Consider the following 57,671-nt stretch of genomic DNA (forward strand, 5'->3'; position numbering starts at 1 on the left):
CGATCATTCCCTGTTGCACACTTTTCTTGTAAGGTAAGGTCCATAAATTAGACAAAAGTTCCCCGCTAAAATGGGGGACCAGTTTGCACGAGCCGGGCACATCATCCCGCAGCGACAGGAAAAGCACAGGAGTCACCATGTTTCAAATAACAGCGCCACAGAGCAGTGAAGATTGGCAAGCGTATTATCAACTACGATGGCAGGTTTTGCGGGCACCCTGGGATCAGCCCAGAGGCAGCGAGCAGGATGATCTGGAGCAGGAAGCGGAGCATCGTTATATCAAAAATAACGAAGGTCAGGTGCTGGGTGTGGCACGCCTGCATTTTAACAATCAGCAACAAGCGCAGGTCCGTTATATGGCCGTTGATGAAGCGCACCGTGGTCATCATCTTGGTAGTCGATTACTGCATGAGCTGGAGAAAATTGCCTGGACGCAGAAGGCGGAAGAGCTGGTGCTGTTTGCCCGAGAACGTGCGTTAGCCTTTTATGAGCGTCACGGTTATCAGATGATTGAAAAAGCCCATCTGTCTTATGGCGATGTACAACATTGGAAAATGGTTAAGCAACGGCCCTCAGAGCCTGGCTGGTTCCGCCATCCACAGTGGACCCAGGTGTTACAGGATACCTGGCGAGAGTCGATCCCCATTAGTGATGCGATGGGGATCAAGGTTGAAAGTTACACCGACTGGCAGTTTTCAACCCGCGCAGATCTGAAAGCGAATCTGAACCTACATAATTCGATGTTTGCCGGATCGGTTTACAGCATGGCCACTTTAACCGGGTGGGGCGCGACGTATCTGGCGCTCAAAGAGCTGGCTCTGGAAGGCAATATTGTGTTGGCAGATGCTAATATTCAGTACCTTAAACCTTTAACCACAGCTCCCAGTGCCACAGTCACATTGGCTGATTGCAGTGGTGAACTGAATGCGCTCAACGAAGAGGGTAAAGCTAAGTATCGTGTGCCGGTGAACATCTACGACGGTGACGTGTTAGTTGCGAAGTTTGAAGGCCTGTTCGTGGTCATCAAATAATGCGCGGATGGCCTGCCGATGCAGGCCATCTTGGTTGTGCTTAGAGCAGATCGGTTACCGCAATACCCAAACCCAGCCGCTGAATGTGTGCGTTGTAGTCAATCAAGCTCTCGCCATAGCCATTAAAATACTGCACATAGCCTCGCACTCGTGAGGAGCCAAGCAAAGGAAACGACCAGTCGAGTTGCACTGCACCATGGTTGTCACTGTTGAAGTTGTTACGGGTCATAAAACCAAACTCATGGTCGCCGTGACGATAAGCACCACTGAGCTCAAAATAGCCCATGTACTTGTGAATATCCGGGTTATCATCTCCTTTTGCAGCCAATGGCTCGGGCTTGTCGTCCTCAGGTAGGCGGTACCAGGGTTTAAAACTAAACACGAAGCTTTCGTACTCCCAGATAAAGTTTGCATAGAGGCGGTTCCAGGAGCGAGAGTTAGGCTGGCTGCGGCCATTCGACTGGTGTGATGCGCCTAAAATGATGGCCATTTCATCGCCCCACAAAACATTGTCATCATCCAGGAAGTTGATCCAGAAGATCTCCGGTTCGTAATTGGTTTCACGGAACGGCGAGGAGATATCTTTGTTGTATAGCTGCCAATAGGACTGCAATGTGACCCCGACATACACCGCCTGATCTTTGTCTTTAAAATGGCGATAAAGGGGCACTTTCATCGATATTTGATATTTGACTTCCATGTGGTCGAGTGGCTCCCCTTCTTCTTCCTGAATGGCCTTTAAGCCATCAAAGGGGCGAGAGTTGGGGTTTTTTACATAAGTCACGGGCAGAATGTAGTTGCGATTGTGCGGTGTCAGCACATTGCGGTTGTTTTCTGTGACCATTTCTCGTGCCATGCGGCGATCCAGTTTGCTGAGGCGTGTCTCTTGCAGCTTCTGACAGTAGAGTTTGAGCTGCTCAATCGTTTGTTGTTGATCACCCGCAATGATCTCATTCAGCACACATTGTTTTATCAACTCCAGATCGTCCTTCGCGTTTTGTTCATTGGCGAGCAGGGCAGAAGGGGCCAGTAAAGATAAAAAAGCGAGTATCCTGAGTTTCATAGGCAGTGCAGTCCTTAGTCAAAAGCAAATTATCATCATAGTATCATGGCAAAGAAAAAACTAAGAAGGGCAAAATTGTCAGCAATATATTTAGTCAAGGAGTGGTTGATTGATTTTTGTTCAACTTGGCGTTAGGTTAATTAGGCACACTGCATAAAAGGAGATTGAAATGAAAATATCATTGAACAAAAAAAGTATTAAGCAACTGAGCAATAACCAACAACTGGGCCTGGCTCAGACACCGCATGTAGCTGGTGGTGCATCGGGCCATCCGGCTTGTGAATCACTAGGTTGTGATACCGCGGTGTTCCTTGGGTGTCCGACTGGTCGAGATTGTTATTCTGGCCGCTTTGAGATCTGCATGCCAGATTAATACCAATTTCATTTAATACGTCTTCAATTTGACGGAGCAAATATGGCGCTATCTGTGTTAGAAATTTCTCATTTAGAATCTTTACCTAAGGTATAAGTTCGCTAATTTTTGCCTCGCCTATAGGGACGAAGGTGCCTCAGCGATAGCAGGACGCGGGAGCGGCGTTATTGACTATATTTTCTCGCCTCAAAATGGGACAGTTAATTAAGCAAATTGGGATAAAAAGGCCGGCGGCAACTTAGGTTGCCGCCCCACCTTAGCAAGTGAGGATTTGCTCACCTACTCTCACGCAATCGTTACTTCATTCTGTCGTCATCCAACCTGGATCCCGACCAATTCGTATGAATCCACTATAGTTCATAGTAATTTGTGAAAAATTTATATAATTCAGTACCCTGGTTGACACTGGCTGAGGCAAAATGCAAGATCGCAATGGCATCCTGTGTCAAGGTGAGGCTATGCAGAGGCGTTTCCGATAAATACTGCTCCATGCGCAAAATTCGCGCAATGCATTCCCCTGCTTTGATGTGTTCACCGAGCTGTGCTTTATACTCCACCATGCCACCCATGGGCGCATAGAAGGTCAGGTAATCTTTCAGTGCACAGGCGTAGCGTTTGATGTTCTTTGGTTGATGGTTGCCATCTGTTATCACTTCTTTGTGTGTCAGGTAGCTGAGGATGCTGTTGGCATCATGCACGGCTTCATCCAGATCAATTTTTTCCTGTGAACCTAATTCGACCGTGAAGGCTTCAACGGGCACGGCTAAGTCTCGGCCTTGTGCCTTTAAGGCTGTGCTGAGTTGCCACCAAGGGCAGAAACTGGCTTCATCCATCGCACCGTCAAATTCATTGGGGATCAGCAGCACATGAGGAATGTCAAAATAGCGCGCGCTGTCTGTAGCGTATTCTGGGCAATATAAGTGTTTCGCCGAGATAGGGCCAGTATGCAGGTCCAGTACAATATCAGCCTGATGTGCCAGCTTCTGCAATGTGAGTGCAATGCGCTTGCCAGTTGTTAATGTATGTGCTGGCGCATCAAGCAACGCATCGGTTGCCTGACACAGCTGTTCGCGGAAGGCAGCGATAAGTGCCGCATCGGAAGCTTCACCGTGCTCAGCAAGGCAGCGCTGTACCTGATCACTGTGGTCATGGTACATGCGATTCCAGTTCATGCCGGTAATGGGATCAAATCGTCCCAGCGTAAACTCCCCCGATTTTTGATTACAGCCGATCGGGTTGGCATAGGGCACCAGAGTGATGTCACCCGCCAGAGTGAGGTGCTTTAATTGTTCAAGCAGTGCATAAATCACTGCATTGCCTTGTACCTCCGCGCCGTGCATATTGGCCTGAATGTAGACGCTCGGACCTGTGCCATTACCTTGCAAACGGTAGACCGGGATAGTCAAAGGCAGGCCATTGGCGATTTCACCAACCTGAATATGTTGCTGTGTGATAGTGTTCATAGTTACCTCAGATAATAGTCGGCGGTTTCGCTGTGACGAATACAGTACAATTGGCCCTGAGTGAAAACGTACTCTGCGGGCAGCTCATGACACAGAAAGTACGGCATACTTTCTGTGAAGCCATAGGCACCACACTGGTCAAATACCAGCCAGTCGCCATAGTCGAGATCGTCAGGCAAGCTATGCGAACCAAGGTGATCTAGGGCTGTACATAATGGGCCATGTAAATGATATTGGCGCTGAGCAGTATCAGATGCACGCAGTGCCTGCACCGGAAAAGCCTGACTGGTCACGGCCGGTCGCAATAGGTGGTTGATGCCACCTGCAAGGATGAGCTGATGTTCGTCGTAATTGCATTTTTGTTCCACCACCGGGTTAAGGTAGTAGCCACACTGCGCCACGGCGTAGCGACCCAGCTCCATCCATAATTCCTGCACGCCTGCTTCGGCTTTAATTTTGGCCAGACTAGCGATGACTTGATCCCAATCGAGTGCCTGCTGGCCTGACTCGTAAGGCACCCCTAATCCGCCACCCAGATCTAAGATCCTCAGGGTCATACCCAGCTGCTGGCTCAGCTCAGTCAGTGGGGGCACCATTTGTTGCCACAGGCTGGCCAGCTTGGTGGCGTCGAGCATGTTACCCCATTGAAAAATATGCAGACCTGCAAAATCCAGTGCAGGGTAGTCACGTAAAGTCAGTTGCTGCCATTGGTCACAGCCGAGCCCAAATGGGGTCAGGCTGTCGCCGCCAAGTGGATTTTTGTCTCCTGCTGGCCAGCGCAGCTGCACGCGAAGTAGCACAGTTAGCGTCAGCTGATGCTGCTGTGCTGCGTCGTTCAGCCAGCGCACCTGATTCAGGCTTTCAGCAACAAAGGTGGTGACACCAGCATCGAGAAAATGCTGGATCTGGGCCGGGGACTTGGCCGGCCCGGTGTTGAGTACGCGTTCGGCCGCAATGTCCTGGGCCAATACCTGTGTGAGCTCTCCCCGGCTGGCAACGTCAAAGTTGAAGCCGGCTGTGTCCAGTGTTTTGAGGACACGGGATAACGGATTGGCTTTAACGGCATACCAGAGCTTGACCACGTTTTGGGTGGTCAGGTGATTAACATGTGCGCTCAGTGCATCCAGGTCGTAGACGAAAAATGGGATGTCCAGATCAGGGCACAGTGCAGTCAGTTGCTCACGCAGTGGCGTACTCAGTGTGGTCATTAGCGTAGTACCTCTTCGAGTTCTAACGACGCATCACTCTGTTCGTCACGGTATTTCACAATCAGTGCACAGGACATGCTCAGCCCCTGTGCTTTGGCCCAGTCACTGGATGCTGGACGCGACCCCGGAATCACAATGGCAAAAGGCGGAATGGCTTCCCCTTTTTCCAGGGTCCGCTCATTCACACAGTCATACACTGGAATGCTGGCAGACAGGCGAACACCCGGTGCCAGCACTGCACCGCGTTTTACGACTACGCCTTCAACCAGCACACAGCCTGCACCAATGAACGCATCGTCTTCAACAACGACCGGGCTGGCACCGACTGGCTCTAATACGCCGCCAATCTGAACAGCAGCACTTAGATGCACATTTTTACCAATCTGGGCGCAAGAACCAACCAGTGCATGGCTGTCGACCATAGTACCGGTATCGATATATGCGCCAATGTTGACATAGGCTGGTGGCATAATGATAGTGCCAGAAGCAACATAAGCACCACGACGTACGCTGCTGCCTCCGGGCACCATACGGACGGCATCTTCGGCGGCAAAACCACGGGGAGCCAGATTGTCTTTGTCTACAAAACCACCCGGGTATTCGGTATTTTGACCGGCACGGAAAGCAGCCAGAATACCTTCTTTGACTTCGACATTGGCGTGCCAGTTGCCGTGTTCGTCTTGGTTTGCAGCACGTTGTGAACCATTTTCTAAATTATCTAATAGTGTTGACCAGGTCATAGGGAGCCTCTTAATTCCAGGATAAAATCTGTTCGTTCGCAGCATTCAGTGCCGCATGATTGGTTAATTCCAGATGTGTGAGTGGTGGCCTCAGATGGGGCGTCGTCAGCGTGCCCTGTAAATGCATCAGTGTCTTTACCGGGATAGGGTTGGCAACGGCAAACAGGCTGCTGATGGCATCGGCCCAGGTGGTGAATAGGTTAGGGCTGGTGCCACTGAGCGCACGGCGGACAAATTCGGCAGTTTGGCTGGGCCAGGCATTCGATGCCACAGACACCAATCCGGCTGCGCCTGCCTGTGCAAAGTAAGGCAGCAATGCATCATCACCGCTGTATATCGCCAGGCTGGGTAAGGCGCGACGAAACGCTTCAAACGTGGCTATATCACCACTGGCTTCTTTGAGCGCCCACAGGTTGTCATGATGTGCCAGATTCGTTAGCACTTCAGGTGCAATGGCAACGGCGCTACGTCCTGGTACGTTGTAGATCATGCAGGGGACGTTTGCTGCACTGAGTAGCGTATCAAACCAATGGGTCTGACCAACAACACCGGGTTTGGCGTATAATGGGGAGCCGAGCAACAGCGCGTCGATCTTTTGGGTATTACAAAACTCGACCCACTCCAGCTGAGCAGCCAGATTGATGCCGCCGACGGCAACCATAATAGGTACCTGAGGCGCAAGTGCACAGACAAACTCAACGATTTTTTTCTGCTCGGGCAGAGTCAGGGCCAGGCCTTCTCCGGTACTGCCAAGCAGTAAAATACCATTGTTAGCCTCAACTTGCTGAGCAACGAGTTGCTGTAAACTGTGATAATCGACCTGATCGCACGCGTCAAAAGGCGTGACAAGGGCCGTCCATAACGGGTAGTCAGATAACTGATCAGATAACTGAATGTGTGATTTCATCTCTACCGAACTTCTTGCTGGTCCGGTAGTCAGGAAAGTGTCCTACTCCGAACCGTTTAAAATTCGAAGAGCAATGGACTTAAAAAGAATAGGCTGCTGGCCATATTGTTTCTAAGACCAGAAGCTCTCCACCAAATGTGTTGGTGACAGTCGCTGGGATTCAACCCAGTCGCCCGAAGCAGTACGCAAGCAAAGCGCAGTGCTTCTCGGCGTTAATTCCCCTCTTTGAGTTTCACGGGAGTTTGCTCTCCTCCACTCAAATACCTGAATAACGCACCTCTTCCAGCCCTAAGACGTCCACACTTTTTAGATGCATGGCCGTCTGGATAAAATAGGGTACGGGTGCATTGAAACATTTTGGCCGTCTGGGTGTCAAGTCACTCTCAGCAAAAGTTTGAAATTTAATCTAAACTGGGAAAGAGTCTGGCGCCTGGATGATCTGGTTGGTTTTTGGGAGGGATAATTTGGACAATCTGGTTACACGCTATCGCCTGAAGTACCTGGTCGCGCTGGTGATCATGTTGCTGGTGTTGACGATGACGACGGGCCTGACCTTGTATCTGCTGGAGCAGCAAAAGCAGGTTGCCAGAGTGATCAATGTTGCAGGTATGCAGCGCATGTTGTCGCAAAAGGCGGCATTGCATCTGGAGTATGTCATCATCATGCGCGAACACAATGTGACGGCAGATCGTCAGGCACTGAACAATGCGCTGCAGCTTATGCAAGCGAACCATGATTTTTTGCTCCTGCGCGATGGCGAGCAATACAAGCACCTGAATGCAGAGCTTTATCAATGGTATTTTGCGCAGCCGGGTGATTTGGACAAGCAACTAAGACAATATGTGGCGTTGTTGTCCGGGGTTGCCAATCAGCCTAATTTGGATCAGATCCAGGAGATCCATACCCGCTCTCAACTGTTGTTGCAGGACTTAGATCATGCGGTGTTGTTGTTTGAGCAGTTCACCAATGAAAAGCTTGAGAAACTGAGAAACCTGCAGCTGCTAATGTGGTTACTGGGGTTGGCTTTGCTGCTCGCTGAGATTAAGTGGATATTCTTCCCCATGGAACGCAGTATCACCAGCGCGATAGACCGCTTGCAGCAAACACGTCTCAAAGCAGAACATGCTAATCAAAGTCGCGCCATGTTTCTGGCCCGTGCCAGTCATGAATTGCGGACACCCTTGCAGGCCGTGCTGGGGTATCTGCATTTGTATCAGGAATCACAGCGTGACAGCTACCTTGCCCAAGCGAATAAAGCGGCCCAGCAACTGAAGGCGCTGATCGCGTCTGTGGAGGACTACAATCGCTTGTCTGACGAACAGCAACCAGAGTTAAATTGTCACCCGGCCAGGCTGACCGATACCCTGGGTCAGCCTGTTGCTACTTATCGTCTGTTGGCCAGAGAGAAAGGCCTGGATTTTAGCTATCACTTTAGTAGCCATACCGAAAAAATATTTGCCTGTGATCATGAACGCCTGAGCTGGGTCATTGGTCAGCTACTCGACAATGCTGTTAAATTCACCGAGCAGGGCACGGTGAGGCTGTCCGCCCGCGTGGAGCCAGTCAATCCGGAAGAAGATGAGTTGAACTGGCGTTTTTACTGTGAAGTAGAAGACAGTGGCCCCGGATTTAACGTGGCGCAGATCAAAGCGTCTGCATCGGGGACTAGCCCGGACGGGCACCATTATCAGGGGCTGCAACTGGGGTTAGCTCGTTGTAACTTGTTGCTGGCGATTATGTCTGGTGAGTTGACTTTTTTACCCTGTGAACCGCATGGCACAAAAGCATCGCTGAGCTTGCCGCTGAAGCGACTCCCGGAGCCGGAGCCGGTAAGCGGACTGGCCCGCCATAAAGTGTTGTTGGTGGAAGACAATCAATTGAATGCCAAAATTATTGAAAAAATGTTGGATAACATGGAGCTAACCAGTATTCATGCGAGCCATGGTGGACAGGCCATAGAGGTACTGGCGCACCAGTCTTTTGATGTGATCCTGATGGATCTGAATATGCCGATTATGGATGGTTTTAAAGCCATTAAAGAGATCCGTCAGACGCTGATGTTGTCGACGCCAATTTTGGTACTGACTGCGAATACCTCAGAGCAGGCCATTAAATCGGCCGTGCAGCTTGGCGCGACCGATTATTTGTTTAAGCCTGTTGAAAAAGGGGCGCTGGAGCGCGCCCTGCACAAAATTCTGACCCTTAGCGACGCAACTTAATGTTGCCAACACCGACTTCGATGTCCAGGCTATGCTCACCCTGGCCATGATAGCGTAAGGTTTCACCGACCATGTTGCGTTCCGTTTCTGCGTTACCCGGCAAGTCGGATAGCTTGGTTTTGCCGACTCCGGAATCGAATCGCACACGTCGGAAGTCTTTGGCGTCTGTTTCTATCGTGACATTGCCGACTCCCACTTCGACATCGGCATCATTGTTTAATCCGAGTAGTTTGACATTGCCGACATCCACTTCGACATCCAGCTCCATCGACTCAGGGACTTTTACTGTCCAGTGTTGTTTTACATATTTACTGTTGAGGTGCAGGCTAAGCTCGTTGCCTGCCCGGTGGCTTGCCAGCTGCACGTCTTCCAGTGCATCCGTCACTTTATCTATGTCATGCTCGACGGGTTCGATTCAATGGTGACCTCGATGGTTTTGCCTGAATGCGTGTGTGTTTCTAATTTACCAATCGGAAACTGGATCTCGAGCTCTGTGCTGTCGGCCAGTTCAAAGGAGTGTGTTAATGTGCGTGACTCTTTAGCCTGAGCGGTGGCACTTAGCACCAACAGTGCCGCAGTTATCAGTTTTTTTCTCATCCTGTTGTTCTTCCATTCTGTCGTATTGATATCTGTATGACGCGGGCTAAAACACAAAGGTTTAAAAGCGACGTAAAAAAGTCGCTTTATAAGTGCATCACTTGACCCGTTGAACGGTGAACCCTCGTTCAGCTAGCTGAGTAAGCAGTCCATGCTGCTGGGGTAAATGTAGCGCACCCACGGCGATAAAATGCGCTGATTTGGCCAACCTAGGTGTCAATGTCGCTACCCAGTTGTTATTACGCTGAATGAGCATGACTTGCTCGGCATGCTGACCATACTCGGAGTCATCAAAACTCAGTTTATAAAAGGTATTTAGTTTCTGATAATTGCCTTGTTTCCAGGCTGTTATCATTTGGGTGAAGTATTGCTCAAAGTCCTCAACTTGCTTCAGTGTATCGGCTATCATGGCGTCGTTTTGAGCGCCCAAAGTACTGAATAAGCCCAGTTGTTGCTCCAGGCTTTCCAATTCCATAATGGGCTTTTTGATGTGGGTGGCATACTCGATTATTTGCTTATCAATGCCATAATCTTCACTGAATCCCGCTTGTTGATATTCCAGTTGCAGAATGGTGAGCATAACAGACCAGGGCTGATAGCTTTCAAATAGCGCGATATCGATTTTGCGCTTAGAGAGGTAATCTTTCACTTGTTTATAGGTCACCGGAGACAGGCTGGTTTTCAGTGTACTCCCAGGTTTTTGCTGCATAAAAGGCAAGGTTTTGCGTTGTAGCTCCAGGGGGCTAATGGCTTCGGTATTGAGTTCGACGACCACTGTCTGGCTGCTTTTTATGGCGGCTTTTATACGCGGATCCAGGCCGTGCATTGCGCTATCTCCAACGTGCACAGTACCAAACAGATAAGACGTGATACCGTTTTTTTCTACACTCCATAGTGCAGGCTGCGCGATAGCACCCTGACTGAGGAGCAACAAAAAGAGTGCACAGATAAACTGTGTCAGGCGAATAAAGTGAGGCATGGTTCCCTCCAAATGTTCAAAACTGGGCACATCATAATCAATTCCCGGAGTAAATCATAAAAATTTAATGTTGTGATGAGCAAGAATGAATCGTGTGGGAAAAAACGTTCACTTTAGTTTATTCCAGATAGGGAGTTAGATTTTGGTATTTTTTATCCTTTTTTTGGTGTTATTTTGAATTTTATTTTGTTTTTGCGTGATTTGCTTAAGGAAATGAGCATAATTTTTAGGGTTGACTTGTCGGGGGCCTACGGGTTACTAATAGAAAAAGAGCACAACAGAGCGCTTAGCGCGTGTGCAAGGTATTCGTTTTTTCAGAAGAGCAGTGACATGTTAAAAACAGTTTCTCTACTAGTCGTGATTATCAACGTGGTGATTATTATTACCGCGGGGGCTGGTTAGTGCTGTTCGAAAAGTATTAGCAAAAAGCCCCCCGCACTGAAAAGTTCGGGGGGCTTTTTCGTTTTAGGGCCAAATTCAAAGACAAAGGGCAATGGGCAAAACAATGACAGGCGCACAATTGGTAATAGACATGTTAGTAAAACAAGGGGTGAGTTCAGTATTCGGGTATCCGGGTGGTGCCATCATGCCGATTTACGATGCGTTATACGGTGCGCCACTGAAGCATTACCTGACGCGTCACGAGCAAGGTGCCGGTTTTGCGGCGGTTGGCTACGCCAGAAGTACAGGCAAGCTGGGTGTGTGTTTTGCGACCTCAGGTCCGGGCGCAACCAATCTGGTAACGGCGCTGGCTGATGCCATGATGGACTCAGTGCCCTTGCTTGCGATCACCGGACAAGTGCCTACCGCAGCGATTGGCTCAGATGCTTTTCAGGAAGTCGATGTCTTGGGCATGTCGTTGTCTTGTACCAAGCACAGCTTTATGGTCGAGCGTGGTGAAGACCTGGCTGAGGTGTTGCAACAGGCCATGCACATTGCGCAGTCGGGCCGCCCCGGCCCAGTATTGGTTGATATCCCTAAAGACATCCAACAGGCACAGGTCCCTGTTCATGGCTGGCAGGCCGAAGCGCATCAGCAACTCCGCTGTCGAGCTTTGAGTTGGACAAAGCTAACGAGTTGTTAGCTCAGGCGAAAAAGCCGGTTGCTTATGTGGGGGGCGGTGTTCACAGTGCAGATGCACAAGCTGAGTTGATGGCCTTTTTGCAGCGTACACAGATGCCTGCGGTGTCGACCTTGAAAGCATTGGGCAGTGTAAAACCTGATTATGCCTACGACCTGGGTATGTTGGGAATGCACGGTGGTCAGGCTGCCAATCTGGCAGTGCAAGAATGTGATTTGCTGGTTTGTATCGGTGCACGCTTTGACGATCGGGTAACTGGTAATCTGGCTAAGTTTGCCGCCGCGGCCAAAGTGATCCACCTGGATATTGACCCGGCCGAAGTTGGTAAGCGTAAACCTGCCGCGGCTTCACTGATCGCCGATTTGAAAGTTTCATTGCCTTTATTGCAGGGCGAATTGGCCCCGGCGCCGTGGCGTGCTCATATCAGCGCACTGGCTGAGCAGCACGCCTGGCGCTATGACTATCCCGGTGACAAAGTGTTTGCACCTTACTTGCTCAATCGCCTGAGCCGTTTGATGCCGGATACTGGGGTGGTGTGTTGCGATGTGGGTCAGCACCAGATGTGGGTGGCACAACATATGCGCTTTAGTCACCCCAGTAACCATCTGAGCAGTGGGGGAGCCGGGACTATGGGGTTCGGTTTACCGGCTGCCATTGGTGCCCAGGTTGCCCGGCCTGATGACATGGTGATCACGGTCTCTGGTGATGGCTCCATCATGATGAATATTCAGGAGCTGGCAACCATACGACGTAATAATTTACCGGTCAAAATTGTCATTCTCGATAACCAACGTCTGGGTATGGTACGCCAGTGGCAGCAGCTCTTTTTCGATGGTCGCTACAGTGAGACTAATTTGTCAGACAACCCGGATTTTGTGCAACTGGCGGCTGTGTTTGGGATCCCGGGTCAGACCATCACCCGTGCTGATGAGGTCGATGGTGCAGTTGATGCACTACTGGCTTCCACAGGACCTTATATATTGCATGCCTGCATCGATGACAAAGAAAACGTCTGGCCATTGGTACCGCCAGGCGCGGCTAATCATGAAATGCTGACGCAAACGCAGCAGCAAAACTAAACTTATTTCCTTTGACGGAGCGAATACCATGAAACATCAACTCACCGTAGCGGTAAACAATCAAGCCATCGCAGTCGAGCGTTTTTTGCGCGTCGCCCGTCATCGCGGGTTTCGCCTGACACAACTAGAGCTCCAGGGCCACGAAGAGTTATTTCACGTCAAAATGACAGTAGATAGTGACAAACCTATCTATCTATTGACGTCACAATTAAATAAGCTTGTTGAAGTGCAATCAGTCGATCTGCACACACTACAGCAGGCAATATAATAAATAAGGTTTTAAATAATGACACAAACTTCACAATACATTTGGCACAACGGCGAATTGATCCCATATGAGCAAGCAACCACGCATGTGCTCAGTCACGCCATTCATTATGGTAGCTCCGTATTTGAAGGGATCCGCGCGTACGATACGCCAAAGGGTCCGGCTATTTTCCGTCTGAAGGATCACATTCAGCGTTTATTTGACTCGGCCAAAATCTATCGTATTGAGATCCCTTACACGCAGGAAGAGATAATGCAGGCGTGTAAAGACGCGGTGGCAAAGAATGGCTTCACTAATGCCTATCTGCGTCCATTTGCCTTTTTAGGCCACGTTGGTCTGGGTGTGCATCCAAAATCACACCGGGCCGAGGTCACTGTCGCAGCGATGGAGTGGGGCGCATATCTGGGCGAAGGTAGCCTGGAAAATGGCGTTGATGCATGTGTTTCCTCCTGGCAGCGTCTGGCACCGAATACGATGCCAACGGCAGCAAAAGCAGGTGGTAACTACTTGTCGTCTCAGCTGATCACCGCAGAAGCCAAGCGTCACGGTTATGTTGAAGGGATCGCACTGGACGTCAATGGTTATTTGAGTGAAGGCGCTGGTGAGAACCTCTTCGTGATCCGCAAGGGTATCATCTATACCCCACCAACCACGGCGAGCATTCTGCCGGGTCTGACTCGTGACACCATTATGCACCTGGCCAAAGCGCGTGGTTATGAAGTCAGAGAAGAGCCAATCGCGCGTGAGGGTCTGTATCTGGCAGACGAGTTCTTTATGGTGGGTACCGCAGCTGAAGTGGTACCGGTGCGCAGTGTTGATCAGATCCAGGTGGGTGATGGTCAGCGCGGACCTATCACCGCAGAATTGCAGCAGGCTTACTTTGATCTGGTGAAAGGACAAAGTGAGGATCCGCAAGGCTGGCTGGATTACGTAAACGATTAAGGCCAGCACATTAACGCATACTTGCCGGGCTGACTGGTCCGGCATACATAATTTGGAATGAGGAAAGCCGTTGCCAGATGGGGCAGCGCAAACTGGAAAAGGGGTCAACATGGCAAAGTTACGCAGCAAAACAACCACTGAAGGCAGACAACAAGCAGGTGCCCGTGCATTATGGCGCGCCACCGGGATGACCGACAGTGATTTTCATAAGCCCATTGTGGCGGTGGTGAACTCGTATACCCAGTTTGTGCCCGGGCATGTGCACCTCAACCAACTCAGCGAATTGATGGCGGACGCTATCCGCGAAGCCGGTGGTGTGCCGCGCGAATTTAACACCATTGCCATTGATGATGGCATTGCGATGGGCCATGGTGGCATGTTGTATTCCTTGCCGTCGCGAGATCTGATTGCTGATTCTGTAGAATATATGGTCAATGCGCACTGTGCAGATGCCATGGTGTGTATTTCAAACTGCGATAAGATCACCCCGGGGATGCTGCTGGCGGCGCTGCGGTTGAATATCCCGGTGATCTTTGTCTCTGGCGGACCAATGGAAGCGGGCAAAACGCGCCTGGCTGATATCGACATTAAACTGGACCTGGTCGATGCGATGGTCAAAGGGGCCGATCCCAGCGTCAGTGATGAAGACTCAGATAAAGTTGAGCGTTCAGCCTGTCCAACTTGTGGGTCTTGTTCCGGGATGTTCACGGCTAACTCAATGAATTGTTTATTGGAAGCGCTGGGACTGGCATTGCCGGGCAATGGCACCACGCTGGCCACGCATGCCGATCGCCGTTTCTTATATGAAGGCGCGGCAAAGCGTATCCTGGCGTTGTGTGATGAGTATTATGGGAAAGACAATGAGGCGGCATTGCCGCGTAACATTGCGAATCAGGCCGCGTTTACCAATGCGATGACCTTAGATATTGCAATGGGTGGCTCATCTAACACAGTATTGCACTTGCTCGCCGCTGCAATAGAAGGGGGAGTTGAGTTCGATATGGCTGACATCGACCGCTTATCTCGCACAACCCCTTTCTTATGTAAAGTGGCACCGGCAACGCCGCAATATCATATCGAAGATGTTCACCGGGCCGGTGGCATTATGGCTATCCTTAATGAACTGGCCAAAGCTGACAAACTCGATCTGGCGGTGGGCCATGTTGCAGGTGGCACGCTGGGTGAAGTTATCAAGCGTTGGGATGCGACCGATCCGGCCAATGAGCGGGCGCAAACTTTCTACCGTGCTGGTCCCGCAGGCATACGCACCACTCAAGCAATGAGTCAGGAATGTCGCTGGGACGAGCTGGATCTGGATCGCGAGGGTGGCTGTATTCGCAGTGTTGAACATGCATTTCGTCAGGATGGCGGGCTGGCGGTGTTGACCGGCAACCTGGCACTGGACGGGTGTATCGTTAAGAGTGCGGGGGTGGAAGACGACATGCTGTGCTTTGAAGGCACGGCTGTGGTGTTTGAATCTCAGGACGATGCCGTTGAAGGGATCCTGGGTGGCAAGGTGAAAAAGGGCAATGTCGTGGTGATCCGCTACGAAGGCCCAAAAGGTGGGCCAGGGATGCAGGAAATGCTGTATCCAACCAGTTATCTCAAATCTATGGGACTGGATAAAGACTGTGCTTTATTGACGGATGGTCGCTTCTCCGGCGGGACGTCTGGTTTGTCGATAGGCCATGCCTCTCCTGAAGCGGCCAGTGGGGGGGCGCTGGCACTGGTAGAAAATGGCGATATCATTCGCATTGATATTCCAGCACGCAGCATCGACGTCTTGCTGGATGCACAGCAACTCGATACACGCAAAGCACAGCAGGCGGCACGTGGCAAAATGGCTTATAAACCATTAGATCGTCAACGCTATGTCAGCCCGGCTTTGAAAGCTTACGCCTTATTAGCTACCAGTGCTGACAAAGGTGCAGTACGCGATTTTGAGAAGCTGGAGGCATTGAGTTAATCATGGTGGCAAAAGAGCTCGATTATTTTCGTGCTGTAGTGCAGGCCAATGTCTCGCCGCTGGTCCGGGAAACCGAGGTCAGCGAGCTGAGCGGGCTTTCAGCCCGGCTCGGACATCAGATCTGGCTCAAGCGCGAAGACCAACAACCCGTCTATTCATTCAAGCTGCGTGGGGCGTATAACAAACTGAGCAAGCTTCCTACTGGCAGTTTGGTCGTTACAGCATCCGCTGGTAATCATGCGCAGGGGGTGGCATTGAGCGCCGCACACCTGGGCCATCGCGCCATCATTGTGATGCCAGTCACGACACCTGAGATCAAAGTCAATGCAGTGCGTAATCAGGGAGGCGAAGTGGTGCTGCATGGCCATCATTTTGATGCCGCTCAGGAATATGCGCAGTCTTTGTGTCAGTCACAAGGGGGTGTGTTTGTGCCACCGTTCGATGATAAAGAGGTGATCATTGGTCAAGGCACCGTCGCACGAGAGCTGATGCAGCAACTTCATCATTTGGATGTGGTCTTTATTCCCGTGGGCGGGGGCGGTTTGCTGGCTGGGATGGCGGTTTATATCAAGTCTTTGCGTCCGGAGATCCGTGTGATTGGCGTGGAAGCGCAAGAAAGCGCCTGCCTGAAGGCTGCGATGGAAGCCGGGCGGCCGGTGGAGCTGGAGCGAGTCGGCAGCTTTGCAGATGGTGTGGCGGTGAAGCGCATTGGCAGTGAGACTTTTCGTCTTGCCGAGCAGTTCTGCGATGACGTGGTCACGGTCAGTGCAGATGAAATTTGTGCGGCGGTACAGGATATTTTCGTTGAAACCCGCGCCATCGCTGAGCCTTCCGGGGCACTGGCCACGGCCGGGCTTAAAAAGTGGTGTCAGGAGCGCGACGAGCGGGGCTTAACACTGGCTGCTGTGTTGTCCGGTGCGAATCTGAATTTTGACCGCTTACGGTATATTGCTGAGCGCACGGCACTGGGTGCACGCAGCGAAGCCCTGCTGGGTGTGACCATAGAGGAATCCAAAGGCAGCTTTAAGCGCTTTTGTCACACTTTGTCTGGCCGGGCAATCACGGAGTTTAATTATCGTTACGCCGGTGGTGATACCGCACAGATCTTTGCAGGGGTCGGTTTACGTGGCGGTGAACAGGAGTTGCAGGAGCTTAAAACCAGCCTGAGTGAAGCGAATTACCAATTTACTGACTTGTCCGACAATGAGCTGGCCAAGTTACATATCCGCTATATGGTTGGTGGCAAGCCGCCGGTAGCACTGAGTGAGCGGTTATTTCGCTTCGAGTTTCCAGAGTATCCCGGCGCTTTAGCGCGCTTTTTAGAGACCTTAGGGAGTAACTGGAACATTACCTTGTTTCACTATCGTAATCATGGTGCCGCGCAGGGGAATGTGCTGGCGGCGTTTGAACTGGGCGCACAAGACAGCGCCCGGTTTGATGAGCATTTGCAGCGTCTGGGTTATCAGTACCAGGAAGAGACCGACAATCCGTGTTTCAGGCAGTACCTTCAGCATGACATGATGCAGGCGGATCGCCGCGTCAGCTAGTTTTGCATTCCGTCCGGCGCCTTCTATAGTTGTAACAGGGCAGGCTCCGGGCGCGTATCACAATGAGTTATCATCACTTTGTATTGGCCATAGCGCTGTGGTGGAGCAGTGCGCTTAGCGCATTGGAAGAGGTGACACTACAACTCAAATGGACCCATCAGTTTCAATTTGCCGGTTACTATATGGCCCTCAACAAAGGTTTTTATCGCCAGCAGGGGTTAAACGTTAAAATCGTGCCTGCCGATCCGGATAACCCGGATGAGCAATTTAAAGTGTTGTCAGGTCAGGCGCAATTTGGCGTGACCCACTCAGGTATTTTACAACAACGCTTGCAGGGCAAGCCTTTGGTGGCCCTGGCCGCCATCTTCCAGTCTTCTCCTTATTGCTGGATGGTACGTGCAGATAGTGATATCTATGTTCCCAAAGATTTTGCGGGGAAAAAGATCAGCCACCTTGGAAGAATTGAGGGGGCTGAACTGGTGGTGATGCTGGAGCGGGCGGGGATAGACGTCCCGCAGTTACCCTTGTATGCCGGGCTGGAACCGATTAAAGACTTTGTTGCCGGGCGCTTTGATGCCTTGCAGGTCTATATTTCCAATGAGCCTTTTAAGCTGGCACAGCAGGGCATAGCCACCCGGCAGATCTGCCCTAAGCACTTTGGTCTGAACGTCTATGCGGACATTTTATTTACCTCGGAAGATGTCCTGAATTATCGCCCGCAAACGGTTGCCCGCTTTCGCCGTGCCTCCTTACAGGGCTGGCGCTATGCCATGAGTAACCCCGATGAAGCGCTGGCGGTCACTAAAACTGAGTATGCAACCACCAAGAGCATTTCTGCGCTGGCAAACGAGGCCGATAAGCTGATGCCCTTTATCAAAGCGCCAGGCATTGCACTGGGTGCCATGTCTCAGGCTCGCTGGTTGTGGATTGCTCAGCTTTATCGGCTCGATCTTGTTGACTTTCATGAACAAAAACATCAGTTTCTTTATACCGAACCGGATCAGGAAGAAGATAGCTGGTCTTGGATGTTGACCCTAGCAGCGATAGTGGGTGTGATCTGTGTGCCCATGTACATACATTTGATCTTCTTTCGTCACCGGCGTTTTACTTTAAAATAACCGCCTGTACTTTGCGAGATGGGCGCAAGCGCATACAATGAGCGCCCTTTAGTTAGTTCGGTATCGGTGGCCAGTATGCACAGTTCCTTTTCCTCTCAGTTTTTAGCCCTGGATGCGTTGCTCACAGACACGCGTCGCTACTGGCAATTACTGGCATTCGATCATACCGACATTCCCTGGCCTGAACTGGAAGAGGCGTTGTTGTCATTGAGTGATGAGGACGTGACGGCACTGGATCGGGATCCTGAGTCACTGATAGCGTTTCTTACACCTTATATTCCAGTATTACACACGCTCCCAACGCTGACGGCGCTGGCATTGGAGGTCGCGAGTCGACCTGAGTTTCCGTTTTGGCTCAGTAACGGTATCAAGGGCCGTAAGTTGACTCAGTTACAGGACTTCGTTGCGCAGGTATATCAGCCAAAGCTGCCAGTGCTGGAGTGGTGCGCAGGTAAAGGACACCTGGGCAGGTTGCTGGCGTATCTGGGCGCAGAGCATGTTGACAGTGTTGAGCTACAGGCGGCCTTATGCCAGCAAGGTCAGCACAGTGCCGAGCAACAAAAGTTGGCCATGACCTTTCATTGTGCCGATGTACTTACTGATCCGATTGCACAGTATTTTCGACCACGACAGCAGGCCGTTGCACTGCATGCCTGCGGTCGATTGCATCAGACCTTTATGGAGCAGGCGAGCGCTGCACAGTGCGAGCAGATCAGCCTGTCACCCTGCTGTTATCATCTGTTTACTGAGCCCACCTACCAGCCGATGAGTGACGTTGCAGCGCACAGTGCTTTGGATTTGTCACACAGTGACATGAAACTGGCGTTGCAGGAGACGGTTACTGCGCCAGGAAGAGTCGCGAAAGTACGTAAACGAGAGGTCCAGTGGCGGCTAGCCTTTGATGCGCTGCGCCGTGATGTGACTGGCGATACTCAGTACCTCAGTGTGCCCTCCGTGAACAAGGCGATTTTTTCCGGACCGTTTGTTGATTTCTGTCACTGGGCAGCTGAGCAAAAGCAGTTAGACTTACCGGCACACTTTGATGCTGACTATTACCTGGCACAAGGGCGTGCACGTCAGCGTATCACTGAGCGCATCGAGCTGGTGCGCCATGCCTTTCGTCGCGCCATAGAAGTGTGGCTGGTGCTCGACAGGGTGTTATATCTTGAACAGGCCGGGTATGATGTCAGCCTCTCGGAGTTTTGTCATAAATCACTGACGCCAAGAAATATCTTGATCCAGGCTACACGGTGTCAATCAGCAAAATAAGGAAAAACCATGTGCCAGTCTGACAGCCAGCTGCAACATCTGCTCAATAATAATCGCCAGTGGGCGAAACAGACTCAGACCAATAATCCGGAGTTTTTTGCCAAATTATCCATGCAGCAGAATCCCAATTATCTCTGGATTGGCTGCTCGGACTCCCGGGTGCCGGCCAACCAGATTGTTGATTTGATGCCGGGAGACTTGTTTGTCCACCGCAATGTGGCCAACGTGGTGGTGCATACCGATCATAACTGTTTGTCTGTGATGCAGTACGCCATTGAGGTGCTGAAAGTTGAACATGTACTGGTCGTGGGTCACTACGGCTGTGGTGGGGTACGTGCTGCTTTGGAAGATGCCCGTTTGGGTTTGATTGATAACTGGCTACGCCATGTCGGCGATGTCAAAGAGATGCATCAGGCGATGCTCAGTGAAATACACCCTGACCAACGCTGTGATGCATTATGTGAGCTGAATGTGATAGAGCAGGTCAGAAACGTCTGTCGAACCAATGTGGTGCAGGATGCCTGGGCGCGGGGCCAAAAGTTAACCATTCACGGTTGGGTGTATGGTCTGGCGGATGGCTTGCTCAAAGAGCTGAATACTCAGATAGAGCAGGAAGAGCAACTGGCAGCGCACTATGAACGGGCCCTGGTCGATCTGGCCAGGCGATACCAGTTGTAGGGATTACTGTTCTGGCTGGTCGCTGTCTTGTGCTGCCAGCTTAGCCTCTAGTTCGGCCACTTTTGCTTCGAGTTCGGTGAGTTTTTCACGGGTTTTGATCAGTACTTTGCTCTGAATATCAAACTCTTCACGACTGACAAAATCCATTTCTGCCAGTTTATTCTGAATAGCCTGTTTGGTTTTGCTTTCAAAAGTGTCTGCAAGGTTTTTCACACCTTGTGGCATGTTACTGGAGATCTGCTTGGCGATTTCTTCAATTTTTGCTGGGTTGATCATGGGCTGGCCTCTAAGCTTGATTATTGTCTCTATCTTACCTAAAGCGGTCACCGGTTAAAAGCGCTTGGGATCCACTTGAGCATTACGGTAAACTTAGCAGCTTATTGACTAAAGGTGATCACAGAATATGAAACTGAACCCGAAACAAGACGAAGCTGTTAAGTATATCAGCGGACCCTGTCTGGTACTGGCCGGTGCCGGCTCTGGTAAAACCCGGGTGATCACCAATAAAATTGCTTATCTGGTACAAAAATGTGAATACAAGGCGCGTAACATTGCGGCAGTGACCTTTACCAATAAGGCTGCTAAAGAGATGCGGGAGCGGGTTTCACAGACGCTGGGTAAACAAGAAGCCAAAGGCCTGTGGGTATCGACCTTTCATACGCTGGGGCTGGAAATCATAAAAAAAGAAGTGAAAACGTTGGGTTATAAGCCTGGTTTTTCTTTGTTTGACGATCAGGATACGAATCAGTTACTGGCCGAATTGACAGAAAAAGAGCTGGATCGTGACAAAGATCTGCTTAATCAGCTGAAAATGCAGATTGGCAACTGGAAAAACGAACTCATCCAGCCTGAGCGCGCTATTCGAGAAGCCAGAGAGGCACAAAAGGCGTTATTTGCACAGCTTTATGCTCGCTATCAGACCCAGCTTAGGGCATATAACGCGTTAGATTTTGACGATCTGATCATGATCCCCACCTTATTGCTAAACAGTTCCGTCGAAGTGCGCGAACGCTGGCAGGCCCGTTTTCGTTATCTGCTGGTGGATGAGTATCAGGATACCAATACCAGCCAGTATCAGCTGGTAAAATTGTTGGTGGGCGAGCGCGCCCGCTTTACCGTGGTAGGGGATGACGACCAGTCCATTTATTCATGGCGTGGTGCCAAGCCACAAAACCTGGTATTGCTGAGCAAAGATTTTCCGGGGTTACGCCTCATTAAGTTGGAACAAAACTATCGCAGTGCCGGGCGGATCCTCAAAGCGGCGAATATTCTGATCGCCAATAACCCCCATGAATTCGACAAAAAGCTGTTCAGTGAACTGGGCTATGGGGATCCACTGCGTTTGATTGCGACCCGAGATGAAGAACATGAATCCGAACGGGTCGTAGCCGAGATCATTTCGCACAAGTTTATGAAGCGGACCAGCTATCGTGATTACGCCATTCTGTATCGGGGTAACCACCAGGCAAGGGTGTTCGAAAAAGCCCTGATGGCGAACCGCATTCCTTATAAAATTAGCGGCGGTATGTCGTTTTTTGCTCGCAGTGAGATCAAAGACATCATGGCGTATTTGCGCCTGCTGGTAAATCAGGATGATGACAATGCTTTTTTGCGGATCGTCAATACGCCACGACGTGAGATAGGGCCCGTCACACTGGAGAAACTCGGCAGTCTGGCCAACGATAAACACATCAGCTTATTTGCCGCGTGTTTTGAGCCTGAGTTGCCGCAACGCCTCAGTGGTCGCGGTCTGAATGCGTTGATGGGATTTGCCCGTTGGGTGGTTGAACTGAGTGACCGAGCAACCCGGGGAGACACACTCGAAGCGGTCAAAGATATGGTGCGAGAAATCAATTACGAAGCTTATTTGTATGAGTCATCGCCCAGCGCGAAAGCCGCCGAAATGCGCATGAAGAACGTCTCAGAACTGTATCGTTGGATCAGTGATATGCTGACCGGCGATGCGGATAATCCGCCCATGACTTTGCCTGAGGTGGTCAGCAAACTGACACTGCGAGACATGCTGGAGCGTAACGAAGAAGAAGACGACAGCGATGCGGTGCAACTGTTGACGCTGCACGCCTCGAAAGGCCTGGAATATCCCCATGTCTTTATGGTCGGAATGGAAGAAGGGCTACTGCCGCACCAGACCAGCATCGATGAAGATAATGTCGAGGAAGAACGGCGTCTGGCCTATGTGGGCGTAACGCGTGCACAGCAAACGTTGACCATGACCTATGCCAAAAGCCGTCGTCAGTTTGGTGAGCAGATCACACCTGAGCTCAGCCGGTTTGTTCAGGAAATGCCACAGGATGACATTCAAAATGAGGGTAAAAAACCCGTGCAGTCCCAGTCTGAACGTATGGAGAAAGGTCAGGCCAGGGTTGCGAACCTACGTGCGATGCTGAAACGTTAAAGCGGCAGAGATTCGTGTGAGGAGGGCACTTCGCTTGGCTTGGTGCCTGATAAGCTCTGTTGTTTACCAAAAAATAAACTCAGCCCGTGGCGTTCCAGTAAACTTCTGAAGTTCAGGATTGCAGGGCCCTTGGCGATGACCTGAATGGCTTTCAGAGCCGTGACTGCAAGGATCCCCTGCAATTGCACATCATAGCTGTTTTGCTGTAGCACCCGTTTGCTGAATGTTGAGCTGAGCAACAGATATTTAAAATCAATTTGACTGAGCAGTGCCAGATCGCAGCGATCTTTGGCAAAATCATTGAGGCCCACGGCGATACCCAGGCTGCACAGCTCTTTGAGGTTTTCGAGCTGCATACTGGAGGCGTAGCGGATTTCGCTTTCATCAAACAACAGGCACAGGTGGCTGGTGCGTTGACTCAATAATTGTTTAAGCTCTGTAAAAGTGGTGCTTTCGAGGATCGCACAGGAGCAGGCAAACAGCACATCGGCAGTGTGCGCTTTGGCGACGCGCCCGGCCTGTTCGAGTGCCTGGCCGAGCAATTGCATTTCTATTTTTAGCTGCTCATCCTTAGCCGCTGCAAATTTCTTGAGGATATCGAAGCTGGTGCTACCCAGAACCGGGTGTTCGCCAAAGGCTTCGAGCATCACAATGTGCTGACCATGGTTGGCCATATTGACAATTTCAGTGCTGCGAAAATGGATCGGCAGGGCACTCAGGTGGTGGTATTCCGTTTGTTTGCTTTGTGTGCTGGCAGCGCTGAGCAGCGGGTGATAAAACTCATAACGACCGCGACCGGCATTTTTAGCGTAGTACATGGCGGCGTCGGCATCGCGGATAATTTCGTCGGTATCTTTGTAGTCTTTGTTGCTATAAGTAATCCCAATACTGGCACCACTTTGCATGCACAGGCCTTTCATGCAGAATGGTTGTTGCATGACTCTGATCAGGCGTTTTGCAACGTCTTCTGCTTGCTGGCGATCGCTCAGATGATCCAGCAGGATCACAAACTCATCTCCCGCCAGACGGGCTAATAAGTCATGCTCACGAATGCATTCTGAAAATGCTTTACTGACCCAGATTAAAAACTGATCACCTGCCTGATGCCCAAGCTCATCGTTGATGTCCTTGAATTTATCCAGGTCGATAAACAGCACGGCAAAATTATTTTCCGGATAACGTTGGTACTTTTGTAAGGTTTTTTCCAGCTGAGTCAAAAATAACAACCGGTTGGGCAGCGTCGTCAGCGGGTCATGGTGGGCATCATGATAGAGTTGCTGCTCAATCTTTTTTCTTTCCTCGATTTGCATCTGCAAATGTAAATTGGTCTGGCGCAATTCTTTGGTTTTTTCCGCGACCCGATGCTCCAGTTCCAGATTACTGGCCTTGAGCGCCTGATTGGCGAGATGCGTTTGTAACACTGAGGCGATTTGATTCGAGACAAATGAAATTAATTCAACATCCTCGTGATTATATTCGTACTCATGGTTATATGCCTGGCAGGCAATGAGGCCGATGACTCCTTTGGCGGTCTTCAGCGGTGCGCCCAGCCAGCTGGTTGCCGCGTTTTGTAGCTGATAATTATCCGGGCGTTTGACGATTTCATTGTCGATCAATACCTGTGCCCGCTTAGTGTCTATCAGTTGGCTGCGTTCAGTGGTGATCACTAACTCGCTGTAGCCATTAGCAAACGGGCGCGGTTTGTACTGAGTCATCTCATCCACGCTGTACGGGAAGCTGAGCCAGTCTGAGGCCTTGTCATGCAATGCGATAAACAGGTTATCAGCAAAGGTAATGGACCGCATGATCTGGTGAACTTGCTGGTATACATCGTCGATATCACTGAACTGAGTCGCCAGCTCCGCGATTTTAAAGAGGATTTGCTGGCGTTCCAGTGCCCGCTTACGTTGCTCTATTTCAGTATTAAGTGCCTCGTTACTTTGCATTAGAGCACGGGTACGAATTTTAACTTCAGATTCTAACAACTCGCGTTTTTTAACCCGTTCAATGGCGGTTGCCAGGTACAGGGACATGACTTCGAGTAATTCTACCTGCTGCTCACTGTAATGCTGATCCGGCGCATAGTTTTGTGACACCATGACACCGATAATGGTTTTTTCGCGGAAAATAGGCACACCGACCCAGTGCTCAGCCTGAGTGCCGAGCGCTTTAAACAAGCCTTGTGCACTCATTTGCTCCATCTGTTGGCGTTTGAGGTACAAAGTCTGTCGGTTCTTAAAAACGTAGCCCGTTATGCCCTGGCTGAAGTGGTTTGCTTCATGCAGCGGCACTGAAATGCCATCTTTTTCATCGACAAAATAAGACAGCTCCAGCCCCTGAGTGAACTGGTTTTGCAGCACAACATAAAAGCTTTTGCTCGGTAAGTATTGCTCTAAAATGCTATGGATCGCGGGATATAGCAGCGTCAACTCCGCAACTGTGCTGGCCTGCTCGGATAACTGGATCAGGGCATGCTGCAAGTGAGAGTGTTGTTTGTATTTTTTCAGCAAGGACTCTAAACGGTGGTTTTTCCGAGTCAGTTTGCGAACTAAGACGCTGGGATCTTCCAATGATGAAACCAAGAGTTGTTATTGTCTATTTATTGTTCTTATATTTTCATTTTTACAATGAGGGGTCAAGTGCAAAATTTTAATAACAATATGGTGATATTTGTCGTGAACTTTGCGACAAGAGGCGCCTATTGAAGGGGATGTATTGCCCATCCCCAAGCGATGATTATTTACTTAATCATAAAATCGATGGCTGCTGCAATTTCGTCATCGCTACAGTCCATACACGTACCACGAGGAGGCATGGCATTGAAGCCATTGATCGCGTGGTCTAGCAGTACGTCGTTGCCTTTAGCAAGACGTGGTGCCCAGTCATCAGCTGTTTTAGGTGCACCCAGTGCGCCTGTGCCATGACACGCGAAACAGGAAGCTTGATACACTTGCTCGCCTGTACGTGGACCAGTAGGGGCAGCTGCAGCAGTATCTTCGGCACCCGCCAAGTAGACCGAGCCAACCGGCTCAAGGCGCTTTTTAATCGCTTCTTCAGTTAAAGAATTGTCGAATGGCTGTGCGATTGCCGCAGTAGATAGCAATAACAGTGCTGCTGAAAGTTTCTTCATTTACCTTGCTCACTTCAAATTGAACGTGATCTATCACGATGGATGACGGAATTAAGCCGATTATAACGTCACCAACTAATTTATAAAACGTAAACTTGATTATAAGCGACTAAAAAATAAAATTTATTGCGTTAGGGCAAAAAATCGTTGGGTTCAGTGAGGAGAAATTTCGCAGTTTTGCTGGTTTTTTGAGCATAAAGCGCAGAGAATAGGCGGCGTGTCACCGCCTAAGCTTCGACTTATGCGAACTCAAGTAGCTTTTGCACGGCCTTTTCAATGCCAGCGGATGCTTCACTGATAGAGCCTGCAAGCATGTAAGCCGGTGTGCTGATCACTTTGTGTGTATCATCGACCACGATATCAGCGACACCACAATTCACGTGACTGGCACCTAAAGCTTCAACTGCCTGTGCGGTGGCCTCGTCATTACCAATGGTAGCAAGCGTGCCTGCAGGATGGATATGACCAATCAGCGCGGGCGCAATACATAAATAAGCAATCGGTTTTCCGAGTTGGTTAAAAGCCTGACAACTTTCTTTGACTGCAGCCAGAACGCTAGACTGAGCGCCCTTGAAAGCAAAGTCAGAGAGGTTTTTAGCTACACCAAAGCCGCCGGGTAAGATCAGTGCGTCAAAGGCATTGGCATCAAGTGTATCCAGTGATGCCACGTCGCCACGGGCAATACGTGCTGCTTCTACTCGAACATTGCGTTGCTCATCCTGCTCTTCGCCGGTGAGGTGGTTGATCACGTGATGCTGCTCAATGTCCGGTGCAAAGCACTGATAACGGGCGCCCTGGTGCTCAAGGTGCAGCATAGTGAGTACGGATTCATGGATCTCAGCACCGTCAAAGACGCCACAACCGCTTAAAATGATCGCTACTTGTTTCATCGGGATCTCCTTTTAAGGTCTTTAAATTTCAATATATGCAATTTTGTCATTACGCTAGTAAGAAAAAAATATAAAGGATCTGCTTTGATCTTTGATCGTTTGTGTTAGTATACGCCTCCGCCTGAGGAAAAGCGGTGAATTTATAGCCACTCAGTCACTGGCTGTAAACTGACTCCAAAGTCACTGTCCACAATCTTAGCTTAAAGCATATAAAAGAGTAAAAAGAAATTTCCTTTTATATTCATTGTTTTACATATCTTTCCTGGATCTTTTTTTGAGATTTGGGCCGATGCCCCCTGTTTATCTACAAAGTTATCCACAGGCCATCCCCATTTTTCATGAGCCGTTTTGGATTGTATCAGACTCGTTTTATGCTCGCCCTTATGGCATGCTAACCCAGATTTAAAACTTCCAATTTTAGGATCCCAATAACTATGTCTCAGATCCCTGAAAACCCGCTGATCCTGGTCGATGGTTCGTCGTACTTATTTCGCGCGTATCATGCGCCACCGCACCTGACTAACTCAAAAGGAGAAGCCACAGGCGCCATCTATGGAGTCATCAACATGCTGAAAAGCTTGCTCAAGCAATATCAGCCCAGCCATATGGTGGTGGTGTTTGATGCCAAAGGGCCGACTTTCAGAAATGAGATGTACAGTGAATATAAAGCACATCGTCCACCCATGCCGGATGATCTGCGCACCCAGATCGCGCCGATCCACGATATTATTCGTGCCATGGGCCTGCCCCTGGTCAGTATTGAAGGGGTAGAGGCGGATGATGTCATTGGCACTTTTTCCCGTTTGGCGTCTGAGCAACAAAGACATGTGCTGATCAGCACTGGTGATAAAGACATGGCTCAGCTGGTCAATGAGCATGTGACTCTGATCAATACCATGACTAACACCATTTTGGACCCACAAGGGGTGGTGGATAAATTTGGCATTGGACCGGAATTGATCATCGACTATCTGGCGCTGATGGGCGACAAAGTAGATAACATCCCGGGCGTGCCTGGTGTGGGTGAAAAAACGGCGCTGGCGATGCTTCAGGGGTTGGGGTCGATTGACGAGCTTTACGCTAACCTGGACAAAATCGCCGATCTGGGTTTCCGTGGCTCCAAGACCATGTCGAAAAAGCTGACCGAAAATGAAGCACAGCTTAAATTATCCTATGAGTTGGCGACCATCAAACTGGACTGTGAGGTTGAGCAGGACCTGGAACAGTTCAAGATCCAGGAGATGGATAAAGATCAGCTGATCGCGCTGTATGGACAGTGTGAGTTCAAACGCTGGCTTGCTGAGTTACTGGATGGTCAAAGTGCACCAGAAACGGCCGCTGATACAGAGCAAGCGTCATTGGTGACGCCACCGGTTGAGGTTGCGTATGAGACTATCCTGGAGCGAGCACAATTGGATCGCTGGCTGGACAAGCTGCGTGACGCTGAACTGTTTGCCTTTGATACTGAAACCACCAGCCTGGACTATATGCAGGCTGAGCTGGTCGGTATGAGCTTTGCTGTTGCCGCAGGTGAAGCTGCGTACCTGCCGCTGGGTCACGACTATATGGGCGCACCTGAACAGCTGGATAAGGCGCTGGTGTTTGAGCTGATTGGTCCGATCCTGGCGGATCCCAACTATAAAAAGGTCGGGCAAAACCTCAAATACGACAAGAGCGTATTGGCACGTGCCGGGCTGGAGCTCAATGGTATTGCCTTTGACACTATGCTGGAGTCTTACGTCTTCAATAGTGTGGGCACGCGCCATGATATGGACTCGCTGGCACTGAAGTATCTGGGTCATAAAAATATCAGTTTTGAAGAGATTGCCGGTAAAGGTAAAAACCAGCTGACCTTTAACCAGATTGAACTTGATAAAGCCGCACCTTATGCCGCTGAAGATGCCGATATTACCTTGCGATTGCACCAGCACTTATGGCCGCAATTACAGCAACATCCGACGTTGGTAAGCGTCTTTGAAGAGATCGAGTTGCCTCTGGTCAGTGTGTTGTCTGAGATTGAACGCACCGGTGTTAAAATCGACAGCAACATGCTAGCGCAACAAAGTCACACCATTGAAACGCGACTCAAAGAGCTGGAACAGGAAGCTTTCGAGCTGGCCGGAGAAGAGTTTAACCTCAGCTCGACTAAGCAGTTACAGGCAATCTTGTTCGATAAACTTGAACTGCCTGTATTGAAGAAAACCCCTAAAGGTGCCCCGTCTACGGCTGAAGAAGTTTTGCAGGAGCTGGCCCACGATTATCCTTTGCCGAAATTGATCATCGAGCACCGTGGTCTGGCCAAACTGAAATCGACCTATACCGACAAGCTACCTAAGATGGTCAATGCACAGACACAACGTGTGCATACCTCGTATCATCAGGCCGTGACGGCAACAGGCCGACTCAGCTCGACAGATCCAAATTTACAGAATATTCCAATCCGCAACGAAGCCGGGCGTCGCATTCGTCAGGCCTTTGTGGCTGATCAGGATCATGTGATCATGGCGGCGGACTACAGTCAGATTGAACTGCGGATCATGGCACATCTGTCTCAGGATACAGGCCTACTGAAGGCGTTTGCTGAGGGCAAAGATGTTCACAGTGCTACTGCTTCAGAGGTTTTCTCTGTGCCGCTCGAAGACGTGACGTCAGACATGCGTCGCAAAGCCAAGGCGGTGAACTTCGGACTGATCTACGGCATGAGTGCATTTGGCCTGGCCAGACAGCTGGATATTCCGCGTCACGAAGCACAGCATTATATGGATAAGTACTTTGAACGCTTCCCGGGCGTATTAGAATATATGGAGTCAACGCGCGAGAAGGCAGCTGAGCAGGGTTATGTTGAAACCCTTTTTGGCCGACGCTTGTATCTGCCTGATATTAAAGCCCGTAATGGTGCACGTCGTAAAGCGGCTGAACGCGCTGCAATCAATGCCCCGATGCAGGGCACCGCGGCAGACATCATTAAAAAGGCCATGATCAAAGTGGCTCAATGGCTGGCAACACAACAGGACAGTGACATTAAACTGCTGATGCAGGTGCACGATGAATTGGTCTTTGAAGTTAAATCCGACAAAGTGGCGCAGTTTAGTGAACATGTTTGTCAGCTGATGAGTGAAGCTGCCGAGCTGGATGTTCCGTTACTGGTAGAAGCTGACCATGGCGACAACTGGGAACAAGCCCACTAACCTCCATCTTTGGTAAAAAAACACGGCCCCGGCCGTGTTTTTTATTGCTCAGATCCCAGTAATGACGGGCCTTGCAAATGTATCTGGTGTAACTCAGAGGTAAAAATGCGCAGCCTGATGTTTAAAAAATATCAAATTGGCGCATAACTTGCTTTTGATGGTTTATTTCCCCTAAGTGATTTGCTACAGTGCGCGCGTCCTCTTCCTGTAGGACATCCTGTTGATGATGTATCTCTCCTAGTGAAGATACAGTGTATTGATAGCTTCTCCCCAGATTGCTATAACGGCTCGCAATGTGAATGGTGCGAGCCGATTTTTCTCTTTTTAATTCATCCCAAAATCTGCAAATAACCCCGTCGAAAGTCAAGCCATTATTAGGGACACTGGCATTGCATCTGTTCAAGATAAGCAGTTAATATGAGCGTTTTCATTCTCAAGGAATACGTCATGCTTAAACCTCTTCTTTTCTCTGTTCTTGGCTTGTCCGCTCAGTTTGCCCAGGCATGGCAACTGGATGCAACACACAGCGATGTGAGCTTTACCTCAATTAAGGCGGGCAGTGTTGCCGAAAACCACCACTTTAAACAACTAGCAGGCTCAATTAATAAAGCCGGCGAGCTGGATTTGCGATTAGATCTGAGCAGCATTGAAAGCCTCATCCCAATCCGCAATGAGCGCATGCAAAAAATGTTGTTTAACGTGGCTAAATTTCCTGAAGCTAAGATCACTGCGAATGTTAGCCAGCACCTGAAAGCACTAAAGCCGGGTGTGCAGATCCTTCGTAAAGTGCCCGTCACGCTTGCTTTGCATGGTCAGGTTGCGACATTGAATGTTGATTTGGTGGTCAACAAAGGCGTTCAACAACTTCAGGTTACGCCATTGCGTGCCGTACTGATTAACAGCCGTGATTTTGGTCTGGATGCAGGTATCGAAGCGTTGCGTAAAGTTGCTGGTCTGAATACCATTGCCACCGCTGTACCTGTCACGTTTAATTTGGTGTTCAGTGAGTAAAACTGAGGCGCTGATCGACCACTATGTCACGCAGCATGCCCCGACCGGGCGCTGGCATGCGGATGAATGTGGTGTCGGCGCGTTTGAAATTGATGCACAAGGTCGCTGGTTTCACGAAGGCGCCCCGATCAGCCGAGCAGGGTTGGTCAGGCTGTTCGCCAGTGTGTTGTGTTATGAGCAGGGCCAGTACCTGCTCAAATCACCCGCAGAGACGTGCCCGGTAAAAGTTGCAGATAGCCCCTTTGTGATTGTGAGCTGGCAGTATTGTAACCTGGCCCCAACCTTGGGCTTGTCGACGACTTTAATCGCAGAGGATAACTTGGGCCGGTTATGGCCTGTTTGCAGTGAGTTTCCTCTGGTGCTTAAATCCTATCAGGGTCAGCCAGTTCCGTATTTGATGCTCAATTATGGCTTATCGGCACGAATTAGTCGTTCGGTCTATTATCAGTGGGCTGAGTTGGCGCAGTCTCGGGATGACGAGTTTGTGTTGACGTCGGCGAATACGTCATTTGTGATTGGCTAGGCCGCGCCAGGGGGGCGGCCTTTGAGTCTTATGATTAGGCCGAAGGGGTATCCTGCTCTGCGTCTTCTTTGATGTATGGTCCCAGGAACCAGTCGTCCAGCTGCCAGGCAAGTTCTTTGAGCCCCAGACCTTTGAGCGACGAAAATGCATGGACGGTGATATCGGCATTGAGCTCTGCTAGTGCTTTACGAACCTGAAGTACCTCTGCTTTACGCTTACCTTGCTTGAGCTTATCGGCTTTAGTTAACAGTGCCAGTACCGGAATGTCGCTACCTGCGGCCCAGTTAATCAAGTCCATATCCAGGTCTTTCAGTGGGTGACGGATATCCATCAATACCACGATGCCTTTCAGGCTCTGGCGTTTTTGCAGGTATTCTCCCAGTGATTTTTGCCACTTCTTTTTCATTTCAAGCGGTACTTTTGCAAAGCCGTAACCGGGTAGGTCAATCAGGCGTTTGTCTTCGTCCAGCGAGAAAGTATTAATGAGCTGAGTACGGCCCGGCGTTTTACTGGTCCGTGCCAGTTTCTGATCAGTCAGAGCGTTCAGTGCACTGGATTTTCCCGCATTGGAGCGTCCAGCAAACGCTACTTCAATACCGGTATCGGCGGGTAATCGGGAAATATCTGGGGCACTCGTTACAAACTGAGCACGGTTATACGGCATGCGGGATTTTAGCACTTCGACTCCTCAAGGGGATTGATCTCATTATTGTCTATTTTATTATACTTGGTTGCTAAAGCAAAAGCCGATAAAATCTTCACCCTGGGTGAGTTTTTACGCTATGCCCTGGATGGGAAACTTAATCCAGGTCAAATCCCTATAATTTATGGGCTTAATGTGAGCAGAAAACGTGCCAGAGAAATTAATATCGTGTAGAATGTAGCAATTGCAACGTAAAACTCGAGTCCGTTGACTTTGGCTGTGCCAATTAGTGCACATTTAGCAAGCTTGGTCAGTCGGTCTCAAATAAGATTTGCCCACGCAGTAAAAGAAACGAGGCTTTTTCGGCTGGGGTCAAAATTACAGGGTCGGAAACAGAGAATTTACCATGAAAAAAATAGCATTAACTTTAACTATGTTGCTAGGGTCCTTGTCAGCCAGCAACGTCGCAGCATTTGATGGCGATGCGCAAGCCGGTAAAGCAAAAGCTGCAACCTGTGCGGCGTGTCACGGTCCGGATGGCAATGCTCCTGTTACTATGTATCCGAAAATCGCCGGCCAACATGCCGATTACCTATACAAGCAACTGAAAGAGTTCAAGCTGGGTATGACGTCTGGTGGTAAAGAAGGGCGTATGGATCCTGTGATGAGCGGTATGGCAATGCCATTGTCTGATCAGGACATGAAAGACCTGTCGGCATATTTTGCGTCTCTGCCAATGTCTTCTGGCACGACACCAGAAGATGTGGTTGAAGTTGGCCAGAAGCTTTACACTGCCGGTGATGCTGAGCGCGGTATTCCGTCTTGTGCCGCATGTCACGGTCCACGTGGTAATGGCACGTCACTGTCTAAGTTCCCGAAAATTTCATTCCAGCACCCTGAGTACATCAAGGCACAGCTTGAAAAGTTCCGTAGCGGCGACCGTAACAACGATCCAAACGGTATGATGAGCGATATCGCGAAGAAACTGACTGACAAAGACATTGAAGTATTATCTAAGTACTTGGGTGGCTTACACTAAAGTCGTATAGATGAAAAACTAACCCAGTGTAAACGCTGGGTATTGTAAAAAAGGCAGCAACTAAGCTGCCTTTTTTTGATCTTGGATTGTGAGATATATCTCAATGATGATGTAGGATATGTACCTATGCGATCTGTACGACTTGACTTAATTTCATTTTGTGTTCAGTTGTAACCTATTGTAATAAAATTGATTTGATGTTGTTTCAAAATATTCAGGTAATAATTTTGTTATTGTTTAGTTGTAACTGTTTCAGATCGGCGTAGATTATTCGTTGTCGCCAGATAATACAAAAACAGGGACAATTCGTATCGGAAGCGTCGGTGGCATAGTTGAGTATTCAGTTGTGAATACACAGGATGATTAAGAAAGCGTCAGGAAGACCGACAATAAAAAATGCATTGGAAGTTTGATAACAATAACAATATGGAAAGTGTTCACGGAAGTGACAACAAAAACAAAACGGAAGATACCACAATAAAAATAACAATGACTTAAAAGTCGAAGGGAGAAGTGTCCAGTTTGTGACGCTCAGATTAGTAAGCGGTAGAGAGCAATCTCTGCCGCTTTTTTATTTTTTCGTGCATATTTGTTCACTAATTGATTGCTGTTACAATACAGCCTTTAAGGCATTTCGGTTTATCTCAGTTGCAAAATCCTCAGTCATGGCGTTGTGGCCTTTGTGAAGGCGACTCACTGACGCATTACCATCAGGACAAATTCAGAGACTACTGGCAGTGTCAGCGCTGCAAGCTGGTATCTGTCTCCCCCGAACAGCGATTGAGCGCTGAGCAGGAAAAAGCCATTTACGATAGCCATGAAAATAGCCTGATGGATCCTGGTTACAGACGGTTTTTATCCCGACTGGCTGAGCCGCTGTGTGCCCGCTTGCCAGCTGCGCAATCCGGGCTGGACTTCGGCTGTGGTCCGGGCCCTTTACTGGCAAAAATGCTGACCGAGGCGGGACACCGGATGGCCGTCTATGATTTATACTATGCCGATGATCCCAAAGTGCTGGACCACCAGTATGACTTTATCACGTGTAGTGAAGTGATTGAGCATCTGGCTCAGCCAGGCACAGTGCTGCATCGGCTGTTAACCATGTTGAAACCTGGTGCGCCTTTAGCATTGATGACGAAACTGGTAATAGATCCGGCACGCTTTGCAACCTGGCATTATAAAAACGATCAAACCCATATTGCGTTTTTTAGTCGGGAGACGTTTGCCTATATTGCAGAGCAATTTAATACCCAGGTTGAAGTGATCGGCAATGATGTCATCATTTTGACTAAGCGATAGCGAAGAATGAGTAAAGACTAGTATGACGAGAAAGAAAAAATCCCGTAAAGTGGGTAATATAGGTACTCCCAGACTCAGCAAAGAAAAGCTGCAGGAGCTCAGAGCACTGAAAGATCAGCGTTCTAAAAAGCAGAAGGGTAAAAAGCCTGGCTCGCGTAATGCACAGGAAGCCAAAGTGGAGGAGAGTCAAACCACAGGCAGTAAAAAGGATCCGCGTGCGGGCAGTAAAAAGCCTGTCGCTCTGGTCCCTCAGGTACAGCAGCCAAGTCAGCCTAAGTTAAATCGTGACCTGAAGCCTCAGGTGGAGCTGAAGAAAGTGGCGCAGGTGACATTAACACCGGAAGAAGAGCTACGACAGCTGGAAAATGATGAGCGTCTGATGGCGCTGTTAGAGCGTCATGAGCGTGGTGAGCTACTGACAGGCAAAGATGCCAAGTACTTCAATAAGTCGGTGGCTCGTCACCAGGCGTTATGTGAGTTACTGGGCATTGATGATGAGTTTGAAGAAGCCGATATGGCTCAGGAAGATGAGCTGGATCAGTGGATGAGTAATGATCTGGCTGATGAGTGGTTAACAGACGAAGACGAGGAGCGTTAAACTATGTGGATAGCCGCGATTGTGGTAGGCGCGTTGATCATTGCCGGTTTGGCCTTTTATGCCGGCAAGCTGCTGTGGCAGCTGAAAGTTCAGAAAGACACGATAGCAAAATTGCAGCAGGAGCAAAAAGAGAAGCTGGCGCGTTCTCGTCAGGAACGAAATGCTAAGCTATCCGATAGTATCAACCTGATCGCCAAAGCGATGCAGCAGAAACAGTGTGAGTACTCTGAGGGCTGTTTGCGAGTGTGGGTACTGATGTCTCAGTACAGCTTTGATGAAGAAGTCGAGCTGAGTCAGAGTTACCCGGGTGTGCATGAGATGTACGAAGAAGTTAAAGAAATGCCAACCCATGAGGCGCGTAAAAAGTACAGCAAGAAAGAGATCTACAAAATGGATGCGCAGCGCTGGCGTGCTGAAGAGCGTCTTGAAGCACAGATCCTGGAAGACTGTGAAAAGCTACTGAGTCGTTTTAAGCCCTTACCGGGCAGTGAAAACGTGGTCTTTCAGTAGCCATATATGCTTTACTGGGAGCGCGCAGTGCGCTCTGCTTGCAAGGTGGCGGGTGAAAAACCCGTCACCAGCATAGTCCCCGTTAATACCAGCACCATCCCGCCTAATGTATTAAGCCCAACCTGCTCGTCTAATATCAGATAGCCCCATACAATGCCAAACAGGGGGATTAAGAAAGTAACCGATAGCGCAGAAGCTGCGCCTACCTCTGAAATTAATCGAAAATATAACAAGTAAGCAATGCCGGTACAGATCACGCCTAAGGCGATCACAGCAGAGACCTCGGTACTATCTGGCACTGCCCGCATGGGTATGAAAGGCAGCAGTGGCAGTAGCCAGACGACGGCGGCCCACATGCTGCCATGGGCATTATCAAACGCGGCGATCTGGGGCGCATTTTTAGCATAGTTGCTCGCAACCCCGTAACTGACCGCAGCAAGTACACCTGCCAGGACCGGCCAAATCAGCTTTTCTGAGACCAATGTCTCGTCCCAGCCAACTAAGATGACAACGCCGCATATCCCAAGCACCATGCCGATCAGGGACTTGATAGAAAGGGGTGTTCGATGCCAGAAAAAGGCGATTAAGGCACCCCAAATGGCCGCCGTGGCATTCAAAATTGCTAACATAGAAACCGTCAGGGTTTGTGCCGCATAGGCAAAGAGTACGAAAGGCAACGCGGTATTGAGCAAACCCAAAATAAAATAGTGACGGGCGTGGGCGCGAAAGTGCAGATATTGTTTCAGATACAAAGCTATCACGAGCAACGCCAGTGCGGCGAAGCTCACTCTGAATTCAATTAAATAAGCAGGGCCAAAGGTCGGTGCGGCAATGCGCATAAACAAAAATGAACCGCCCCAGATTGCTGCCAAACAGATCAAACGTAAAAAGCTGGTTAAAGGCATAGGGTTCCCTTTTACAGAGCCAGTCTGCGGATGAGAGAAATGATAGTCTTAAAGTGACTGAACAGACGCCCTGATGCAATGAAAAATAAAGAGTAAGTTCTGAAAATGGCTAGGAGAGGGCTAGGAGAAGGTAAAACACGCAGGAGCACATTGGCTCCTGCGTAAACGGGCTTACAGGCCCAGTTTCTTTTCCAGATAGTGGATGTTTGTGCCACCGTTTTGGAAGTTTTCGTCCGCCAGAATTTTCTTGTGTAGCGGGGTATTGGTTTTAATACCGTCAATCACAAGTTCATTCAAAGCGTTACGCGCTCGGGCAATGGCCACGTCACGGTTTTCACCGTAAGTGATCAGCTTACCGATCATTGAGTCGTAATGCGGCGGTACTGTGTAATCAGCATAAATATGGCTGTCCCAGCGAATGCCCAATCCACCGGCTGGGTGGAAACGTGTGATCTTGCCTGGAGACGGAATGAAATTGTCCGGATCTTCAGCATTGATACGACACTCAATTGCATGGCCACGGATCACAACATCATCCTGAGTGATAGACAAGGGTTGACCTGCAGCAATTTTCAGCTGCTCTTTGATTAGGTCAACGCCAGTCACCATTTCAGTCACCGGGTGCTCTACCTGGATACGCGTGTTCATCTCGATGAAGTAGAATTCACCATTTTCATACAAGAATTCGAACGTACCTGCACCGCGATAGCCGATCTCAATACACGCACGTGTACAACGGTCACCAATGAACTTACGCATTTCTGCAGTAATACCAGGTGCAGGCGCTTCTTCCACAACCTTCTGGTGACGACGTTGCATTGAACAGTCACGCTCACCGAGGTGGATAGCATTGCCTTGTCCGTCAGCCAGTACTTGTACTTCGATGTGACGTGGGTTTTCAAGGAATTTCTCCATGTATACCATGCCATTACCAAAGAATTGTTGGGCTTCAGTTTGCGTCAGTGCGATTGAGTCAAGTAGCTCTTCTTCAGAACGTACAACACGCATACCACGACCACCACCGCCACCGGCAGCTTTGATGATCACCGGGTAACCGATACGCTTCGCGATCTGTACGTTACGCTCATTGTCATCCGTTAGCGGACCATCTGAACCTGGTACACACGGGACGCCTGCTTTACGCATTGCTTCAATCGCTGACACTTTATCACCCATCAGACGAATGGTGTCGCCTTTTGGACCGATAAAGATAAAGCCACTCTGTTCAACCTGATCGGCAAAATCGGCATTCTCAGACAGGAAGCCGTAGCCCGGGTGAATGGCAACGGCATCAGTAACTTCAGCTGCAGCAATGATGCGTGGGATATCCAGGTAACTTTCACTGGCGGCGGGTTTACCAATACAAATGGTTTCGTCTGCAAGTAGCACGTGTTTGAGGTCACGGTCGGCGGTCGAATGGACCGCAACTGTTTTAATCCCCAGCTCCTTGCAGGCACGCAATACGCGAAGCGCAATTTCGCCTCGGTTTGCAATGACTACTTTATCTAGCATAGTGTTAACCTTCCAGGGGCATTATTCGATGATGAACAGAGGTTGATCGAACTCAACCGCGTCGCCATTCTCAAGCAGGATCGCCTTCACAACACCGGCTTTGTCAGCTTCAATTTGGTTCATCATCTTCATCGCTTCAACGATACACAGGGTGTCGCCTACGTTGACTTTTGAGCCTACTTCTACGTACGGAGCAGCCGTTGGTGAAGAAGCTGAGTAGAAAGTACCAACCATAGGTGACTTCACCTGATGGCCAGCTGGTGTGTCATTGGTTGCAGCAGGTGCCTCGGCAGCTGGCGCAGCTGGTGCTGCTACTGGTGCTGGTGCCGCAGTGGGTACTGAGTACTGCTGTGGTTGAGCAATAACCGGTGCGCTGCTGTGACGATTGATACGTACAGACTCTTCACCTTCGGTGATTTCTAGCTCTGCAATGCCTGATTCTTCTACTAATTCGATAAGTTTCTTGATCTTGCGAATATCCATAACTTGACCCGCCTGTTAGTTAATTTGAGTTATCTTGTTTGCGCAGCTTGGCTACGGCGGCCATCAATGCCGCTTCGTAGCCCAGCGCACCTAATCCACATATCACCCCCTGCGCCACATCCGAGAAGTAGGATTTGTGACGAAAAGGCTCGCGTGCATAGACATTTGATAAATGCACTTCATAAAACGGGATGCTGACGCTCAATAAGGCATCTCTCAGTGCAATACTGGTGTGCGTAAATGCCGCCGGATTGAAAATGATGCAATCAACACGATCATATTGTGCGTGAATATGATCGATCAGCTCGGCTTCGCTATTGCTTTGAAAGTGACTCAGCTCAACATCGTAATTTACTGCGCTTTGTGTGAGGTCCTGCATGATGTCTTTTAAGGTCCGGGTGCCGTACTTATCCGGCTCACGTCGGCCCAGCATATTCAGGTTTGGGCCATTCAGGACTAAAATCTTTAAATTTGTAGACATAATGCGTGAAATTCCTTTATTTAGAAAACAAAGCGACTTTTATTAGCAAAGACCTTGTTAACTTAAGCGTATGCACAGTAAATAGCAAATATTTCTCACGTTCGCGAACTATTATAGAGAGTTCAAGGTAAATAGCAGCAAAATACTGGTCTAATCAGCATAAGAAGAGACGAGACACAGAGGCAAATCTTCAGGCCTCTGTGTCTGGGGGAGCGGATCACTCGCTAAAAAGGCAGGTTACAGGACGTATTGACGTACTTTTTCCAGGTGCGCGGCGAATTCGTCAGCGTCCTGGAACCCGGTAACACGCAGTTCGGGGATCTCATTGCCCTGCGCATCAAAGAACAAAATACTGGGCAGACCGAACACAGTAAACGCTTCCATGATCTCTATGGTGGTGTCGTTACTTTCTGTCAGGTCGAGTTTTAAGGTATCGAAGTAGGCAAACTGGGTCTGCACCTGCTCGGTTGGGAAAGTGTATTTCTCAAACTCTTTACAGGCCACACACCACTCTGCATACAGATCCACCATGGCAATTTTGCCTTTGCTGTTGGCTTGCTCGACTGCAACGTTCAGTGCAGCCAGGTCGTCCAGCAGTCGGAAACCTTGCTTGTCTTCATTCTGCGCAATGCTGACCGGGGCAGTGTTAGTGTCCGGAAAAACCACGCTTCTTGCGGTGAGTAAGCCGACGATAAACAAGCTGGTTGCCATTGCCCAGAGTACAGTTTTACCTTTACCTTGAGCCTGTCCGCTTTGCCAGTGATGCAAATACAGAGCGGTTGCCACTGCCAGCACTGATGCCATGCCCAAAATAATGTTAAAGTCAAGGATCCGCTCAAGCAGGATCAAAGGCACAAACAGCATGACAAAACCGAACAGGGTTTTGACCTGATCCATCCAGCCCCCGGCTTTAGGCAGCAGTTTTCCGCCCGAGGTGCCAAGCAACAGGAGTGGCAGACCCATACCCAGACTTAGCGCGTACAGTGTCAGGCCGCCCACCATAAAGTCGCCACTTTGAGCAACATAAAGTAGGGCCGCAGACAAAGGGGCTGTGGTACAAGGTGAGGCAATCAGGCCTGACAACACGCCCATGGAGAACACTCCGACATAGTTGCCGCCACTTTGCTGATTACTGATCTCAGTCAGCTTGCTCATCATGGAGCTGGGTAGTTTGATTTCGTACCAGCCGAACATCGCAAAGGCCAGTAATACAAACAGTAAACTAAAGCTTATCAGCACCGCTGGATGTTGCAGATAGCCCTGTACCTGGCCACCAAAATAGGCAACAACCAGTCCAAGCGCCGCATAGGTCACGGCCATGCCCTGAACATAAACAAAAGACAGGCTAAATGCTTTCTTGGTCGACAGATGTTGCTGCCCGGCGATCAGGCTAGACAGGATTGGAAACATCGGGAAGACACAAGGGGTAAATGCCAGACCCACGCCAACCGCAAAAAAGACTGCCAGGTTGGTGAGTAGTGATTGCTGTGCCAGGCGTTCAGTGAAGCTCAGGTCGTCATCATTACCAGAAGAGGCATCCGGCTGACTGATTGCTTTGGTGGCGGGTGGGGTTGCATCATCATCGGCACTGACTAAGGCAGTTAAAGGCACAGTGATCACTTCTGGTGGGTAGCATAGCCCCGCTTCTGCACAGCCCTGATAACGTATTTTGACCACCGCACCGTCGGTGATATTGCTGAGCCGGGAGATCACCGCAAATTGGTCAAAGTACACTTCGGTTTTACCAAAAAATTCATCTTCGATCATTTCTCCCTGGCTGTATTCGGGTACCGTGATGTCAGCGCCTTTGGCAATGATCTCCAGTTTCTTCTTATATAAGTAGTAGCCAGGGGCAATATCCCAGCCGGTAAACAGCACTTTGCCCTGCTGGTCGAAGTCGAACTTAAACGCTTCTTCGACGGGTAAAAACGTTTGCTGCTTAGGAGCTAGCAAGCTATCGAGCACAGTGGCATTGCCTGCCGCCTGGCTGTTGGTGCTTATCAGCATCAACAGGGCGGTTAAAACGGCCAGTATGCCGCTGGGTAAAAAGCGCGTCAGCATTCGCATTAATTCAGTACCTCATCAATCCAGTTAAAATAGTCCCGCGATCCCGCACAGACTTCGATGACCTGAATTTCAGGGACATCGTATTGGTGCAAACGGTGAATGGTCTCCATGACAGCCTCGACTAAGTCAGCATGCGTTTTAATCATTAACTTGTACTCGCTGTCCTGAGTGACCTCGCCCTGCCACACATAGATGGACTCAACGCTTGGCAAAATGTTCACACAGGCTGCCTGTTTATTTGCCACCAAATGCCTGGCAATGTCTTGGGCCTGAGCCTGAGTGCCACAGGTGGTCATGACCAATCGGTAAGGCGTCGTCATGGTTATCCTTTCACTTGAGCTAAATTTGCTCTAGTGTAACCAAACATGCCGGGTATCCCAAGCGCTTCACCTGCTCTTTCAGCGCATTGGTCGCGTGCTTTGCAGTACCTGATGCGCGGGCTTGAAATAAGACCCGAGGACCCATACATCTATTTCAGTTATTTTGGAGATCTTATGTTTAAAGTCCTTTTTCTACTCTTTATTGTTATTCCCATCGCTGAAATAGCCCTGTTACTACAAGTCAGTGACGTCATTGGCGGATTTGCCACACTGGCACTGGTGATCCTGACAGCGGTATTGGGCGCACGTTTGGTGAAACAACAAGGTCTGGGTGCTTACGCGAATGTGCAGCAACAAATGGCACAAGGTCAGCTTCCTGCCAGTGATCTGTTTGCCGGGATTTGTGTGATCATTGCCGGTGTGCTGCTGATGACACCGGGTATTATGACCGATGTGTTGGGCTTTATGTTGCTCACACCGGCCATACGTCAGAAGCTGGCAAAGGCTCTGTTGCAGCGTGCCACGGTTCAGGTGCAAAGTGGTGGCATGTTCAATCAACATTCGGCACAACAGGAGCAGCAGTTTGACCCGTTTGCTGGCCGTACTTCTGGTCATGAGCAATCGCAGCGTGATGAAGGGAACACCACCTTAGAGGGTGAGTTTAAGCGTAAAGACTAAAAAAATTGAAAAAAATGCTTGGATTTTGTTTTGCCCACCCCCATAACGTGAAGCAACTTAGAAATTAATTAGTTAGCCCCTTTTTAACGAATCTGTTTGAGCGGGCAAACATCTTACACTATGTATTCTGTCATTGTTCAGAAACTGTTAGGAGAACTAAACACATGAACATTCGTCCTTTACATGATCGCGTTATTGTTAAGCGTCTTGAAGAAGAAACAAAGTCTGCTGGCGGTATCGTTTTAACTGGTTCTGCCGCTGAAAAATCAACCCGTGGTGAAGTGGTTGCTGTGGGCAACGGCCGCGTGTTGGACAATGGTGAAGTGAGAGCATTACAAGTTAAAGCGGGCGACACAGTATTGTTTGGCTCGTACGTTGAGAAAACAGAAAAAATCGAAGGTCAGGAGTATCTGATCATGCGCGAAGATAACATCCTGGGCATTGTAGAGTAAGCCCGGTCGTCGCACTCAACATTTAACGGTTAATCGAAAGAATTTAGAGGAATAAATATCATGGCAGCTAAAGAAGTTCGTTTTGCAGGCGATGCCCGCACTAAAATGCTTAAAGGCGTAAACGTACTGGCAGACGCAGTAAAAGTAACTTTGGGTCCAAAAGGCCGTAACGTGGTACTGGATAAGTCATTCGGCGCACCTACCATTACTAAAGATGGTGTATCTGTTGCAAAAGAGATCGAACTGGAAGACAAGTTCGAGAACATGGGCGCACAAATGGTAAAAGAAGTGGCGTCTAAAGCAAACGATGCGGCGGGTGATGGTACTACCACTGCAACGGTACTGGCACAAGCTATCGTGAACGAAGGCCTTAAATCAGTCGCTGCGGGTATGAACCCAATGGATCTGAAGCGCGGTATCGACAAAGCAGTGATTGCTGCGGTTGAAGAACTTAAAGCGCTATCTGTTCCGTGTTCAGACGCTAAAGCGATTGCTCAGGTAGGTACTATCTCTGCAAACTCTGACAAAGAAATTGGTGACATCATTGCTGAAGCAATGGAAAAAGTTGGTCGTGAGTCTGGTGTTATCACTGTAGAAGAAGGCCAGTCACTACAGAACGAATTAGACGTTGTTGAAGGTATGCAGTTTGACCGCGGTTACCTGTCTCCTTACTTCATCAACAATGCTGAAAAAGGCCAGGTAGAACTGGACAACCCACACATTCTGTTGGTTGACAAAAAAGTATCTAACATCCGTGAATTGCTGCCAACTTTGGAAGCCGTTGCCAAAACCAGCAAGCCTCTGTTGATCATCGCTGAAGACCTGGAAGGTGAAGCGCTGGCGACTCTGGTTGTGAACAACATGCGTGGTATCGTAAAAGTTGCAGCGGTTAAGGCGCCAGGTTTTGGTGACCGTCGTAAAGCAATGCTGCAGGACATTGCTATCCTGACAGGCGGTACGGTTATCTCTGAAGAGATTGGCCTGGAGCTTGAAAAAGCAACAGTTGAAGACCTGGGTACTGCAAAACGCGTTGTTATCACTAAAGATGACACGACTATCATTGATGGTGCGGGCGAGCAGGAAGGCATCGACGGCCGTGTTGCACAAATCAAAGCTCAAATCGAAGAAGCCACTTCAGATTACGACAAAGAGAAACTACAAGAGCGTATGGCTAAACTGGCCGGCGGTGTTGCAGTGATCAAAGTTGGTGCAGCAACTGAAGTAGAAATGAAAGAGAAGAAAGACCGCGTTGAAGATGCACTACACGCAACTCGCGCAGCGGTTGAAGAAGGTGTGGTACCAGGTGGTGGTGTTGCACTGGTTCGCGTTGCGAGCAAGATCGAATCTCTGACTGGCGACAACGAAGATCAGAACCACGGTATCAAAGTTGCGTTACGCGCGATGGAAGCACCACTTCGTCAAATCGTATCAAACGCAGGTGATGAAGCCTCTGTGGTTGTTAACGCAGTGAAAGGCGGCGAAGGTAACTATGGTTACAACGCAGCTAACGGTCAATACGACGACATGATCGAAATGGGTATCCTTGATCCAACTAAAGTAACGCGCTCTGCACTGCAGTTCGCAGCGTCTGTAGCTGGTCTGATGATCACCACAGAAGCCATGGTTGCTGAAATTCCGAAGGAAGAAGCTGCTGCTGCACCAGACATGGGCGGCATGGGCGGAATGGGTGGCATGGGCGGCATGATGTAATCATCCCATCGATATTTCAATGTGATTCATTGAAGCTCAATATTTAGCTGAAAGCCTCGTTTTACGAGGCTTTTTGTTTTTTGCATGTTTCATTGCACCTCAAAGAATTACATTATGTTTTAAAAGTTTAGGGTGTTTTTTAGCTATATCAACCAGGCTACGTGCATATGAGCTGCATAACCTTCATAACGCGCCTGATTTTGAAAAGGCCTGCTTTTATTCCTAGGTCAGCCAGCATTGCCATGATTGTTCGACTGCCCGCTGAGTTCCGGCTTAATGTGAAGAGCTCTTTTATCCTGGCTCGTAACATAAGTTGATCGGTATTGATCGACTTCACTCGATGTTTATAGTCGCAATAACTTGAACGTGGAACATCAAAGGTTTCGCAGATCAACTCAACAGGCTCAAGCTCATTTAACTGGCCTACTATCGAGTATTGTTTTTCTCGTCTGACATCAAGAGAGCTGTAGTCTTTTTTAGTATTGCCTTTTCACGTTCCAAACGATTAATTTTCGCGTCATACTATTGAATCTTATGCTTTTAATGCGTTAGAGCCTCGGGGTGAGGTCTTTCACCACCACGTTCTTGCTTCAGCTGCTGGATCCAGCGCCTCAAAGCCGCTTCATCAATATCCTGAAACCGGCATGCTTCGGGCACTGACTATCCTTTATCGAGTACCAAGGCGGCGGCTTACACCTTAAATTCCTGTGTAAAAGTACGACGCTTTCTGGTTATAGACACTTCTCGTTGAGTGGTAATAACACCACCTAAAAGAGTGTCCGGTTTTATTGAATCACAACACCGATCTTGGCTTACAACTTCAAAAGAATGGTGAATATCATGGACGTGCCCGGACTTATATCTGCAATGAAAACATGAGCTTTTACACAGCCTGTACGTATAGTGGAAGTTCGAACTATGCCTAAAAGAATGTTTTTGAGCGAGAGAATTTGTCGACCTCTACTTAAATACAGTTTGCGTCTATCAATCCCCTACCAGTCAAATATCTTCTCCTATTTAGTGTCTCGAATGGTCTATTTGGCGGCCAATGACGTACGTTTGTCGTAACGCTGTCATACTCTTATTAGCTATAAAAATTAGGTCAGTGAGGTATTTGTGATGCAAGAAGCGGTTAAATCGACGGTGTCGCCAACCAAGCTCAAATCAATGCGTGTTGAAAATGGTTGGTCTCAGGAAAAACTAGCGTCCGTAACAGGTTTGAGTCTGAGGACCATTCAGCGCATTGAAAAAGACGGCAAATGTTCTGTTGAGTCAAAGCTAGCTATAGCGGCCGCCCTAAACATGACGCCATCCGAATTATTACATGATTATCCTGAAAAAGTGGGTGATGGCACGTTTAACTACGGTGGGATGGTTGGGTTGTTAAGTATTGTGGGTTTGTGCAGTTTGCTTGTCGCATGGGAATGGAAGAACCCTGAGATTTTCATCAATCCGATGAATGCATTATTCATTGGTTTGACAGTCTTTGGGTTATCTATGATGAGCAGTGGCTTTCAAGCAACAGTAAATGCGCTTGGCACGGTCGTTTGGATATTCAAACAACCGCAAGATCAACTGCTTGTTCAGGCGCATTTGCCAGTGCTACGACGTGTATTGGTTTATTGCTATACCGCTGGCGTGATTTGGACGTTGACCGAAGTCGTGGAGGCTGGTTATTACGGCAGTCAAGCTTCCAACCAATCAATGTCCCTGAATGACATATTGTTCTCGATGCAAAGCTTGCTGTATGCGGTGATGCTCGCAGAATTTTTAATACGACCGTTGATGAACAGAATAACGTGGTTACTTAGTCGACAACACTAACTGTGGCCGCCGACTGGTTATCAACCTAGTTAACAAGGAGAGCAACATTGAAAATTGATAATCAGGGGTATGGGCAACTAGCGAAAGTGTTTCACTGGGCAAGTGCTTTTTTTATTATTCCAGCAATGGCTATTGGCATCTGGTGGATATGGGTTGACCTTGATACCGACTCTGGATGGGAACAGTTCGAGCAACTCATTGGGTGGCATGCCAACTTTGGCCTAACAGTCATAATATTAATGCTTCCACGCCTTATTTGGAGAGCATTAAATAGTTCCACAACAAGCGCTGATAGTACAGTGCACCTCAAAAAAGTTGCTTTTGCTGCGCATTTCTCTTTATATGCACTGGCGCTTATCACACCCATCAGCGGGTGGCTTGGCTCGGCTTTAGATGGGGTGGCATTCAACTATTTTTCTATCGTAACGATTCCAGCTGTTTTTGGTATGTATCCAGACCTTGCCGCCGTGATGACATCCGTCCACATCTACGCAAGCTATGCACTGATTTTTCTCATCGCATTGCATTTAACGGCGGTTGTATATCACCAATTCTGGTTGAAAGACCGCATCCTTCGAAGAATGACCTAACGTTGTCCGTACAAATCGCGTTATGGTTTCTCACAGTTTTTCAGATCCCACAGTTTTATAGGAGGCTATTCCTATGATTAGGCATCAAATATTCGCGGCTTTTAGGCTTGCGTGTTTCCCGGTGGGTGTCATGTTGGTATCTGCACTCATGTTTGCATCGTCTGTGAATGCGTCTGTGCAACTGACTGGGACGTGTGAAGATATGATCTGTTCAATAAACTGTAACTCCCCCATAAAACTGCAACAATTTTTGAGTGGAATTGCCATTAACAAAAGAGGGGTGTTTTTGCTAAAGCTGTCATAGGTCGTCGAAAAGACCACAGCCCAGTTCCAGACTACGCCGAAATAAATTGTATATACGTAACTCCAACATCTGTAACGTTGACATATAGCAAAGGAATAAAGCTTAAAGAGCTTAGTGAAACCTTAAATTCTCAACAAGCTTGGTGGGCATTGTAAGTACAATTCACTTTTAGGGGGGTCATATCTGCTGGTTTATTTTACTTAAAAATCATATAGTTGAGAGCTGTTGGGCGGCATGGCGTAATTCCCCTCAGTTTGTAATGCTTTAAAAAACCCGGCTTTGCCGGGTTTTTCACGTTATGCATGTAAGATTCCCTAGTGAATATAAATGCGGTGATGAGAGGGTGAAGAAAATGCTGATCTTCAATGTGCGATATCTCTGATTAAATAGGTGCAAATCGATTTATTCTAAAATTATATTTATATAAATAAATTAATAACTGGAGTGTGGGAGTAAAGCTGGGTCGTTTAATTCCCATCTTAATTTTCATAAGTTGCTGTATTCTTGTTGGTATTTTATCAATGTTAGGTGTAATTGACGTGATTAATTAGCATTTGTTGGTCCGAGTATTTTTGTTGAAAAATTTCTGAAATAAAACATAGGTTGACGATTTTATATTCGTTTCTATAATCGAAGCTGAAAACCCTCACTGATAGAGGGGAATAAGATCAATAAGGATGAATATGTCTTTTTTCAAAAAAGCACTTGGCGCTGTGGGTATTGGCGCAGCAAAAGTAGACACGTTGTTAGATCACCATCAGGTTGCTCCTGGCGAGGAAATTTCCGGCACAGTTAAAATTAATGGAGGTAAAGTTGCTCAGGAGATCAACAAAATCGATCTCAAAGTGATGTGTACTTACACCATTGAAAGAGAAAACAATGAAGGTGAGTCGGAAACGGTCACTAAGCAACACACCCTAGCCAAGTTTCGTATTAATGAGCGTTTTACCATTGAGCCTGGTGATGAAAAACATATTCCCTTTGCATTCGATTTAGACCTGGAAACGCCTATCACCGTCGGTGAGTCTCAAACCTGGATTGCCACCAATCTGGACATCGACATGGCGCTGGATAAGTCCGACCGAGATTATATCCGCGTTGTTCCCACCGAGCTGCAACAAGCCGTTATCGATAGCATGGAAGAACTGGGTTTCAAATTGTATGAATCAGACTGTGAAGGTATTGAAGAGGCTTCCTTCTCTCGCTTGCCATTCGTACAGGAGCTGGAATTCAAAACTTTTGCCGGCGAATTTCATGGCCGTTTTGATGAAGTAGAGATTGTCTTTTTCAATCGAGGCAGTCAGCTGGAAGTCATTGTTGAAATTGATCGCAAAGCTCGGGGCTTCAAAGGCTTTTTTGCCGAAGCACTCGATTTAGATGAATCGAAAGCCCGCCTGGTTATCGACGAAGATAGTCTGGAGGACCTGGAAGATCTGATTTATGACCTGCTCGAGGACAATTGCTAACGGACAGGTTTTATTGCCAGGCCTGCGGCATACAACACGGCAGTTATGCCGCAGGCACTTAACTATTTTATAGACAATTATAAGGACGATAATGAAAGCACTCACTTCTTTGCTAACTATCCCGGCGTTATTACTACTTGCTGCATGTGGCAGCGACTCACAACAGACAGAATTACCTCAATGTGACGATGAGGATGTGATGGAATTGGTCCATGATATCGTCAAAGATGAAGTCAAATCACAGTTGTTTGATGTGATGCTGGCACAAGCTGGTAAATCTGGCGAAATCACATATGAGCGTGCGGTTGAAGTGAAGGGCCGTTCAACCGAGCTGGCAACGGTGCTGGATGCTGTCGATGAGGCGGTTGAGCAACAAGATTTGCGATATTCTGAGATTGCTCAGTCTTCAGAGGACACTGCATTACAAAAAGTTTGGTGTAGTGCCAATATGATGAGTCCGGGCGCCGAAAAGCCAGCAATCATCAATTATACCGCATTATATTCAGGCGATGATGTAGAGGTGTTGGTCACTTTCTAGGTTGCTATACGGACTATCGCTGTGGGCAAGATTACGCTGCCCACATGCTATGTCTGCGAGATTTGCTTCGCGTTATATGAGACGAGAGAAGTGTTTTATCGTCGATATATTACATTTTCGTCTCTCGCATTTTGTCACCATTTTAATATGACCAATCAAGAGTATGGCCCACTAGAATAGGTTTTATCGGCATCCGGGATATGTTGTTTATTGCCTGAGCTAATTTTGTCGCTTGGTTATCCATCGCAATTATGTAGAATAGAAAATCTGAATTCGTATCAAGGTAGATTAGGTGACAATGAATGTCCGATTTTAAAGTTTGGAAACTGATAAGTCTGCTCTGTATCATGTTTTTAATGGTCGGGTGTGAGTCGAAAGAGGAACGCATCCAGCAGACAATTACCCACTCACTTCAGGACGCGTCCCGTGCCATCAATACCTTAGGTGATGCGCTGGATAAAAACCAAGTGCGCAATGCTAACCTCCTGGTTGAATATGGCAATGTGCTGGGCCAGCAAAATCCGCAACTGAACAATATTGCTCAGCTGATTGCACAGGATGCAACCAGTGGTGGTCCTTTGTACCAGAGCTTACTTTCTCGCTATCAGGCGCTGAAATCTCCCCAACCGGGCATGAGCAGTCATGAGATCATCGAACAGGCAATTTTGCTCAAAGAAGCCGCTTCTTTGAGTCTGTTTAATGATGCACTGACTGATCCCATTAACGTACTCGCCGATATGTCCAATGGGACGCTGGCTCGGGTTGGTGCCATTAGTCAGTCTGCAGAGCAGGCTGCCAGTAATGGTCAACCCGCTGTAGGGAACCAACTGGTTGGTAATGCCAACTATGGCGAATGGCAGACCAACTCTAATGGCACCAGTTTCTGGATGTGGTATGGCATGTACCGGATGCTGGGTGATTTGGTGGGAGATGTTGAATATGACAGCTGGAGCAAGCGCCGTAAATACAGCTATTACAGCGACTATGGCCGTAAACGCTACACCAGTTATCAGGGCTATAAACGTCAAAGCGCAATAGAGCAGCGTACGCGACAATCTTATCAGCGGCAGGGACGACAATTTACCAGTCCTTATGCGAAAAGAAAGGCGGGCGCTTCGGGTCTTAGCCGTGCCAGTCATACCCCATCAGCAGTATCGCGAAGCAGCTACTCGAGAGCTAAGTCGAGCTCGGGCTCAATTCGCAATAGTTCAAACCGGACCTCTCGCGGCGTGAGCCGGGGCAAGTAGCGCATCAGATAGCGGAGTTAACACATGTATCAATTTAACGGATTAACAGCCTGGACATTACAGGCACTTCTCATCGATATGGCGGTGATCATTGCCCTGTTCGTGAGTTTAAAATATATCAAAGGGTGGGTGTCCAACCTGCATGCCAATGATGAAATTACCGAGCGGGATAATTTCGCCTTTGGTCTAAGCTTTGCCGGTGGCCTGACCGGACTGGCCATTGTATTGACGGGGATCACCAGTGGTGCCTTTGCCAGCACACTGACCCAGGAGGCGATGCAAATGGCGGGTTATGGCCTGGTTGGTATTGTACTGATCAAGCTTGGCCACTTTTTTCAGGATAAAGTGGCACTGCGTAAAGTCGATCTGCACAGCGAAATCATCAAAGGCAACATCACCTCAGCCCTGATTGATTTTGGTCATGTGGTCAGTGTTGCCATCGTGATCCGCTCAGCGTTACTCTGGGTGCTGACTGAAGGCTGGTACGGCTTGCCAATCGTGGTCGTCGCCTTTGTCATTGGCAATGTGTGTATGTTGCTGGTGAGTCAATATCGTGTGCAACTGTTCAAGCGTACTAATCGTAATGGCGATTGTCTGCAACAAGCTATCCTGGATAACAATGTTGCGGTCGGGATCCGTTATGCCGGATTTCTCATTGGGGCTGCATTGGCGCTCACTGCGGCGTCTGGTCTGGCACCCTATGTTGCCGATAACATGGCGAGTAGCCTGATTTACTGGAGTATTGCTGCACTGGGCAGTATCGTGTTGTTTGCTTTGTTGCATCTGGTGATGATCAAGGTGATCCTGGCGGGCACAGATATTTCTGATGAAGTTAATCGTCAAAAGAACATTGGTGTGGCAACCATCTCTGCGGCTGTCTCTTTTGCTGTGGGTGTAACCATGGCCACCTTGTTAGGTGCGTAATTCTTGAGTGTATCGGTACCGCCAAATCAATCTAAAGTGACCGGCAGCATGTCGCTGTTTGGTCACGATGTGTTACTGATCGGTGTTATGGCCATTCTGGCTGGCTGTGGTCTGATCTATGAATACTTACTGTCGCATTACGCAGGCAGGGTGCTTGGCTCGGTGGAAAGCGCCATCTATGCCATGATTGGCACTATGATAGTGGCCATGGGGATTGGGGCATTTTTAGCTCGTTGGTTGAAAGATCCTTTCACTGCCTTTGCCTGGCTGGAGAGTGTGATTGCGTTATTAGGCATGAGCAGTATTTTAATCATAGCCAGTATTATTGCCCTGACCTACACCTTACCACACACGCTCTCTACGCTTTATAATCTGCCGCCTGATAGCATACTCGATGGCAGGCCCCTCCAGCTGCTACAGGATTTTGCCCGCTTTTTACCTTATATATTTGGGCTTATTCTCGGCATTTTGATTGGCATGGAAATTCCATTAATTGCGCGTATTCGTCAGCAGGTATACGGTCGATTTTTAGAAAATAATGCGGGCACCATTTATGGCGCTGACTATATCGGAGCTGGGGTAGGTGCTGCTATCTGGGTGACAATCATGCTGGCATTACCGATCATGCAAGCTGCTGCCTGGACGGCGTTATTTAATATCGTGGCCGGACTGATTTTTTTATGGCGTTACTTTGCGTTTGTACGCTTCGCCAAATTATTACTGATCTGTCATCTCTTATTATTGGGCATCTTTGCGGTCATCTTGCACCAGGGCAGCGGATGGATGAAAGATCTTAGCAATGTGTTATACAAAGACAAAGTGATTTATTCAGAGTCAACTAAGTATCAGCATGTGGTGATCACAGAGCGCCTCAGCCGGACGCAGTCGGCGCCCATCAATGATTTATTTTTAAATGGCCGTTTACAGTTCTCATCAATAGACGAGCAAATCTATCATACTATGTTGGTCTATCCGGCTATGCTGGCATCAAACCGGCACGACAAGGTGTTGATCATTGGTGGAGGAGACGGTTTGGCGCTGCGTGATGTACTTAAGTGGCCAGTGCACAGTGCCACCCTGATCGATCTGGATGGTCAGTTACTGTCGCTATTTGGCCTGCAGGGGCAGGAATTTGAATCACGCCCAGAGATCACGGCCAAGCTTGTTCAGCTGAACCACAACGCACTGAATGATCCCAGGGCAGAAGTCATTGTGGCAGATGCTTTTTTGGAAATCGAAAGCATGCTGGATCGGGGTCTGCAGTTCGATACCATCATCATTGATCTGCCGGACCCCAATCACCCGGATTTGAACAAACTGTATAGTGACTACTTCTATAATCATGTCAGGCAACTACTCGCACCGGATGGGGCGCTGGCTATCCAGTCTACTTCTCCCTATCACGCTAAAAATGCCTTTATCAGCATTGCAAAAACGGTAAAACAGGCTGGATTTAGCCATGTTGAACAATATCAGCAGAATATTCCTTCATTTGGTCAGTGGGGATGGACCATCGCTACCCCCACCGGTCAGCCAGCCAGTGCAAGAATTGCAGCAGTTGAAGCATTACCGGTTGCCAGTAACTGGGTCAGCAAAAAATATTTACTGTCCTCTTTTGTTTTTCCAAATCACTTTTTTGACAGGAATAAAGAGATTGAGGTCAATCGCTTAGGAACTGGCGTACTGTATGATTACTATCGTCAGGCATGGCAAACGGAAGATGAGTTGTATAAAAATTAACGCAACAGTGTTGACATATTATGTCGCACATGCAAATCTTAACTCAGACATAATATGTCAAAACGAAAAGGTAAAGAAAGATGGAATTAAACGAGTTATCAATCAAATTGGCATCATTTGAAACTGAAGGTGCTAACTTCGAATCCTTCCTGATCGCGAATGAAGGTGAACAGGATGTATTACAAGTGATTGTTGAGGGAAATGACGAATTACCGATCTTTGTCACTCAGACCGAAGAGCAGTTAGTGTGTATCAGCTATCTGTTTAATGAAAATGAAGTGAAGCCTGAGTTATTGAACGAGTTAAATGAAGCATTGTTAAAACTCAATGTGCCGATCCCTTTGAGTGCGTTTGCTAAAATTGATGCACAGTACGCTATCTTTGGTGCACTGGCAGTTTCCTCCTCCATCGATGAGATAACGCACGAACTGGTCACGTTGGCAGACAATGCCATTGAAGCCCTGGATGCTGTGACTGTGTATTTAAAAGATTAATAGTGGAGAAGTGAGATGAGTATCTTAAAGAAATTATTTACCGCAGTGCGTGGTGGTGCCCGTGAAGTGGGTGAGTCGATTGTCGATGCTAATGGTATCCGTATTTTTGAGCAAGAAATTGCTGATGCGAAAAACGCACTGGCGAAAGCCAAGAAAAGCCTGACTGAAGTGATGGCGAAAGAAATGCAAACCAAGCGTAAGTTGGCGGCACTGGACGAGAGCATTGCCGAGCATGAAGATTATGCAGGTCAGGCATTGCAACAGGGCAATGAGGCACTGGCGGTAGAAATTGCCGAGAAAATTGGTGAATTTGAAACAGAGAAAGAAGAGCATCAGCAAGTGCTGGATGGCTTTACTAAGCATGTTATTCTGCTTAAGCAGCAGGTGAAGGATGCAGAAAAGTCGATCAAAGAAAACCAACGCCAACTGACGATGGTGAAAACCACAGAAAGCGTGCAAAAGGCCACCATGGCAGTAAACAGCACACTCAACACCAATGAGTCGTCTATGGTAAATGCACGTCAGTCTCTGGAGCGTATTAAGCAACGTCAGCTGGACAGACAAGATCAGTTGGCCGCAGCCAAAGAGCTCGAAGCTGCTGAAACTGGTGCTGACCTGAAAGCCAAGATGGCGGAAGCTGGTATAGGTACAACCCAAAAGAGCAATGATATTCTGGATCGCATTAAGGCTAAACAAGCAAAGTAATGCGGCCGAAGTGAAAAAAGGAGGCCTGGCCTCCTTTTTTGCTTGCTCTAGTTTTTTAAAAGGTGAGTTATGTTTGGTTTTTTCAAATCTAAAAAGGCTCCTGAGCGTCAGCTTGATCATGCCCGCGATTTACGAGTCGGTGATATGCTGACGGTGATAGATTCATTTGCTTATCCTGACTGGCTAAAAGGCCAGACACTCAAGGTCATCGCAGTGCAGACATATCAATACCAGCACAGTGCTGACTATGAATTTGTGCTTGAATCAGAATCTGGTAGAGCGGTTTTTTTGCAGATTGAGCAGGATGATGGTGAAGAGTTTGCTAACTTTTCGGTGAAGATCCAGCGCGATGATGTGGATGCGATTTTTACCCTCGATGAGTTTGCCCGGATCTTCGATGAAGAATCCCTGACACAGCTCGAAACACACACAAAGCCGGCCGCTTTTGAGCGCTTCCTGGGGCAGAGCTACCAGCAAAGTGAAGCCCCTTATGTTGCTTATTATTATGAACAGGACTATCGTGGCCAGACATTGCCACGTTATCAGGACGAAAGTGGCGCCGTCTGTGAGGTGATAGAACTGATATCGCCTGACGAGAAACACAGTATCAATATTGAGGTCTGGGACGGAGGTGAGACGGAAGTTTCCCTGACGATTACCCGACCGCTCAGTGATATTGTGGAGTTGTTTCCCGGAGCAAGCTCGTGACAGATAAACAAGCCAAATGGCAGCGTCAGGAACGGGCGCTGCGGGCCACCCAAATGGCCTTTGATTTAACGACAGAAGTTCAGAAAAGTTTGAAAAAGCAGGCGATAGATGAAGAGTTAACGCCGTCGGATATGATCCGCAAGATTCTGGATTTAGAAGTTAAATCGAAAAAAACCAGGCAACGTCTGTCGTTTAATCTCACCGATGAAGAAATTGCTTTATTGGCTCAGCGTTTTGGCGTTGACCCGGACGATAAGCGTGCGGTTAAGCAGCAGGTCGCCAGTTTACTGATCAACCGCTATACAGACGCACAGGGCACTTAGCCTAAACGCGTCTGGGCTGATTTGTTGTGTTGCTATGTTTGATGCGTCAAAGGTTTGCCTGCTGTGCTTTGATGACGCAGTGAGTAAAAACAAACACGGCCACAAACTGCAGGACACCGAAAAAGGCATGGCAGGCTCTGATAGCAGGCAGGAGTCATGCATAAATAGGCCAGGATAAATTCCATTCTATACAGTGACACAACCAGCGTTCTCATCAACAGACCCAACAAAACCACAACCACCAGGGCGTATTAGCCAAACTCAATATCCTTGCCTGAAGGGGCTGCACGATAACGCGCAATGCAAATTCCATTTTTAATCGGTTAATTTGATAGGTTTTTCAATCTTGGCTGATATAGATATGGCCAATTTGGGCGGGCTATAGTGACAAATGGCCAATTTTAAATAGCATCATTCATATTGTTGGTCGTCGCTGGTGGCAAGTTATTCTCCTGTTGAGTGAGCAGAACTGAGCGGACTGGACTAGAGTTACTAAGCCGTGATCGCTACTAGGTCTTTAGCAATATGTCAGCCTGAGCGACACGGCTAGTCACCCTTACTGGAGTCTGTGGGTAGTAGGGATAAATTATTTTTCCAGACCTCCAGGTCGGCTCTCAATGGAGCGACAGTGTAACCTTGCCATTGTGTGTATCGAGTTGGCCTGGAGCAGGTGTTTATTAAGGAGCAACTCATGGCAGAACACCAATCACGCGCACGTTTTTTTCAACAGCACCCCAAAGCCAGAGCCCATGCTGCGCTCGACGACGCGACCAATCAGCAGCTTAAAGTCACACCGGGTCCGGTGACCCTGACCAAACACAAATATCAGGGCAAGAAAGCGGTGATCATTGGCGCGGGTGTATCCGGCCTGACAACGGCCTACGAATTGTTAGCGCAACAGTCGGGTATGGAAGTAACGGTACTGGAAGCACAAAACCGCACCGGGGGGCGTTGTTTGAGCCTGCGCACTGGGGATACCTTAATTGAAGATGTTGACAGTCAGTTGTTTCATTCTAAACCCGGACAGCCACAGGTGGTGCGTTTTGACCGACCTCAGGGTGATGCAGAACCTTATCTCAATGCAGGTCCTGGTCGCATTCCCTCCAGCCACAAACGTCTGCTGTCTTATCTGAAGCAATTCAGTGTGGATGTGGAAGTCTATGTCATGAACAGCGAGTCGAACTTAGTGCAGATGTCAGACAGCTTTGCGGGTTTGCCGCTGGTTTATCGTCGTCTTGATCACAATACCCGGGGGTGGCTGGCTCAGATGGTGTTTGAAAATGCTGAGCAGCTGATCAAAACCACTGAATGTGGCGTGGGCACACAGGATATTGAGCGTCGTGCCCAGCAATTGAGGGAGTTAATGATCAGTTTTGGTGAGCTGGTACCCAGTGGTCCCAATGAGGGGAAATACGTTGTGACGGCGGGTGAAGATGGCATGGAAAATGGCCGCTCTCGTGCGGGCTACACTGAATTGCCAGGCGTTGATGCCGGAACGATTGCGGAGCCTTTGAGTTTCGACAGCTTACTTGGCTCCGAGTTTTGGGACAAAACACGTTTTTATCAGCCTGTTGATTTCCTCTGGCAGTCGACGCTGTTTCAGCCGGTCGGCGGGATGGATCAGGTGCAGCATGCCTTTGCCCAGCAAGTCGCTACTCTGGGTGGCACCATTTTGTTGAACAGTCCGGTAAAACAGATTGACTGGGATGCATCGCGTCAGCAGTTTGCGATTTCTATCGCGAAAGTAGGTACTGACGATCTTGACGTTGTGTATGCGGATTACTGCTTCAGCAACATGGCCATGCCTTTCTTGAAAGAGATCTTGTCAGAAACGCTCCAGGATCCAAATAGCCAGGTGGGCCTCAACAGCGAATTTAAATCTGCATTACAGGCTGTCTATCAGTCTCAGTTTGTCGATGATCATGGCGGCTACAAGGCTAAGTTCCTGGCATGTACGACCAAAGTGGGTTGGCAGGCAGATCGTTATTTATGGCAGGGTAGTCAGGTTAAAGAAGTGCATGATGATTGTGCGAACGTTGACGTGTTGAGTGTGCCGGACTCTGAAATTGGTGTAGTGCCTATCTTTGGCGGGATCTCCTGGACGGACAACGATATTACACAGATCTGGTATCCCTCCACGGCCTACCATGATCAAAAAGGCGTACTCACCGGAGCCTATAACTTCTCTGAAATTGCTTATGAGTGGGGTAAGTTACCGGTGCAGGCGCGTCTGGACAAAGCGCGTGAAGGTGCGAAGTTATTCGGTCAGGCATTTGGTGATGGTCTGGAGCATGGTCTGGCGATTGCCTGGCAAAATATGCCATATATCAAAGGTGGCTGGGCCCAGTGGCATGTGGTCGGCGATCAGGCTGTACACCATTTCAACGTATTGGCGCAGGGCAGTGCAGTGAAAGCGGCAGACGGC

At 48.8% G+C, this 57,671-nt stretch carries 53 protein-coding genes, 1 pseudogene and 1 riboswitch (1 of these 55 only partly in view); of the genes and pseudogenes, 34 read left to right on the top strand and 20 right to left on the bottom strand.

Annotated elements, in window-relative coordinates; genetic code table 11:
• The first annotated feature begins 137 nt into the window (after nucleotides 1-137).
• Nucleotides 138-1,031 (top strand): bifunctional GNAT family N-acetyltransferase/hotdog fold thioesterase, encoded by an 894-nt coding sequence (locus IY568_RS10010; protein ID WP_125558763.1) that lies wholly within the window; start codon nucleotides 138-140, stop codon nucleotides 1,029-1,031.
• A 40-nt stretch (nucleotides 1,032-1,071) separates the two neighbouring features.
• Here the strand turns inward: IY568_RS10010 and IY568_RS10015 are convergent, their stop codons facing one another.
• Nucleotides 1,072-2,094, bottom strand: a complete 1,023-nt coding sequence (locus IY568_RS10015; RefSeq protein ID WP_194867467.1) for a phospholipase A — start codon at nucleotides 2,092-2,094, stop codon at nucleotides 1,072-1,074.
• A gap of 169 nt (nucleotides 2,095-2,263) precedes the next feature.
• Here IY568_RS10015 and IY568_RS10020 point away from each other — a divergent pair, with 169 nt between their 5' ends.
• Nucleotides 2,264-2,467 carry a hypothetical protein gene (locus tag IY568_RS10020; protein ID WP_125558767.1) on the top strand — a complete coding sequence of 68 codons (204 nt, stop codon included), beginning with the start codon at nucleotides 2,264-2,266 and terminating at the stop codon, nucleotides 2,465-2,467.
• Between the two features lie 350 nt (nucleotides 2,468-2,817).
• Here IY568_RS10020 and IY568_RS10025 read toward each other — a convergent pair whose 3' ends face one another.
• Genes IY568_RS10025 through dapA form a run of 4 tightly spaced genes read right to left on the bottom strand, consistent with a single transcriptional unit; the run spans nucleotide 2,818 to nucleotide 6,785 of the window.
• Nucleotides 2,818-3,930, bottom strand: coding sequence for a succinylglutamate desuccinylase/aspartoacylase family protein (locus tag IY568_RS10025; RefSeq protein ID WP_194867468.1), 1,113 nt, complete (start codon nucleotides 3,928-3,930; stop codon nucleotides 2,818-2,820).
• A 2-nt stretch (nucleotides 3,931-3,932) separates the two neighbouring features.
• A complete protein-coding gene (locus tag IY568_RS10030; protein WP_194867469.1) occupies nucleotides 3,933-5,138 on the bottom strand; it encodes a PLP-dependent decarboxylase in 1,206 nt (401 codons plus the stop codon).
• Nucleotides 5,138-5,878 (bottom strand): 2,3,4,5-tetrahydropyridine-2,6-dicarboxylate N-succinyltransferase, encoded by a 741-nt coding sequence (locus IY568_RS10035; RefSeq protein ID WP_010383780.1) that lies wholly within the window; start codon nucleotides 5,876-5,878, stop codon nucleotides 5,138-5,140. Before IY568_RS10035 ends, IY568_RS10030 begins: the two co-directional genes overlap by 1 nt.
• A gap of 10 nt (nucleotides 5,879-5,888) precedes the next feature.
• Nucleotides 5,889-6,785, bottom strand: a complete 897-nt coding sequence (gene dapA / locus IY568_RS10040; protein ID WP_125558773.1) for a 4-hydroxy-tetrahydrodipicolinate synthase — start codon at nucleotides 6,783-6,785, stop codon at nucleotides 5,889-5,891.
• 113 nt (nucleotides 6,786-6,898) lie between these two features.
• Nucleotides 6,899-7,075: riboswitch (Lysine riboswitch) on the bottom strand.
• A gap of 174 nt (nucleotides 7,076-7,249) precedes the next feature.
• Here dapA and IY568_RS10045 point away from each other — a divergent pair.
• Nucleotides 7,250-9,004, top strand: a complete 1,755-nt coding sequence (locus IY568_RS10045) for a response regulator (protein ID WP_194867470.1) — start codon at nucleotides 7,250-7,252, stop codon at nucleotides 9,002-9,004.
• On the opposite strand, the gene IY568_RS10050 is transcribed toward IY568_RS10045, so the two are convergent.
• The 3 genes from IY568_RS10050 to IY568_RS10060 form a co-directional block, all read right to left on the bottom strand.
• A complete protein-coding gene (locus IY568_RS10050) occupies nucleotides 8,988-9,389 on the bottom strand; it encodes a hypothetical protein (protein ID WP_194867471.1) in 402 nt (133 codons plus the stop codon). The two genes, IY568_RS10045 and IY568_RS10050, sit on opposite strands and share 17 nt — an antisense overlap.
• A 5-nt stretch (nucleotides 9,390-9,394) precedes the next feature.
• Entirely contained in the window at nucleotides 9,395-9,601 is a 207-nt protein-coding gene (locus IY568_RS10055; protein ID WP_194867472.1) for a hypothetical protein, read from the bottom strand.
• A gap of 97 nt (nucleotides 9,602-9,698) precedes the next feature.
• A complete protein-coding gene (locus IY568_RS10060; RefSeq protein ID WP_194867473.1) occupies nucleotides 9,699-10,580 on the bottom strand; it encodes a TraB/GumN family protein in 882 nt (293 codons plus the stop codon).
• Between the two features lie 505 nt (nucleotides 10,581-11,085).
• Between IY568_RS10060 and ilvG the strand changes: the two are divergent.
• From ilvG to can, 8 genes and pseudogenes are all read left to right on the top strand, one after another.
• Nucleotides 11,086-12,740, top strand: a pseudogene (ilvG, locus tag IY568_RS10065) (acetolactate synthase 2 catalytic subunit).
• Nucleotides 12,741-12,768: 28 nt separating this feature from the next.
• Nucleotides 12,769-13,008, top strand: coding sequence for an acetolactate synthase 2 small subunit (ilvM, locus tag IY568_RS10070; RefSeq protein WP_010383772.1), 240 nt, complete (start codon nucleotides 12,769-12,771; stop codon nucleotides 13,006-13,008).
• A gap of 18 nt (nucleotides 13,009-13,026) precedes the next feature.
• A complete protein-coding gene (locus IY568_RS10075) occupies nucleotides 13,027-13,950 on the top strand; it encodes a branched-chain amino acid transaminase (protein WP_125558785.1) in 924 nt (307 codons plus the stop codon).
• A gap of 109 nt (nucleotides 13,951-14,059) precedes the next feature.
• Nucleotides 14,060-15,916, top strand: coding sequence for a dihydroxy-acid dehydratase (gene ilvD, locus IY568_RS10080; protein WP_194867474.1), 1,857 nt, complete (start codon nucleotides 14,060-14,062; stop codon nucleotides 15,914-15,916).
• Nucleotides 15,917-15,918: 2 nt separating this feature from the next.
• Nucleotides 15,919-17,463 carry a threonine ammonia-lyase, biosynthetic gene (gene ilvA, locus IY568_RS10085; RefSeq protein WP_010383769.1) on the top strand — a complete coding sequence of 515 codons (1,545 nt, stop codon included), beginning with the start codon at nucleotides 15,919-15,921 and terminating at the stop codon, nucleotides 17,461-17,463.
• A 62-nt stretch (nucleotides 17,464-17,525) separates the two neighbouring features.
• Nucleotides 17,526-18,581, top strand: coding sequence for an ABC transporter substrate-binding protein (locus IY568_RS10090; RefSeq protein ID WP_194867475.1), 1,056 nt, complete (start codon nucleotides 17,526-17,528; stop codon nucleotides 18,579-18,581).
• A 75-nt stretch (nucleotides 18,582-18,656) separates the two neighbouring features.
• Complete coding sequence (locus tag IY568_RS10095) at nucleotides 18,657-19,850, top strand: methyltransferase (protein WP_194867476.1); 1,194 nt, start codon at nucleotides 18,657-18,659, stop codon at nucleotides 19,848-19,850.
• Nucleotides 19,851-19,859: 9 nt separating this feature from the next.
• Nucleotides 19,860-20,528, top strand: a complete 669-nt coding sequence (gene can / locus IY568_RS10100; protein WP_125558795.1) for a carbonate dehydratase — start codon at nucleotides 19,860-19,862, stop codon at nucleotides 20,526-20,528.
• Between the two features lie 3 nt (nucleotides 20,529-20,531).
• Here the strand turns inward: can and ubiK are convergent, their stop codons facing one another.
• Complete coding sequence (gene ubiK, locus IY568_RS10105; RefSeq protein ID WP_010383762.1) at nucleotides 20,532-20,804, bottom strand: ubiquinone biosynthesis accessory factor UbiK; 273 nt, start codon at nucleotides 20,802-20,804, stop codon at nucleotides 20,532-20,534.
• A 127-nt stretch (nucleotides 20,805-20,931) separates the two neighbouring features.
• Between ubiK and rep the strand changes: the two genes are divergently transcribed.
• A complete protein-coding gene (gene rep, locus IY568_RS10110; protein ID WP_194867477.1) occupies nucleotides 20,932-22,944 on the top strand; it encodes a DNA helicase Rep in 2,013 nt (670 codons plus the stop codon).
• Here rep and IY568_RS10115 read toward each other — a convergent pair.
• The 3 genes from IY568_RS10115 to elbB form a co-directional block, all read right to left on the bottom strand.
• Nucleotides 22,941-25,514, bottom strand: a complete 2,574-nt coding sequence (locus IY568_RS10115) for a diguanylate cyclase domain-containing protein (RefSeq protein WP_194867478.1) — start codon at nucleotides 25,512-25,514, stop codon at nucleotides 22,941-22,943. The genes rep and IY568_RS10115 overlap by 4 nt on opposite strands.
• A gap of 170 nt (nucleotides 25,515-25,684) precedes the next feature.
• Nucleotides 25,685-26,074 carry a c-type cytochrome gene (locus IY568_RS10120; protein ID WP_010383759.1) on the bottom strand — a complete coding sequence of 130 codons (390 nt, stop codon included), beginning with the start codon at nucleotides 26,072-26,074 and terminating at the stop codon, nucleotides 25,685-25,687.
• 239 nt (nucleotides 26,075-26,313) lie between these two features.
• Nucleotides 26,314-26,964: an isoprenoid biosynthesis glyoxalase ElbB gene (gene elbB, locus IY568_RS10125; protein ID WP_194867479.1), complete on the bottom strand. Its 651-nt coding sequence runs from the start codon at nucleotides 26,962-26,964 to the stop codon at nucleotides 26,314-26,316.
• A gap of 434 nt (nucleotides 26,965-27,398) precedes the next feature.
• Between elbB and polA the strand changes: the two genes are divergently transcribed.
• From polA to IY568_RS10140, 3 genes are all read left to right on the top strand, one after another.
• The gene (gene polA / locus IY568_RS10130) at nucleotides 27,399-30,152 is read left to right on the top strand and encodes a DNA polymerase I (protein WP_194867480.1); all 2,754 of its coding nucleotides are present in this window, start codon (nucleotides 27,399-27,401) and stop codon (nucleotides 30,150-30,152) included.
• Nucleotides 30,153-30,599: 447 nt separating this feature from the next.
• Entirely contained in the window at nucleotides 30,600-31,163 is a 564-nt protein-coding gene (locus IY568_RS10135; RefSeq protein ID WP_125558808.1) for a YceI family protein, read from the top strand.
• Entirely contained in the window at nucleotides 31,156-31,686 is a 531-nt protein-coding gene (locus tag IY568_RS10140) for a DUF1285 domain-containing protein (protein WP_138537348.1), read from the top strand. The genes IY568_RS10135 and IY568_RS10140 overlap by 8 nt, the downstream gene beginning before the upstream one ends.
• A 34-nt stretch (nucleotides 31,687-31,720) precedes the next feature.
• Here IY568_RS10140 and yihA read toward each other — a convergent pair whose 3' ends face one another.
• A complete protein-coding gene (gene yihA / locus IY568_RS10145; protein WP_194867481.1) occupies nucleotides 31,721-32,365 on the bottom strand; it encodes a ribosome biogenesis GTP-binding protein YihA/YsxC in 645 nt (214 codons plus the stop codon).
• Nucleotides 32,366-32,735: 370 nt separating this feature from the next.
• Between yihA and IY568_RS10150 the strand changes: the two genes are divergently transcribed.
• The 4 genes from IY568_RS10150 to IY568_RS10165 all read left to right on the top strand — a co-directional run bounded on the left by IY568_RS10150 (nucleotide 32,736) and on the right by IY568_RS10165 (nucleotide 35,775).
• Nucleotides 32,736-33,368, top strand: a complete 633-nt coding sequence (locus IY568_RS10150; protein ID WP_010383752.1) for a c-type cytochrome — start codon at nucleotides 32,736-32,738, stop codon at nucleotides 33,366-33,368.
• Between the two features lie 648 nt (nucleotides 33,369-34,016).
• A complete protein-coding gene (locus IY568_RS10155; protein ID WP_194867482.1) occupies nucleotides 34,017-34,667 on the top strand; it encodes a class I SAM-dependent methyltransferase in 651 nt (216 codons plus the stop codon).
• A gap of 22 nt (nucleotides 34,668-34,689) precedes the next feature.
• Nucleotides 34,690-35,265 (top strand): Der GTPase-activating protein YihI, encoded by a 576-nt coding sequence (yihI, locus tag IY568_RS10160; RefSeq protein WP_194867483.1) that lies wholly within the window; start codon nucleotides 34,690-34,692, stop codon nucleotides 35,263-35,265.
• Between the two features lie 3 nt (nucleotides 35,266-35,268).
• Nucleotides 35,269-35,775, top strand: a complete 507-nt coding sequence (locus IY568_RS10165) for a DUF2489 domain-containing protein (RefSeq protein WP_125558816.1) — start codon at nucleotides 35,269-35,271, stop codon at nucleotides 35,773-35,775.
• An 11-nt stretch (nucleotides 35,776-35,786) separates the two neighbouring features.
• Here IY568_RS10165 and IY568_RS10170 read toward each other — a convergent pair whose 3' ends face one another.
• The 6 genes from IY568_RS10170 to cutA form a co-directional block, all read right to left on the bottom strand.
• Complete coding sequence (locus tag IY568_RS10170; protein ID WP_194867484.1) at nucleotides 35,787-36,680, bottom strand: DMT family transporter; 894 nt, start codon at nucleotides 36,678-36,680, stop codon at nucleotides 35,787-35,789.
• Nucleotides 36,681-36,851: 171 nt separating this feature from the next.
• Complete coding sequence (gene accC, locus IY568_RS10175) at nucleotides 36,852-38,192, bottom strand: acetyl-CoA carboxylase biotin carboxylase subunit (protein ID WP_125558820.1); 1,341 nt, start codon at nucleotides 38,190-38,192, stop codon at nucleotides 36,852-36,854.
• Nucleotides 38,193-38,213: 21 nt separating this feature from the next.
• Nucleotides 38,214-38,675, bottom strand: coding sequence for an acetyl-CoA carboxylase biotin carboxyl carrier protein (gene accB / locus IY568_RS10180; RefSeq protein WP_125558823.1), 462 nt, complete (start codon nucleotides 38,673-38,675; stop codon nucleotides 38,214-38,216).
• Nucleotides 38,676-38,694: 19 nt separating this feature from the next.
• Nucleotides 38,695-39,156, bottom strand: coding sequence for a type II 3-dehydroquinate dehydratase (gene aroQ, locus IY568_RS10185; RefSeq protein ID WP_010383744.1), 462 nt, complete (start codon nucleotides 39,154-39,156; stop codon nucleotides 38,695-38,697).
• 237 nt (nucleotides 39,157-39,393) lie between these two features.
• Entirely contained in the window at nucleotides 39,394-41,223 is a 1,830-nt protein-coding gene (locus IY568_RS10190) for a protein-disulfide reductase DsbD (RefSeq protein WP_194867485.1), read from the bottom strand.
• Nucleotides 41,223-41,543, bottom strand: a complete 321-nt coding sequence (gene cutA, locus IY568_RS10195; protein WP_125558827.1) for a divalent-cation tolerance protein CutA — start codon at nucleotides 41,541-41,543, stop codon at nucleotides 41,223-41,225. Before cutA ends, IY568_RS10190 begins: the two co-directional genes overlap by 1 nt.
• Before the next feature lie 174 nt (nucleotides 41,544-41,717).
• Between cutA and IY568_RS10200 the strand changes: the two genes are divergently transcribed.
• The 3 genes from IY568_RS10200 to groL all read left to right on the top strand — a co-directional run bounded on the left by IY568_RS10200 (nucleotide 41,718) and on the right by groL (nucleotide 44,383).
• Nucleotides 41,718-42,221: an FxsA family protein gene (locus IY568_RS10200; RefSeq protein ID WP_138537360.1), complete on the top strand. Its 504-nt coding sequence runs from the start codon at nucleotides 41,718-41,720 to the stop codon at nucleotides 42,219-42,221.
• A gap of 164 nt (nucleotides 42,222-42,385) precedes the next feature.
• Nucleotides 42,386-42,673, top strand: coding sequence for a co-chaperone GroES (locus IY568_RS10205; protein ID WP_010383739.1), 288 nt, complete (start codon nucleotides 42,386-42,388; stop codon nucleotides 42,671-42,673).
• Nucleotides 42,674-42,733: 60 nt separating this feature from the next.
• On the top strand, nucleotides 42,734-44,383 hold the full coding sequence (groL, locus tag IY568_RS10210) for a chaperonin GroEL (RefSeq protein WP_010383738.1): 1,650 nt from the start codon (nucleotides 42,734-42,736) through the stop codon (nucleotides 44,381-44,383).
• Between the two features lie 157 nt (nucleotides 44,384-44,540).
• Here groL and IY568_RS25435 read toward each other — a convergent pair whose 3' ends face one another.
• A complete protein-coding gene (locus tag IY568_RS25435) occupies nucleotides 44,541-44,693 on the bottom strand; it encodes an IS3 family transposase (RefSeq protein WP_416365165.1) in 153 nt (50 codons plus the stop codon).
• Nucleotides 44,694-45,502: 809 nt separating this feature from the next.
• Between IY568_RS25435 and IY568_RS10220 the strand changes: the two genes are divergently transcribed.
• The 12 genes from IY568_RS10220 to IY568_RS10275 form a co-directional block, all read left to right on the top strand.
• Nucleotides 45,503-46,207 (top strand): helix-turn-helix domain-containing protein, encoded by a 705-nt coding sequence (locus tag IY568_RS10220; RefSeq protein WP_194867487.1) that lies wholly within the window; start codon nucleotides 45,503-45,505, stop codon nucleotides 46,205-46,207.
• A 47-nt stretch (nucleotides 46,208-46,254) separates the two neighbouring features.
• A complete protein-coding gene (locus IY568_RS10225) occupies nucleotides 46,255-46,797 on the top strand; it encodes a cytochrome b (RefSeq protein WP_194867488.1) in 543 nt (180 codons plus the stop codon).
• 987 nt (nucleotides 46,798-47,784) lie between these two features.
• The gene (locus IY568_RS10230; RefSeq protein ID WP_194867489.1) at nucleotides 47,785-48,567 is read left to right on the top strand and encodes a sporulation protein; all 783 of its coding nucleotides are present in this window, start codon (nucleotides 47,785-47,787) and stop codon (nucleotides 48,565-48,567) included.
• Between the two features lie 91 nt (nucleotides 48,568-48,658).
• The gene (locus tag IY568_RS10235; protein ID WP_125558835.1) at nucleotides 48,659-49,105 is read left to right on the top strand and encodes a hypothetical protein; all 447 of its coding nucleotides are present in this window, start codon (nucleotides 48,659-48,661) and stop codon (nucleotides 49,103-49,105) included.
• Nucleotides 49,106-49,407: 302 nt separating this feature from the next.
• Nucleotides 49,408-50,352 carry a CHAD domain-containing protein gene (locus IY568_RS10240; RefSeq protein ID WP_194867490.1) on the top strand — a complete coding sequence of 315 codons (945 nt, stop codon included), beginning with the start codon at nucleotides 49,408-49,410 and terminating at the stop codon, nucleotides 50,350-50,352.
• Between the two features lie 24 nt (nucleotides 50,353-50,376).
• The gene (locus IY568_RS10245) at nucleotides 50,377-51,276 is read left to right on the top strand and encodes a DUF350 domain-containing protein (protein WP_010383731.1); all 900 of its coding nucleotides are present in this window, start codon (nucleotides 50,377-50,379) and stop codon (nucleotides 51,274-51,276) included.
• Between the two features lie 3 nt (nucleotides 51,277-51,279).
• Nucleotides 51,280-53,016: a polyamine aminopropyltransferase gene (locus IY568_RS10250; protein ID WP_267251514.1), complete on the top strand. Its 1,737-nt coding sequence runs from the start codon at nucleotides 51,280-51,282 to the stop codon at nucleotides 53,014-53,016.
• An 80-nt stretch (nucleotides 53,017-53,096) separates the two neighbouring features.
• Nucleotides 53,097-53,510, top strand: coding sequence for a DUF2170 family protein (locus IY568_RS10255; RefSeq protein ID WP_138537368.1), 414 nt, complete (start codon nucleotides 53,097-53,099; stop codon nucleotides 53,508-53,510).
• Nucleotides 53,511-53,525: 15 nt separating this feature from the next.
• Nucleotides 53,526-54,215 (top strand): PspA/IM30 family protein, encoded by a 690-nt coding sequence (locus IY568_RS10260; protein ID WP_010383728.1) that lies wholly within the window; start codon nucleotides 53,526-53,528, stop codon nucleotides 54,213-54,215.
• A gap of 69 nt (nucleotides 54,216-54,284) precedes the next feature.
• Entirely contained in the window at nucleotides 54,285-54,923 is a 639-nt protein-coding gene (locus tag IY568_RS10265) for a DUF4178 domain-containing protein (protein WP_125558842.1), read from the top strand.
• A gap of 53 nt (nucleotides 54,924-54,976) precedes the next feature.
• Complete coding sequence (locus IY568_RS10270; protein ID WP_228553276.1) at nucleotides 54,977-55,246, top strand: hypothetical protein; 270 nt, start codon at nucleotides 54,977-54,979, stop codon at nucleotides 55,244-55,246.
• Nucleotides 55,247-55,937: 691 nt separating this feature from the next.
• Nucleotides 55,938-57,671: the 5' portion of a flavin monoamine oxidase family protein gene (locus IY568_RS10275; protein ID WP_138537371.1), read on the top strand. It continues 177 nt past the right edge of the window; 1,734 of the gene's 1,911 nt are visible here — the first part of the coding sequence; the start codon lies at nucleotides 55,938-55,940; its stop codon lies beyond the right edge, outside the window.

Source organism: Pseudoalteromonas sp. PPB1 (assembly GCF_015356275.1).
Classification (GTDB): Bacteria; Pseudomonadota; Gammaproteobacteria; order Enterobacterales; family Alteromonadaceae; genus Pseudoalteromonas; species Pseudoalteromonas rubra_D.

Coding starts and splice junctions, on each gene's coding strand:
- ilvD (WP_194867474.1), top strand. CDS start 14,060: ATGGCAAAGTTACGCAGCAAAACAACCACTGAAGGCAGACAACAAGCA.
- cutA (WP_125558827.1), bottom strand. CDS start 41,543: ATGACGACGCCTTACCGATTGGTCATGACCACCTGTGGCACTCAGGCT.
- elbB (WP_194867479.1), bottom strand. CDS start 26,964: ATGAAACAAGTAGCGATCATTTTAAGCGGTTGTGGCGTCTTTGACGGT.
- IY568_RS10135 (WP_125558808.1), top strand. CDS start 30,600: ATGCTTAAACCTCTTCTTTTCTCTGTTCTTGGCTTGTCCGCTCAGTTT.
- IY568_RS10245 (WP_010383731.1), top strand. CDS start 50,377: ATGTATCAATTTAACGGATTAACAGCCTGGACATTACAGGCACTTCTC.
- groL (WP_010383738.1), top strand. CDS start 42,734: ATGGCAGCTAAAGAAGTTCGTTTTGCAGGCGATGCCCGCACTAAAATG.
- ilvA (WP_010383769.1), top strand. CDS start 15,919: ATGGTGGCAAAAGAGCTCGATTATTTTCGTGCTGTAGTGCAGGCCAAT.
- ubiK (WP_010383762.1), bottom strand. CDS start 20,804: ATGATCAACCCAGCAAAAATTGAAGAAATCGCCAAGCAGATCTCCAGT.
- IY568_RS10120 (WP_010383759.1), bottom strand. CDS start 26,074: ATGAAGAAACTTTCAGCAGCACTGTTATTGCTATCTACTGCGGCAATC.
- IY568_RS10020 (WP_125558767.1), top strand. CDS start 2,264: ATGAAAATATCATTGAACAAAAAAAGTATTAAGCAACTGAGCAATAAC.
- yihI (WP_194867483.1), top strand. CDS start 34,690: ATGACGAGAAAGAAAAAATCCCGTAAAGTGGGTAATATAGGTACTCCC.
- IY568_RS10190 (WP_194867485.1), bottom strand. CDS start 41,223: ATGCGAATGCTGACGCGCTTTTTACCCAGCGGCATACTGGCCGTTTTA.
- IY568_RS10255 (WP_138537368.1), top strand. CDS start 53,097: ATGGAATTAAACGAGTTATCAATCAAATTGGCATCATTTGAAACTGAA.
- IY568_RS10220 (WP_194867487.1), top strand. CDS start 45,503: ATGCAAGAAGCGGTTAAATCGACGGTGTCGCCAACCAAGCTCAAATCA.
- IY568_RS10150 (WP_010383752.1), top strand. CDS start 32,736: ATGAAAAAAATAGCATTAACTTTAACTATGTTGCTAGGGTCCTTGTCA.
- dapA (WP_125558773.1), bottom strand. CDS start 6,785: ATGAAATCACACATTCAGTTATCTGATCAGTTATCTGACTACCCGTTA.
- IY568_RS10260 (WP_010383728.1), top strand. CDS start 53,526: ATGAGTATCTTAAAGAAATTATTTACCGCAGTGCGTGGTGGTGCCCGT.
- IY568_RS10200 (WP_138537360.1), top strand. CDS start 41,718: ATGTTTAAAGTCCTTTTTCTACTCTTTATTGTTATTCCCATCGCTGAA.
- IY568_RS10240 (WP_194867490.1), top strand. CDS start 49,408: ATGTCCGATTTTAAAGTTTGGAAACTGATAAGTCTGCTCTGTATCATG.
- aroQ (WP_010383744.1), bottom strand. CDS start 39,156: ATGTCTACAAATTTAAAGATTTTAGTCCTGAATGGCCCAAACCTGAAT.
- IY568_RS10025 (WP_194867468.1), bottom strand. CDS start 3,930: ATGAACACTATCACACAGCAACATATTCAGGTTGGTGAAATCGCCAAT.
- IY568_RS10270 (WP_228553276.1), top strand. CDS start 54,977: ATGGCCTTTGATTTAACGACAGAAGTTCAGAAAAGTTTGAAAAAGCAG.
- IY568_RS10010 (WP_125558763.1), top strand. CDS start 138: ATGTTTCAAATAACAGCGCCACAGAGCAGTGAAGATTGGCAAGCGTAT.
- IY568_RS10235 (WP_125558835.1), top strand. CDS start 48,659: ATGAAAGCACTCACTTCTTTGCTAACTATCCCGGCGTTATTACTACTT.
- IY568_RS10030 (WP_194867469.1), bottom strand. CDS start 5,138: ATGACCACACTGAGTACGCCACTGCGTGAGCAACTGACTGCACTGTGC.
- IY568_RS10035 (WP_010383780.1), bottom strand. CDS start 5,878: ATGACCTGGTCAACACTATTAGATAATTTAGAAAATGGTTCACAACGT.
- rep (WP_194867477.1), top strand. CDS start 20,932: ATGAAACTGAACCCGAAACAAGACGAAGCTGTTAAGTATATCAGCGGA.
- IY568_RS10230 (WP_194867489.1), top strand. CDS start 47,785: ATGTCTTTTTTCAAAAAAGCACTTGGCGCTGTGGGTATTGGCGCAGCA.
- IY568_RS10075 (WP_125558785.1), top strand. CDS start 13,027: ATGACACAAACTTCACAATACATTTGGCACAACGGCGAATTGATCCCA.
- IY568_RS10170 (WP_194867484.1), bottom strand. CDS start 36,680: ATGCCTTTAACCAGCTTTTTACGTTTGATCTGTTTGGCAGCAATCTGG.
- accB (WP_125558823.1), bottom strand. CDS start 38,675: ATGGATATTCGCAAGATCAAGAAACTTATCGAATTAGTAGAAGAATCA.
- polA (WP_194867480.1), top strand. CDS start 27,399: ATGTCTCAGATCCCTGAAAACCCGCTGATCCTGGTCGATGGTTCGTCG.
- IY568_RS10265 (WP_125558842.1), top strand. CDS start 54,285: ATGTTTGGTTTTTTCAAATCTAAAAAGGCTCCTGAGCGTCAGCTTGAT.
- accC (WP_125558820.1), bottom strand. CDS start 38,192: ATGCTAGATAAAGTAGTCATTGCAAACCGAGGCGAAATTGCGCTTCGC.
- can (WP_125558795.1), top strand. CDS start 19,860: ATGTGCCAGTCTGACAGCCAGCTGCAACATCTGCTCAATAATAATCGC.
- IY568_RS10060 (WP_194867473.1), bottom strand. CDS start 10,580: ATGCCTCACTTTATTCGCCTGACACAGTTTATCTGTGCACTCTTTTTG.
- IY568_RS10205 (WP_010383739.1), top strand. CDS start 42,386: ATGAACATTCGTCCTTTACATGATCGCGTTATTGTTAAGCGTCTTGAA.
- IY568_RS25435 (WP_416365165.1), bottom strand. CDS start 44,693: ATGTTACGAGCCAGGATAAAAGAGCTCTTCACATTAAGCCGGAACTCA.
- IY568_RS10095 (WP_194867476.1), top strand. CDS start 18,657: ATGCACAGTTCCTTTTCCTCTCAGTTTTTAGCCCTGGATGCGTTGCTC.
- ilvM (WP_010383772.1), top strand. CDS start 12,769: ATGAAACATCAACTCACCGTAGCGGTAAACAATCAAGCCATCGCAGTC.
- IY568_RS10015 (WP_194867467.1), bottom strand. CDS start 2,094: ATGAAACTCAGGATACTCGCTTTTTTATCTTTACTGGCCCCTTCTGCC.
- IY568_RS10055 (WP_194867472.1), bottom strand. CDS start 9,601: ATGAGAAAAAAACTGATAACTGCGGCACTGTTGGTGCTAAGTGCCACC.
- IY568_RS10090 (WP_194867475.1), top strand. CDS start 17,526: ATGAGTTATCATCACTTTGTATTGGCCATAGCGCTGTGGTGGAGCAGT.
- IY568_RS10165 (WP_125558816.1), top strand. CDS start 35,269: ATGTGGATAGCCGCGATTGTGGTAGGCGCGTTGATCATTGCCGGTTTG.